This is a genomic window from Ideonella sp. A 288, assembly GCF_002198735.1.
GTDB lineage: Bacteria > Pseudomonadota > Gammaproteobacteria > Burkholderiales > Burkholderiaceae_C > Pseudaquabacterium.
The window spans coordinates 1-43,401 of sequence record NZ_MWLO01000084.1 but is presented as its reverse complement, the minus strand read 5'-3'; the positions used below and the strand labels follow the sequence as shown (position 1 = coordinate 43,401).

Here is a 43,401-nt window from a genome sequence, read left to right as displayed (position 1 = left end):
CCGACAAGCTCGAGGTGCCGTTCAACCCGCTGCTGATCGACACCGGCTCGCAGCGCGTGCTGTTCGACGGCGGCAACGGCGAGTTCGGTGCGCCCACCGCCGGCAAGCTGCTCGAGAACATGGCCAAGGCCGGCGTCGACCCGGCGTCGATCACCGCGGTGGTGTTCTCGCACTTCCATGGCGACCACATCAACGGCCTGCGCAACAAGGCCGGCAACGTGGTGTTCCCGAACGCGAAGATCCTGGTGCCGATCCCCGAGTGGGACTGGTGGATGGACGATGCCCGCATGGCCGCCGCCCCCGAGGCGATGAAGGGCGCCTTCGCCGCCACGCGCCGCGTGTTCGGGCCGCTGGCCTCGAGCGTGTCGAAGTTCCAGCCCGGCGCCGAGATCCTGCCGGGCATCCGCTCGGTGGCCGCCTTCGGCCACACGCCGGGCCACACCGCCTTCACCATCGAAGGCGGCTCGCAGAAGCTGATGTACTGGGCCGACACCACCAACGTGGCCGCGCTGTTCGTGCGCAACCCCGATTGGGCGGTGATGTTCGACATGGACGCCGACGCCGCCCGCCAGACCCGCCGCCGCCTGGCCGACCTGGTGATCCGCGAGAACATGCTGCTGGCCGGCTATCACCTCAGCGGCGCGGCCATCGGCCGCCTGTCGGTGCGCGGCAACGGCTACGACTTCGCGCCGCTGGCGGCCTGACCCCGCCGGGCGTCCCGGGGCCGGCGTGGCCGCCCCGGGGCCCGTGCAGGCCGCGTCAGTCGACGATGGCCTGCGACACCAGGTCCTTCATCGCGCGGCGGTAGTAGGCGCGCACCGGGCTGGGGGCCTGCGTCATGTACACGGCGCAGACCTGCTCCTTCGGCTCGGCCCAGAAGAAGGTGCCGGCGTAGCCCGCCCACATGAACTCGCCGGCCGTGCCGTGCACGCCGGCGATGCCGTCGCCCTGCCGCACCAAAAAGCCCAGGCCGAAGGTGTAGCCCTGCGTGCCCAGCAGCAGCATGCCGGGGTTCACCGTGGTGCTGATGGCGCTGCCAAGGTGGTCGGACGTCATCAGGCCCACGGTGGTGCGCGACAGGATGCGCGCGCCGTCGAGCTGCCCGCCGTTGAGCATGGCCTGGCAGTAGCGCAGGTAGTCGCCCGCGGTGCTGACGCCACCGGCACCGCCCGAGTCGTTGCCCGGCACCTTGCTCACGTCGATGAGCTTGTTGTCGGCGCCGGTGGCGGGGTCCTTCGCGAAGGGTTCGGCCAGGCGCCCGCCCTGGCCCGACGGCACCTGGAAGCCGGTGTCGGCCATCTTCAGCGGCTTGAACAGGCGCTGCTGCATGAAGTCGCCCAGCCGCTGGCCCGACACGGCCTCGACCACGCGGCCCTGCACGTCCACCGACAGGCTGTACTCCCAGGCGGTGCCCGGCTGCTGCGCCAGCGGCGCCTTGCCCAGCGCGTCGGCCATCTGCGGGCCGGGCAGTTCACGGGCGTCGTAGTCGAGCGTGGGCTTGTACACGCCGGCCTTGACGTAGGCCTCGCGCACCAGCGTGTTGCGGGTGAGCTCGCCATAGGCGATGCCCGAGGTGTGGCGCAACAGGTCCTGGATCGTCGGCTCGCGGTTGGCCGGCACCAGCTTGAAGCTCACGCCATTGAACACCGGGTCGAAGCTGGGCACGCTGACCATCGGGCTCTTGAACGAGGGCAGGAACTTCGACACCGGGTCGGTGAGCTGCACCTTGCCGTCTTCCACCAGCATCATCAGAGCGGTGGACACCAGCGGCTTGGTCATGGAGTAGATGCGGAACAGCGAATCGGCCGCCATCGGCGCGCCGGCGGCGTTGTTGAGGCTGCCGAAGGCCTGCGAATAGACCAGCTTGCCCTTGCGCGCGACCATCACCACGGCGCCCGGCAGCTTCTTGTCGGCCACCTCCTTCTGCATCACGGCGGTGAGCCGGCCCAGGCGTTCGGTCGACATGCCCACCGACTCGGGGCTGGCGGTGGGCAGCGGCTGGGCCAGCGTGGCGCCGGCGGCCAGCGCGGCCAGCGCGGCGGTGGCGATCGAGCGCAGATTCCATCGGATCGGTGAGTGCATGGGCTTGTCTCCTCGTGTTGTGGAAATGGGGAGAACGACCGTAGCACGCAGGGTGCAACGCGTCTGCTGGGGTTGCCGCGAGCCGCGCCTGCGCAGACGTGCAGACGCGCTCTGCGCGGGTGTGCAGCCAGACAGCCCGCCGGCCGACCGGGGACGGGTGCGCCGGGCCGGATCGTCGCCGCCCGCGGGGCGCTCAGCCCGTGAGGGGCCGACCGAGTTCCGGCCGCAGGGCCAGCTTCTCGTACAACGTGGCGCGGCCGATGCCCAGCAGGCGCGCGGCGGCCTGCTTGTTGCCGCCGGTGGCCGCCAGCGCGCGGCGGATGGCGCGCGCCTCGAGCTCGGCGACCGCCTGCGGCAGCGGAAGCTGCAACCAGGCCTCGTCGGACCCGGGCCGCGCGACATCGCGCATCGCGTGCGGTGCGGCATCCACCTCAGCGCCCGCCGAGGCCACCGCACCCGGCGCGGCCTGCGCCACCTCGGGCACGCCCAGACCGGCCACGCCCAGCACCAGGTCGTCGGTCATCAGCGCACTTTGCTCCAGCACGTTGCGCAGTTCGCGGATGTTGCCGGGCCAGTGGTGCGCCATCAGACGCTCCATCGCGTCGGCCGACAGGCTCTTGTGCGGCAGGCCGCTGCGGCGGGCGATGTCGTCCAGCAGCGCGTCGGCCAGCGCTTCCAGGTCGGCCAGGCGCTCGCGCAGCGCCGGCAGGCGGATCGGCAGCACGTTCAGGCGGTAGTACAGGTCGGCGCGGAAGCGCCCGTCGGCCACCATCGCGGCAAGGTCGCGGCTGGTGGCGGCGATCACGCGCACGTCGATGCCGATCACCTGGTTGCTGCCCAGCGGCTCGATCTCGCGCTCCTGCAGCGCGCGCAGCAGCTTGGACTGCAGCGCCAGCGGCATGTCGCCGATCTCGTCGAGGAACAGCGTGCCGTGGTCGGCCAGCTTGAACTTGCCGTCGCGGCCCTTGCGGTCGGCGCCGGTGTAGGCGCCCGGCGCGACGCCGAAGAACTCGGCCTCGAGCAGCGTCTCGGGCACCGCCGCGATGTTGACGCCGACGAAGGGCCGCGCGGCGCGCGGCGACGCCGCGTGGATGGCGTGCGCCAGCAGTTCCTTGCCGGTGCCGGTTTCGCCCAGCAGCAGCACGGTGGAATCGGTGCCGGCCACGCGGCGTGCCTGGCGCTTGACCTCGAGGGCCGCAGGGCTGGAACCGATGTAGGCGGCGATGGTGTACTTGGGCCGGCGCTGCTCGGCCAGTTGCCGCTGCGCCGATTCCAGTTCGCCCTGCAGGCGCACGAACTTGGTCATCAGCGGCTGCATGGTGCTTTCGGGGTGGTCCATCAGCACCATGCCCAACGCGCCGATGACGCGCCCGCTGTCGTCGCGCAACGGCACGCGGCTGACCAGGAACGTGCCGGCCTTGTTGGTCAGCAGGTCGACCATGATCGGCCGGCCGGTCTCGATGACCTGCGGGATCAGCGTGTTGGGCACCACCGCCTCCACCCGCTGGCCGACGAAATCGGACTCGCCCGCGATGCCCAGCGCCGGCAGGAAGCTCTTGTAGCCCTCGCTGATCCAGACGATGCGGTGGTCGCGGTCGACCACCATCATGCCCTGCACCGTGCGGGCATAGAGGTCGAACATCGATTGCGCCGCCAGCTTCAGCAGGCTGTCGGCGTCCTGCGGCAGGCGCGGGGTCGAGGGCATGGGGTGCATTCTGACGCCGGGCCGAGGGTAGCTCCAGGCCGTCGCTCGCAGCCGGCGCTCGCAGAGCAACGCCAAAAGAATTCACCGCCAAGGCGGGGCTTGGTCGGGACCGCCAGCACCATCGCGGTGACATCCGCTTCCGGCGTCACGGCGCTAGCCCACCTTTCGGTGGGGCCGCCACCTGTCGCGGCAGGTGAATGGCGGCAGTGATCGGACGATGTCGCCGCAGTGTGAACACGCGGCAGGTCGATCGTGACGGTCGGCAGCGTGGCGGGGCCGGCCAAGCATGGGCAGGAGTCGGTCGGCTCCGCTAGGCCATCAGCCGACGGTGGCCAAGGGCAGCTTTCTGGCACCTCACCCACCGCGGATGTCGCAGGCCTTGAAGATGGAGGCTTCGGCTTTCGCTGTTGTGGCTCGAGGAGGGCGCGGACGATTGCGGGCAGGGGTCTGCGCCGGGCGCTGGCCCGGCCGGACAGGGTGATGCGTGGCTGGGACTGCGGCGCGTCAAGTCGAGGCAGACCCGGGCATCGACAGGCGCTTGACCGCGCCGACGAAGCGCGCCAGCGTGGGCGACAGAACGCCGCGCGCCAGACGCACGTCGAGCAGTTGGAACCGCCCACGGGTCGCATGCGCGCGCTCGAGCGCGGCCGCCAGCTCGCGCCGCGTGCGCACGACGCAGCCATCGCCGCCCATGCCGGCGGCCATTGAAGCAAAGTCCCAGTTGCCCAAGTCGTTGTAGCGGCCTTCGGGCTGGAACGTTCGCAGCATCTCCCAGCTCGCGTTGTTGAACAGCACGACGATCGGGTCGCAACCCAGACGCGCCGCATTGCCGAGCTCCCAGCCGGTCATCTGGAAAGCGCCGTCGCCGACCATCACGATCGGACGCTTGCCGGTCGCGACCTGCAGACCCAGGCCGGCCGGCACGCCATAGCCCATCGTCGCGTAGTAGCCCGGCGCGATCAGCTCGGTAGCGTGCACGTCCATCGCCGTGAACAGGCAGTCGCCGACATCGCAGGCCAGCGGCAATGCACCGTGCTCGGCATGCAGCGCGTTGATCGCGGCGGCGATGTCACTCGGTTGCACGGGCGCATCGTCGAGCGTGGCGCCGCCGCCCGATACCGCGGCGGCCGGGGCCGGTCGGTCGGGCCGCGCGGGCACGCGTTCGAGCAATGCGTCGACCAGGGCCGCCAGCGGCAGCCCGTGGTAGACGTGGTGCCCCATCGCGACATCGCCGTCGTAGGCATGGATCGCGCGGCGCAGGTCGATGCGGCGCGCCGAGACCGCGAAGTTGGTGTCCGAGACGATCACGCCCAGCAGCAGCAGGCCGTCCGAGTTCTCGACCAGCGCGCTCACGTCGGGATCGCCCGCCAGCCCGAGGTAGGCGCCGGCCAGCGCGACGCCATGACCGGTGAGCAGCCCGCGCCCCATGAAGCTGGTGACGACCGAGATGTCGAGGCGACGTGCCAGCTCTGCCACCTGCGCCTCGAGCCCGTAGCGACGGATCTCGACGCCCGCCATCAGCACCGGCCTCTCGGCACTGCGCAAGCGCGTCAGCAGTTCTTCGGCGCATGCCGCGAGGCGCTCGCCGTCGACCGCCGGCGCTTCGCTGCGCGGCACGGCCTCACAGGCCATGGCTGGCCGGTCGCGCGGAATCTCCAGGTACACCGGCCGCGACTGCGCCAGCGCGGCGTCGAGCACGCGCGCGATCTGCGCCGGCGCGCGCGACACGTCCTGCAGGCGCGCGCGGTCGCAGGTCAGCTCCTCGAACAGCCGCCATTGCGAGTCAAGCGTCTTGACCTGGTGGTGCAACAGCAGGCCGCTGGCCGCCTCGTGTGCCGCCGGCGCGCCCGACAGCACGACGAGCGGCACGCGTTCAGCGTAGGCACTGGCCACCGCATTGACCAGGTTCAGGGCGCCCGCCCCATAGGTGACGGCCGCCACCCCGAGGCCGCCGCGCGCACGCGATGCCGCGTCCGCAGCGAAACCGACCGCGGGTTCGTGCGACAGCGTGTGCAGCGGCAGGATCGCGCTGCGCTCGATCTCGAGGAACAGCGGCAGGGCGAAGTCGCCCGGGATGCCGAACACCTCGGTCGCGCCGCGTTCGCGCAACGCGTGCAAAAGGCGTTGGGTCAGGTTCATCGTCATGGTCAGGCCCCGCTGGTCGGCAAGCCGCGAGGCTACGGGCCCATGGGCAACGCCGCATTGAGGCAGTTCAACTCCGGCGCACGAAACACTGCGCTGGTATCGACTGATCGATGACCACGCCACACGATACCGACCGGCCGCGGACACGCGGGGAAGAGATCGCCAACGCCGCGAGCGACGGCCTGGCCTGCGTGCTGGCCATCGCCTCGCTGCCACCTTGGTGCAACAGTCGTACCGCCTGGGCAGCGCGATCGACGTGGTCGCCGCGAGCCTGTTCTGCAGCACCATGATCCTGCTGCACCTGGTGTCGACGCTCTACCACGCCCTGCCCGCCGGCCGCGCCAAGGCCTGGTTCCACCGCCTCGACCACGCCGCGATCTTCGTCTTCGTCGCCGGCAGCCATGCGCCGTTCGCGCTCGGCGTGCTCAACGACGGCTGGGGCTGGACGCTGTTCGGCCTGGTGTGGGCGATCGCGGCGTTCGGCTTCGCGGCCAAGCTCTCCAACCGGCTGCGCCACCCGATCGCATCGACCAGGCTGTATGTCGCGATGGGTTGGCTGGTGCTGATCGCCGTGGTGCCGCTGGTCGAACGCGTCTCGGCGTCGGGCCTGGCGTGGCTGGTGGCCGGCAGTGGCTGCCACTTCGCGGCCGCGTTCTGGCACGCGCGGTAGCGTCTTCGCGCAAGTCTTGAGGCGTGAGTGCTGCCCGCCGATGTGTGCCCGCCGCTGCTGGGCCTCCTGCAGGTGACTGTGGGGGTGTCCGACCGGCAGCTTCGAGGCGGCGAGACAAGGGCAGCGGATGTCGGTTCAGGGTGATGCCGGAGAACATGCGCAAGTCCATGCCGATCACCGTGTCGCAGCCGGCGGCGTGATCTTGAGTTCCTGCCGCGCCTATGGCCCGAACTGCGGCGCAAGCGGCATGTCACCGACCTCGCCGAGGCACCGCGTGAATGGCCTGGGCGCGCGCCCTGCCCCCGCCGCAGCCAGGTTCCGTCAGCGCGTCACGCGCATCAGGCAGGCGCCCATGGCCGTCGGCCAGCAGCCACCGGTGTAGGCCACCAGGTGGCCGTCGCGGGTGGCCTTGAACTGCGCCGAATAGGCCTGCATCGTGGCGGTCGGGTTGCCCCAGACGTCCAGGATGCCCGTGGACACGCCGCCGGCGTCGAACTGCAGCACCGCCCACTCCTCGCCCAGCGTGTCGCCGGCGGTCGAATGGAAGTAGAAGCGCCCGTTGGCCGGGTCGCGGAACACATCCAGCGGCATCTGGTAGGGCTTCTGCTTGGCCACCGAGCGGGGCATGCCGAACACCACGCCGGCCGACAGGTCGAAGCCGCCCGCGCCATTGCCGGGGTACCAGACCGTCTGGTCGCCCCCCGCCAGCACCAGGCCCAGGCGCCGCCCCTGGGGGCCGTCCACCGGGATGGCGAAGACGTTCCACAGGCCACCGCTGCGGCTGGTCTTGTTCCACACGGCGGAGGTGATGACCGTGTCGTCGCGGGTGAAGGTGCCGTCGCCGCGGCCGCGCAGCACGAAGGGCAGTGCGTCGTTCGGGTTGTAAGCGTCGGTGGTGACGAGGTCGATGTGGCCGTCGCCGTCGAGGTCGGCCGCGGTGGCCTGGTGGCCGTAGATGCGCTGCGGCACCGCCACGCGCCGATAGCGGCCATCGGCCTGGCTGAGGAACAACACCTGCTCGGACACCTGGCTGTCATGCATCTGCGCCGGGGTCAGGCCCGGGACCAGCGCGTCGACGCCGGTGCAGGCGATGTAGACATCGGGCCTGGCGTCGCCATTGAAGTCGGCCACCAGCGAGTAAGAGGCCGAGGTGCAGGCCACGCGGTCGGCCGCCGTCGGCAGCAGTTCGCCGCTGCGGTCGACCCATCGGCCGTCGGCGTCCTGGGCCAGGAAATAGGCCACGCCCGGCACGTCGGGCACGTCGGGCAGGCCATAGCGGTTGGTGGCGCGGCCCGAGGCCACGAAGGCCGAGATGCGGCCCTCCTGGAAGAAGTCGGCGAAGGCGATGGAGCGCTCGTTGGAATCCTGCTCGTCGTCGAAGCGCTTCGGGATGCCCAGCGCCCGCACCGTGGGCACTTGCGTGGCATCGAACGCGATCGAGTGCTTGTTTTCGTACGAGGTCGGGAACACCGGCAACGCGGGCTGCACGAAATCGGTCACCCGACCGACCTTCGACAGGCCCGCGCCGAAGGCACCGCCGGTGACGTACACCTCGCCGGCGTGGATGCCGACCATGACGCCGGTGGCCAGGTAGGACCGGTAGACCCACGGCCCCTCGGTCAGGTTGGAGGCATGGCCAGGGAAGTGGGCTGGAAACTGCCGCTCGGCCCAGTTGAACAACTGGTCGGCGGCAGGATCGGCCACGGTCTGCGCGACACCCAGCGCCCGGGCGCGGCCCGAGGCCGGCGTCGCCAGCCGGTCAGAGGCCATGGCCGTGGCGGGGTCGGGCCAGACCGAGGCGACCTGGCCGCCGCCACAGCCGCCGCCCATGCAGGCAAGCAGCACCGCTGCGACGGTGAAGGAACGGCGCGCGGGCCCGACGAGGGTCATGAAAAGGTCCTTTCGATGCACGGCATATCGGCCGCGGGCGGGCCGACTTGAGCGGCATCGGAGGCCCCTCGCCCGGAAACGATTCGTCACCGCCACGGCCACAAGACCGCCGCACCACGAGCGCGTTCTTTGGATGTTGCTGCAGATCAAGACCTCGACAGCGGCGCCCCGGCTTCCCTCTGACGCGCACGCGCCTCGTGCACCGCGCCACGACTCATCGCGGCCACATACCCGAGTCGCCCGCCACACCAATGCCACCGGGCTGGGCGCAATCGAATAGGGTCGCCGCTCGGCGCCGATCCCTGGCGTCGACCACGTTTCAAATGGAGGAGCTTCGATGAAATCAATAAAGCATGTGCTGCGCGTCCTGACGGCGGCCGCGATCGGCTGGTCAGCCACGGTGGCGCAGGCGGGCACGGTGGTCACCGAGATCGACAAGCGCTACGACGCCAACGCCGGCACCGAGGTCATCGGGGGCATGGCCGTCGACCGCGACAGCAACGTCATCGTCACCGGCTGGGCGGGTGTCAGCGCCACCGGCACCGGGCTGCGCAAGTACTTCACCGCCAAGTACGACAGCTACGGCCGGCTGAAATGGCTGCGCCACTTCAGCCCGCCCAACGGCGCGCTCGATACGCCCTCCAGCACGGTCACCGTCGACGCCAACGGCAACGCCTACATCGCCCTGGCCCAGTCGTACCACTTCGGCGCCATCGTCAAGTACGACCCGGCCGGCAACGAGTCCGTGCTGACGCTGGGCGCGTCGGTGTCGCCCTTCTGGGACTGGAGCATCGGCCTGCGCACCGACGCCGCCGGCAACCTCTACCTTCGCGCGGCCAACGCCGTCGAGAAGTACTCGCCTCAGGGTGCCCTGCTGTGGCGCCAGCAGTTCCAGACCTACTTCGGCAACTGGATCCGCGACATCCGCATCGACGCGGCCGGCAACGTCTACGCCGCCGGCTACGGCATCGACGGCTCCAACCGCAACGCCTACCCCGACGTGGTGCTGGCCAAGTTCAATGCCGCCGGCAACCGACTGTGGAGCCGGGTCTACGATTCGGGCTACTACGAACAGGGCCTCGGCCTCGAACTCAAGCCCGACGGCAACCTCGTGGTGCTGGCCACCCGCGGCACGCCCGCGGCGCCCACCGGCACCACGCTGCTCACCTTCGACCCCAACGGCAACCTGCTGAGCAACTTCGGCCACGTCAACGGCGGCACCCAGGACGTGCCGACCGCCATGCGCGTGGGCGAGGACGGCAACATCACGGTGCTCAGCACGGTGGACGGCGACATCCACACCGCCCGCTATGCGCCCAACGGCGTGCGGCTGTGGTCGGCGCGGTACGCCAACACCTGGATCGACCAGCCGCGCGGCCTGGACGTCGACCCGCTGGGCAACACGGTGGTCGTCGGCGGCTCCGAGACCGGGCAGCACTGGTCGAACTCGCAGTTCATCACGCTGCGCTACGACGCCAACGGCGTGCAGCAGTTCGCCCGCCGCGAGATCAACGGCTATGCGTCGCACGTGAAGGTGGGCCCCACTGGCGAGATCTGGGTGGCCGGCCACAGCTACTACCCGTTCGACGCCGTGGTGCTGCGCTACCGCGAGTTCAACGGCGTCTGCCAGTAACCAAACGGCCGACGAGCCGCGCAAGGGGCCCTCGGGCCCCTTTTTTCATGCCGGCCCGGGCCCCATGACACCGCAGATTGACCTTTTTTGGTCACGTTGGTTATCATTGAGACCTCAAGGAGACAAGCATGAAGATCGAACGCATCCATCACGTCGCGTACCGTTGCAAGGACGCCAAGGAAACGGTCGGCTGGTACCGCGAGCACCTGGGCATGGACTTCGTGCTGGCCATCGCTGAGGACCAGGTGCCGTCCACCCACGCGCCCGATCCGTACATGCACCTGTTCATGGACGCCGGCGGCGGCAACATCCTGGCCTTCTTCGAACTGCCCAACTCGCCGGCCATGGGCCGCGACGAGAACACCCCCGACTGGGTGCAGCACATCGCCTTCAAGGTGGGCAGCGTGCAGGAACTCGAGGCCACCAAGGCCCGGCTCGAGGCCGCCGGCATCCCGGTGGTGGGCGTCACCGACCACACCATCTTCAAGTCGATCTACTTCTTCGACCCCAACGGCCACCGGCTCGAACTGGCGGCCGACGTCGGCACGCCCGACATGTACCAGCGGCTGGACGCCGTGAAATGGGAGATGCTCGACGAGTGGTCGCGCACCCGGCGCGCGCCAAAGCATGCACACTGGATGCACGAGAAGGAACTCGGCTGAGGGCCCCATGCAGAAGACCTACACCTACCCCCGCTACGACTACCGGCAGAGCGACGAACAGCGCGCCGGCACGGTGCTCCGGCACCCGGTGGTCATCGTCGGCGCCGGCCCCATCGGCCTGACCGCCGCGCTGGACTGCGCCGCCCGCGGCATCGCCTGCGTGGTGCTGGACGACAACGACACGGTGAGCATCGGCTCGCGCGCGGTGTGCTACGCCAAGCGCCCGCTCGAGATCTGGGACCGCCTGGGCCTGGCCGCGCCGATGGTCGAGCGCGGCGTCAGCTGGCAGGTGGGCCGGGTGTTCTTCAAGGACGACCCGATCTACCGCTTCGACCTGCTGCCCGAGCCGCGCCACCAGATGCCGGCGATGATCAACCTGCAGCAGTACCACCTCGAAGAGATGCTGGTGGCCGCCTGCGAGCGCCACCCGCTGGTCGACCTGCGCTGGAAGCACCGGCTGCTGAGCCTGCAGCAGGACACCAGCCACGCCACGCTAACGGTGGAGACGCCCGATGGCCTGTTCCGCATGGAGGCCACCTGGGTCATCGCCTGCGACGGCGCCAACAGCGACACGCGGCGGATGGTGGGCGCCGATTTCACTGGCCAGTTCTTCCAGGACCGCTTCCTGATCGCCGACGTGGTGATGCACGCCGACTTTCCCACCGAGCGCTGGTTCTGGTTCGACCCGCCATTCCACCGCGGCCAGTCGGTGCTGCTGCACAAGCAGAGCGACAACATCTGGCGCATCGACTTCCAGCTGGGCTGGGGCGCCGACCCGGTGGAAGAACGCAAGCCCGAGAACGTGATCCCGCGCATCCAGGCCATGCTGGGCCCGAAGGTGGAGTTCGACCTCGAATGGGTGTCGGTGTACCAGTTCGCCTGCCGCCGCATCGACCAGTTCCGACATGGCCGCGTGCTGTTCGCCGGCGACGCGGCGCACCAGGTGTCGCCGTTCGGCGCCCGCGGCGCCAACACCGGCGTGCAGGACATCGACAACCTGGCCTGGAAGCTCAAGCTCGTGCTCGACGGCGCCGCACCCGAATCGCTGATCGACACCTACCACGAAGAACGAGCGTACGCCGCCGACGACAACCTGCTCAACAGCACTCGGTCCACCGACTTCATCACGCCCAAGAGCAAGGCCAGCCTGCGCTACCGCGACGCCGTGCTCGAGCTGGCCGAGACCGAGGCGTTCGCACGGCCCCTGGTGAACAGCGGTCGGCTGTCCACGCCCACGCCCTACCTGCACTCGTCGCTGAACACGCCCGACGAATCGCCCTTTGCCGGCCGCATGGTGCCCGGCACCAACTGCGCCGACGCGCCAGTGAAGGTGCAGGGCCGCCCGGGCTGGCTGCTGAAGCAGCTGGGCGACGGCTTCACCGTGCTGCACTTCGGCCCGCCGCCGGGGCCGGCCGCCGTGACCGCCGGGGGCGTGTCGGCCAAGCTGCTGTGCGTGGGCACCGACCTCGACGACGACGGCACCGGCACGCTGGCGCAACGCTACGACGCCCAGCCCGGCACCACCTACCTGATCCGCCCCGACCAGCACGTGGCCGCACGTTGGCGCGCGTTCGAACCCGCCAAGATCGAGGCTGCGCTGCGCCGCTGCCTGGCCGCCTGATGGCCGCGCGCCCGATGGAGACCCCCATGCCCCTGACCCGCACCCCCAACCTGCCCGACCCCGACGGGTTCTACGAAGAGCTGATCGGCAGCCAGCGCGGCCTCAGCGACGAGCAGGCCGAACTGATGAACAGCAAGCTGGTGCTGATCCTGGCCAACCACATCGGCGACCGCGCGGCGCTGACCGAGGCGCTGGCCCTGGCCCGGCCCAAGGGCGCGCCGGCGGCGTCGTAGCGCAGCACGGGTGCCCGGGCTGCCGCGGCGGCCCGGGCAACGTCGACCGCTCAGGCCGCCGGACCGTTCCAGCCCAGGCGCGCCGAGATCTCGGTGGCCGCCTGGCGCACCGCCGTGACCGAGGGCGATTCCCAATCGGACGACAGGCGCTCGTGGTGGTCGAGCACGGTGACCACGAGCACCGCATGGCCGTCGTGGTCGAAGGCCGGTGCGCTGAAGGCGTTGATGCCGGGGATGGGCCGGCCGACGGCGCGGTTGACGCCGTGGCTGCGGTATTCGGCCTCGGCGTCGCGCAGCGCCGCAGCCTTGACCGCGGCTGAGCGCCCGTCGGGCTCGTCGCCCAGCGCGCCGGGCAGCGCCTCGGCCAGTTGCGCCGGGGGCAGCACCGCCGCAAAGGCGCGACCGGTTGCTGTGCCCAGCAGCGACATCACGGTGCCCACGCGCATGGCCACGTGCAGCGGCTGGCGGGCGTCCATCATGCGCACCACGGTGGGGCCGAAGTTGCCCCACACCGCCAGCGCCACCGCGTGGCCGGTGCCGGTGGCCAGCGTGTCGGCCACCGGGTTGGCAGCCTTCAGCACGTCGAGCTGCTTCAGGCAGGCCAGCCCCAGCTGCAGCGCGGCCGGCCCAAGGGCATAGCGCCCATTGACCGCGTCCTGCTCGATCAGGCGCAGGCGGCCGAAGCTCACCAGGTAAGGGTGCGCCCGCGAGGGCGGCAGGTCGGCCGCGGCGGCCAGGTCCTTCAGGGTCATCGGCGCCGGGTGGGCGGCCAGCGCCATCAGCAATCGCCCGCCCACCTCGACCGACTGCACCGAGCGCTGGGCCCTGTCTTCGGGTTCGTGGTCGTCTCTGCGCATCGGCGGGCTCCTGGGAGAAGGTGAACTGGGGAATGGCTCATAGTTTGCCTAATCCAAACGGTTTTGACAAAGGCGAACTACAAGCGGATACTTCGGCTGGGCGGCAGAGAACCCGCCGGACGGCGTCTCCGCCACCCCAGGATTGTTTCCGAGCCCTCGCCTCGCGGGCTCGCGAGTTACCCCACCCTCATCCCCAAGGAGCCCTCGCATGAGCAACCCCAAGGCGTTCGCCTCCCAGGCCGATCTCGAGGTGAAGAAGGTCAGCTTCACCAAGCTGTCCGACAACGCCTATGCCTACACCGCGGAAGGCGACCCCAACACCGGCATCATCATCGGCGACGACGCGGTGATGGTCATCGACACCCAGGCCACCCCGGTGATGGCCCAGGACGTGATCCGCCACATCCGCACCGTCACCGACAAGCCGATCAAGTACGTGGTACTCAGCCACTACCACGCCGTGCGGGTGCTCGGCGCCACGGGCTACGCCCCGCAGCACATCATCGCCAGCCGCGACACCTACGACCTGATCGTTGAGCGCGGCGAGCAGGACAAGGCCAGCGAGATCGGCCGCTTCCCGCGCCTGTTCCAGGCGGTGGAATCGGTGCCACCCGGCATGACCTGGCCAACCATCACCTTCGAGAAGAAGATGTCGATCTGGCTGGGCTCGCTCGAGGTGCAGCTGATCCAGCTGGGCCGCGGCCACACCAAGGGCGACACGGTGGCCTGGCTGCCCGAGCAGCGCATCCTGTTCTCGGGCGACTTGGTCGAGTTCGACGCCACGCCCTACGCCGGCGACGCCTACTTCCAGGACTGGCCGAAGACGCTGGACAACATCGCCGCGCTGAAGCCCGTGGCCCTGGTGCCCGGCCGCGGCGCCGCGCTGACCACGCCCGAGCAGGTGAAGGCCGGCCTGGACGGCACGCGCCACTTCATCACCGACGTGTGGACCCACGTGAAGGCCGGCGTGGCCGCGGGGCAGGACCTGAACGCGGTGTACAAGTCGACGATGGCCGCCCTGACGCCGAAGTACGGCCACTGGGTCATCTTCCACCACTGCATGCCCTTCGACGTGACGCGCTGCTACGACGAGGCCACCCAGCACCCCGACCCCCGCATCTGGACGGCCGAGCGCGACGTGGAGATGTGGAAGACACTCGAAGGCCAGTGAAGGAAGGGCGCACACTGCGCCATCTCACCCTGCGCCGGCCCCGTTGGAGGACACCGCCATGACCGACACGCTGCGCTACCAGAGCGGCTTCGGCAACCAGTTCGCCACCGAGGCCGTGCCCGGCGCGCTGCCGCAGGGCCGCAACAGCCCGCAGCGCGCGGCGCATGGGCTGTATGCCGAGCTGATCTCGGGCAGCGCCTTCACCGCGCCGCGGCACGACAACCGCCGCACCTGGATGTACCGGCGCCAGCCCTCGGTGGTCACCGGCGCCCATGCGCCCTACCCGCAGCCGCTGTGGACCACCGGCGCTGCCGGCGGCGTGGCCGTGCCGCCCGACCCCTTGCGCTGGCACCCGTTCGCCATCCCCGACGCACCGCTCGATTTCGTCGACGGCCTGCGCACCGTGTGCGCCAACGGCGATGCCGACGCGCAGTCGGGCGTCGGCGTGCTGGTCTACACCGCCAATCGCTCGATGGGCCGCCGCGCGCTGGTCAACGCCGACGGTGAGATGCTGCTGGTGCCGCAGCAGGGCCGCCTGCTCGTCACCACCGAACTGGGCGTGCTGGCGGTGGCGCCCGGCCAGGTTGCCGTGATGCCGCGCGGCCTGGCCTTCCGCGTCGAGCTGCCCGACGGCCCCTCGCGCGGCTACGTGGCCGAAAACTACGGTGCGCCGTTCCGCCTGCCCGAGCTGGGCCCGATCGGCAGCAACGGCCTGGCCAACCCGCGCGACTTCCTCGCGCCGGTGGCCGCCTTCGACCCCACGCCGGGCCCGTTCGAGATGATCCGCAAGTTCGGCGGCCGCCTGTGGCGCGCCACGCAGCCCGGCACGCCCTTCAACGTGGTGGCCTGGCACGGCAACCTGGCGCCGGTGATGTACGACACCGCGCACTTCATGGTCATCGGCTCGATCAGCTTCGACCACCCCGACCCGAGCATCTTCACCGTGCTCACCTCGCCCAGCGACACGCCGGGCACGGCCAACTGCGACTTCGTCATCTTCCCGCCGCGCTGGCTGGTGGCCGAGGACACCTTCCGGCCGCCCTGGTACCACCGCAACCTGATGAGCGAGTTCATGGGCCTGGTGCACGGCCAGTACGACGCCAAGCCCGAGGGCTTCAAGCCCGGTGGCGCCAGCCTGCACAACGCGATGGTGCCGCACGGCCCCGATGCCGAGGCCTTCGAGCGCGCGTCAAGTGCGCCGCTGGCACCGCACAAGCTCGACCACACGCTGGCCTTCATGTTCGAGAGCCGCTGGCGCTTCGTGCCCACGGCCTTCGCGATGGCCGAAGGCGCGCTGGATACCCGTTATGCCGATTGCTGGCAAGCCCTGGAGGACCGTTTCACGCCATGACCACGCCCCACACCCGCCTCGACGCCACCCACGACCCTGCGCTGCGCAGCTGGGTGCCCTCGGCCAACGCCGAAGGCACCGACTTCCCGATCCAGAACCTGCCCTTCGGCCGCCTGCGCGCGGCCGACAGCGAGGAACCCTGGCGCATCGGCGTGGCCATCGGCGACCAGGCGCTCGACCTGCAGCGCGCCGCCGCCAGCGGTGGCTGGTCGGCCGACATCGTGGCGCTGCTCAAGCCCCTGGCCGCAGGCGACCTCAACAGCTTCATGGCCCAGCGCCCCGCGGCGCGGCGCCGCCTGCGCGCCGCGCTGTCGGCCGCACTGGCCGAAGGCAGCCCCTCGCAGGCGCGGCTGGCCGGCTGCGTGCGGCCGATGGCGTCGCTGGAGATGGCGGTGCCCTGCCGCATCGACGACTACACCGATTTCTACACCGGCATCCACCACGCCACCACCGTGGGCAAGCTGTTCCGCCCCGACAACCCGCTGCTGCCCAACTACAAGTGGGTGCCCATCGGCTACCACGGCCGCGGCTCGTCGATCGGCGTCAGCGGCGAGAGCTTCCGCCGGCCCAAGGGCCAGACCGCCGGGCCCGACGGCACGCCGCAGTTCGGCCCCTGCCAGCGGCTGGACTACGAGCTGGAGCTGGGCCTGTTCGTCGGCCTGGGCAACGAGCGCGGCCGGCCGGTGCCGATCGACGAGGCCGAGGACCACCTCTTCGGCGTCACGCTGCTCAACGACTGGTCGGCGCGCGACGTGCAGGCCTGGGAATACCAGCCGCTGGGCCCCTTCCTGGCCAAGAGCTTCGCCACCACGGTGTCGCCGTGGATCGTGACGATGGACGCGCTGGCACCCTTCCGCGCGCCCTTCACGCGGCCGGACGGCGACCCGGCGCCGCTGCCCTACCTGGACGGCGAGGCCAACCGCAGGGCCGGCGCCATCGACCTGACGCTCGAGGTGTGGCTGCACACCGCCGCGCAGCGCGAGCGCGGCGAGGGCCCGGTCCGCCTGAGCAGCGGCCGCAGCGTGGAGGCCGCCTACTGGACGGCCGCGCAGCTGGTGGCCCACCACACGGTGAACGGCTGCAACCTGCAGCCGGGCGACCTGCTGGGCTCGGGCACGCTGTCGGGCCCTCTGCCCGAGCAGGCCGGCTCGCTGCTGGAGCTCACCCAGGGCGGCAAGCAGCCGATCACGCTGCCGGGCGGCGACACCCGCACCTTCCTGCGCGACGGCGACACGGTGATCCTGCGCGCCTTCGCCCAGCGCGACGGCGCCCGTCGCATCGGCCTGGGCGAGTGCGCGGCGACGGTGCTGCCGGCGGTCTGAACGTCGCGGTCCGAAGGCAGGCCTGGGGGGACAATCTGCTCCCCTGCCCGCCCTGGTGATTGCCGTGTCCGTCCACTTCGATCTCGTCGACCTGCGCCTGCTGGTGCGCGTGGCCGAGGCCAACAACCTCACCCGCGGGGCCGAGGCCTCGCACCTGTCGCTGCCGGCGGCCAGCACGCGCATCAAGAACCTCGAGGAGAGCGTCGGCGCCAAGCTGCTGTACCGCACCAGCCAGGGCGTCACGCTCACACCACCGGGCCAGGCCTTCGTGCACCACGCGCGGCAGATCCTGGGCCAGATCGAGCACCTCAGCGGCGACCTGCAGGAGTACGCCAAGGGCATCAAGGGCCACCTGCGCGTCTTCGCCAACACCACCGCGCTGGGCGAGTTTTTGCCGCCGGTGCTGCGGGCCTACCTGCTGAGCCACCCGGACGTCAACATCGACCTGCGCGAGCGCCTGAGCCACGACATCGTGCGCGCGGTGACCGAGGGCCAGACCGACATCGGCATCGTCGCCGGCCACGTGCGCACCGAGAACCTCGAGGTGCTGCCCTACCGGCAGGACCGCCTGGTGCTGGTGCTGCCGCAGGGCCATGCGCTGGCCGAGGCCGGGTCGATCGACTTCGAGCAGTCGCTCGAACTCGACCACATCGGCCTGCACGAGACCAGCGCCATCCACGCCTTTCTGCGCCAGGTGTGCGACACGCTGCACAAGCCGCTGCGGCTGCGCATCCAGGTGGGCAACTTCGAGGCCGCCTGCCGCATGATCGAAGCGGCCGTGGGCGTGGGCGTGCTGCCCGAATCCGCCGCGCGCCGCCACGCCCAGACCATGGCCATCCGCATCGTGCCGCTGCGCGACCCCTGGGCCGTGCGCGCGATGTGCATCTGCGTGCGCAAGCTCGATGCGCTGCCGTCGTTCGCGAGGGATCTGGTGGACCTGCTGGTGGCGGATGCAAGGGCCACCGGGCAGGCGTAGGCCCAGCGGTCACAGGCTCGGTGCATCGGCCGACGCGGGATCGACAAGGGCCTGCAAGTCCGCCAGACTTCGCTGCGCGGCGCGGCAAGTTCGGCCCCTCGCCGGACCCACGAGAACGCGCTTCGCGCGGCGCCGCGTTCAGCGCCCGAGCCGACCCTGGATGCCCCGGTGCCCGCCCTCACCTGGAGAACCACGATGCCCAGCAAGAACACCATCTGCCTCTGGTACGACGGCACGGCCCTGGACGCCGCGCAGTTCTATGCCGAGACCTTCGCGGACAGTGCAGTGGGCGCGGTCCATCGCGCGCCGGCCGACTACCCGTCTGGCCGGCAGGGCGATGTGCTGACCGTGGAGTTCACCGTGATGGGCATCCCGTGCCTGGGACTGAACGGTGGCCCGGCCTTCAAGCACAGCGAGGCCTTCTCGTTCCAGGTGTTGACCGACGACCAGGCCGAGACCGATCGGTTGTGGAACGCCCTCATCGACCACGGCGGGCAGGCGAGCGCGTGCGGGTGGTGCAGGGACAAATGGGGCCTGTCGTGGCAGATCACGCCACGCGTCCTGATGGCCGCGATCGCCGATCCCGATCGGGCGGCGGCCAGGCGCGCCTTCGAAGCGATGATGCAGATGACAAAGATCGACATCGCCGCCATCGAAGCGGCCCGGCGGGGCTGAGGGGCCCGTCGAGCGCGCCCGCTCAGCCACCGGCGCCTGCCGTCAAGGCAGCTCGGTCACCACCACCCGGTCTTCCGCGGGGAACGGCGGCGCGAAGCCGAACTGGCTGTCGACGATCAGCAGCCGGCCCTTGGCGATCTTGGCGGTGGTGAAGGTGCGGTTGGCCGGGGTCGGCGTCACCGACACCACCTTGGCGCTGTCCCACTGGCCGTCGAGCTTCAGCTCGGTGATCTGGCGCGAGAAGTTCTGCACCACCCACAGCGTGTGGCCGCGCAGCACGATGCCGTCGGCGTTGACGATCGACGCGCCGCCCAGGTCCACGGCGGTGATGGCCTTGGTGGCCAGGTCGATGCGCCACAGGCGCCCGGTGGTGCCTTGCGAGACCAGCAGGTGGCGGCCGTTGGGCGTGGCCACGATGCCGCCGAGGTTGAAGCCCGGCAGCACCACCGGGATGGTGGCCGACGCATCCAGCCAGAGCGTGGCCGTCCAGGTCTTGCCCGGGCCGCGGGCGACGCGCCAGATGCGGGCCTGGTTGCTGTCGGTGAAGTAGGCCGAGCCGTCCTCGGCCACCGCCACGTCGTTCAGGAAGGTGCCGGGCGCGGTCTCCAGCGCGGCCAGCGTGGCGCCCTCGGACGAGATCACCCACAGCCGGCCGCTGGGACCGCCGGCCACGAACAGGCGGCCGTGGTCGTCGACATCGATGCCGCGGGCGGTGGTGCGGCCGTCGACGCCGCCGGGCAACCAGGCCTCGACGGTCTTCTCGTGGATGCGGCCACGGTAGATGCGGCCACCATCGTTGACGCCGCTGACGTAAAAGGTCTCGCGCTGCTTGTCGTAGCCGATGCCTTCGAGCAGGATGCCCGCGGCGGGCAGGTCGTAGCCGGACGACAGGCTCGGCCCGGATTTGTCGCGGTGCGCCTGCGCCAGGGGCGCGGCGACGACCAGGGTCAGGCTCAGTGCGGTGGCGCACAGACGGGCCAGGATACTCATGTGGACTCCAGTTGCATTCGGCTGCAGTTCAGCCGCCTCGCATTCTGTCGGTGGCGCCACCGCGGGCCATTCGTGCGAGCACTCGCGCGGCTCAGTAGATGTACGCGCCGTGCAGGTGTGTCCGCAACCGGCACGGGACGAGCGGCGGCTGGCGTCGATACCGCGGAATATCACCCTCAGCATTGAGCCACAGCAATCGCAACACCTTGTACAGGCACACCATGATCCCAAGGTGCCGGGTATCCCGGCGATCCGGGCCTCGCGCCGACCGCCCAAGCAGATCGGCGGATGTCACAGCCGGCCGACCCGATGCGATTGCGCACACAGCCCAACCCGATTCATCATCCTACTGACCTCGAAGGAAACCACCATGTCCACACGCGAACTCGCGCTGATCGTTCTGGCCGCCGGCGTCGCCGGCTGCGGCGGAGGTGGCAGCAACGTTGCCGCCGACACACCGGCCACCGGCACCGACTCCATCACCATGACCGCGGCCTCGGGCGGACCCACGGCGAGGGCCCTGGCCGTGAACCTGACGGCCACCGCCCAGGCGGCCAGCCAGGTGGCGACGCGCTACGCCCTCGATTTCGTGTCCACCGCCGCATCCGGCTACGGGCTCAACGACGCGGGCGACGTGGTCGGCAAGTCGTACACCGACAACGGCTGCGGGCCGTTCTGCCTGCCCCCGGAAGACATCGCCGTCTGGCGCAACGGCGTCCGCACCGTGCTGCCACTGCTGGCCGGGTACACCAGCAGCAGCCTGTATCCGCTGCACATCAACAACCAGGGCCTGATCGGCGGCGAAGCCGGGCTGATCGGCAGCTCGACCCGCGTGGTGCTGTGGACGCCCAACGGCAGCGGCTACACGGCGCAGAACCTCGGTGTCTTCCCAGGCACCTCGAGCGCCGACGTCACCGGCCTGGACGACCAGGGACGGATGGTCGGATGGTCCACGCTGGGCGGGGCCTTCCCGACGCTCACCGTGCCCTTCATGTGGTCGCAGGCCACCGGCATGGTCAACCTCGCGCAACTCGGCTATCCCAACGAGCGCCCGGCCGCCATGAGCCCCGGCGGCAAGGTGGTCAGCTGGAACCACTGGTACCAACTGGGCGACCCGGGCAGCGTGGTGGCCCTGCCGGCCCCGCCGGCGGGCTACGTGGGCGCGGGCTCCAACGGCAGCGCCATCAACGACGCGGGCGATCAGGCGCACTTCCTGGTGTCCATCAGCACCGAGAACCTAGTCTACCCGTTCCGGCTGTCCCAGGGCGGCACCTGGCAGCAACTGTCCAGCTTCGGCACCGGCCGCTTGTCGGGCTACGGCATGGGCTCGATCAATGCCGCGCAGGACGTGACCTTCACCGTCGGCAGCAGTGGCATGGTGGCCGCCGGGCCTGCGGGTGTCGGCCAGCCGCTCGTGCAGTTGTTGTCGCCGGCCTACCCCGGTGCCATCGTCGGTGGCAGCGGCGCAATGAACGCCTCGGGCCAGATCCTGGCCCAGGTGATGATCGGCCGCAGCTTCCGGCTGGTGAAGATGACGCCGGTCACCGCCTGCACCGCCAACTGCCTGGTGTCCAGTTCGCTGGCGATGACCGGGCAGTTCGTGAAGGTGGGCGGCACCCGCGACGGCGACTGCTACCAGGGCACGCGGTCGTACAACCAGAGCTCGGCCACGGTGACCATCACCAACGAGGCCGGCGTCCCGATGGCCAATGTGCTGGTCAGCGGCCGCTTCCTCGACGACTACTGGACCAACAGCCCGGTCAGCGGCAGCACCAACGCGTCCGGCGTGGTGAGCTTCTCGCACAAGGGCTTGTGCGGCGTCGGCGCGGTGGCCTTCATGGTGGACCAGGCGGCGCTCGGGTCGATGGCCTTCGACCGCACCCGCGGCACGCTGTCGGGCTACGTGATCCCCGGCACGACGCCTGCACCGACCAACCTGGCACCGGTGGCAGTGGCCACGGCGAGTTGCGTGGCCCGCAGGGTCTGCACCCTCAATGGGTCGGGCTCCTACGACCCCGACGGCACCATCGCGCGCTATCGCTGGACCGACTCGAGCGGCAACACCCTCGCCACGCAGGCGGTGTTCGTCAAGACCTTCTCGAAGACCGGCAAGACCTCGGCCACGCTCTACGTCACCGACAATGGTGGCCGCACCGCGTCGAAGAGGGTGACGTTCACGGTGCTGCGCTGACGCGCGACGCGTTCTGGCCCCACCTGCCGGCGCCAGCGCGGCACGGCCGGGCGCGCCGGCATGGCGGTGCCGGCCGCACGCTCCGGCGCATTGACTGCGCGCAATGCGGCCGGGCCGGCTGCCCCGCAGACTTCCGCATCGATCGCCGGGAGGCCCCCCATGAACTTCGCCAAGACCGCCTGTGCAGGCGCCATGATGCTGGCCACCAGCTGGGCCGCTGCCTCTGGATGGGCCCTCCGGCTCACCGACTTCGCCCTGCCCGGTCAGGCGTCCACCGTCGAGGTCGTGGGATGGTGCAATGAGCTCAACGGCTACGCGGCCGTCGACCTGTGCTATGCGCTGGGGCCGGCATTCACGCTGACCACGCTCGAGAGCACCGACAAGTCCCTGCGCTTCAAGATCACGGATCTTCAGGCGGTGACCACCGTCGACGGCATCGCCAATGAAGGCTTCGACTACGTCATGGCCTTCAAGGAGTTGGGGCTCAACCCGGCCATCGCGGACGACATCCTGCGGGTGCAGTTCAACGTGCTGGACACCCCCGCCGGCGACGACGGCCAGGGCAATGCGCTGTCGATGGCCGAGCTGACGGTGAGCCTGATCTCCGGCGCCCTGGTGCCCGACTACCTGAACAGCCTGCCCGGCACCGCGGTCAACAGGGGCACGACGGTCAACGGCGTCAACGAGGCGGTCAGCCTGCTGGGGGATGTGCTCGGGTTCAGCGGCATCGGGCGACCACTGGACCTCGGACGCGGCCTGTCCCTGGACGGCCTGATCGTCACCCCCACCGCCGTCCCCGAGCCCGGCACGCTGGCATCGGTCGGATGGGCGGGCCTGGCACTGGCCGCGGTCACTGCACTGGCACGACGCCGCGGGCGACGCCAAGCAGGCCAGGGTCGATCACCGAATGGCGGGCCGGCCAGCGCGCCTCAATCCGCGTAGCTGCCCGCCGCGCGAATCAGCGCGCCCCATTTGTCGATCTCGGGCTTGAGCCAGGTGCGCAGGCCCTCGGTGGTCTGCTTGGCCTCGGGCACGATCTCGGCACCGAGTTCGCCCATGCGCGCGACGATGGCCGGATCCTTCATCGCGGCGCGCAACGCGGTGCCGAAGCGCTCGACCACCGCCACCGGCGTGCCCTTGGGCGCGTAGATGCCGTGCCAGACCTTCACCTCGAAGCCCTTCAGGCCCGACTCTTCGAGCGTGGGCGTGTCGGGCAGTGACCTGATGCGCTCGCGCGTGGTCACGCCGTAAAGCTTCACGCTGCCGGCCTTGATGTGCTGCAGCGTCTGCGTGGTCTGGTCGCACAACACGTCGACCTGGCCACCGAGCAGCGCGTTCAGCGCCGGCGCCGTGCCCTGGTAGGGAATGGTGGTGAGCTCCACCCCCATCGCCTGCTGGAACAGCATGCCGCACAACTGCGACACCGCGCCCAGCCCGGCATGCGCCAGCGTGGCCTTGGCGGCGTTGGCCTTGACCCAGGCGAACAGTTCCTGCGGCGTCTGCGCCGGCAGGTCCTTGCGGCCCAGCAGCGTCATCGGCACGTCGATCACCTGGCCCACGTACTCGAAGTCGTTGAGCGGGTTGTAGGGCAGCTTGCGGTACAGGCCCGGCGCGGTGGCCATGCCGTTGTGGTGGATCAGGAAGGTGTAGCCGTCGGGCACGGCCTTGGCCACCGCGCCGGCCGCCAGCGTGCCGCCGGCGCCGAGCTTGTTCTCCACCACCACCGACTGGCCCAGCGACTTGCCCATCACCACCGCCAGCGAGCGCGCCACCACGTCGGTGGGGCCGCCAGCCGCAAAGGGCACCACCAGCGTGATGCTGCGGCTGGGGTAGGCCTGGGCCATGGCCAGCGGCGCGGCCAGCAGCGCGGCGGTGGCCAGCAGAGCGTGGCACAGCGTGCGTCGATCGGTCATGGGCTTGTCTCGCTCGTGGTGTGGGGAAGGGGAGGCTCAGCGGCCCGCGTCGCGCAGGATGGCCTCGGCCCGAAGGATCACCGGCTTGTCGACCATCTTGCCGTCGACGGCCACGGCGGCGCCGGCGGCCTGCGCCGCCGCCTGCAGCACGCGCTCGGCCCAGGCCAGTTCGTGGGCGCCGGGCGCGAAGCCGGCGTGCACCGCGGCCACCTGCTTCGGGTGGATGCACAGCTTGCCGCCGAAACCCAGCCGGCGCGCGCGCTGCACGTCGTGCTGCAGGCGCGCGGCATCGTCGATGGCCACGGTGACACCGTCCAACGGCGCGCCGATGCGCCCCAGCCGCGAGGCCAGCACGAACTCGGCGCGGAAGGGCAGCAGCTCGTCCTCGGTGGCGTCGCGCATCCCCATGTCGACCTGGAAATCGATGCTGCCGAAGGCCAGCCGCTGCACGCCCGGGGCGGCGGCGATGGCGCGCAGGTTGGCGAAGCCGGCGGCCGATTCCACCAGCGGCACCAGCGCCACGCCGGGGCGCTGAGCCGCCACCACCGCCAGCGTGTCGACGGACTCGGCCTTGGGCAGCATCACCGCAGCCACGGCGGGCGACGCCACCAGCGCCAGGTCGTCGGCGAACCATTCGCTGTCGGCGCTGTTCAGCCGCAGCACCACGCGCGCCGACGTGCCGGCCAGCCAGCGCGACAGGGACTCGCGCGCCGCCACCTTGTCGGGCGGCGCGACGGCGTCTTCCAGGTCGATGATCACCGCCTGCGCGCCGGCGGCCAGCGCCTTGTCGAAGCGGTCGGGCCGGTGGCCAGGGACGAACAGCCAGGCGCTCATGGCGCTGTTCCCAACCACCGATCGACGCGAACGTCGCCATCCATCGCCCACACCCGCGCGATCACCTGCCGCATCTCGGCCTCGGTGGCGCCGCCGCGGTAGGCGGCCAGGCTCAGCGCCTTGGCCTCGAGTTCGGGCCGCGACAGCGTGTTGCCGGGGTCGCCCTTGGGCTCGTCGACCCGGCCGGTGAAGACGCGGCCGTCGGCGGTGCGCACCTCCACCTTGCCGATCCAGCGCGCCGGGTAGGCGCCGTCCACTTCGGCGTCCAGCACCATGCGCACCTTGTCGCGGAAGGCCTGCACGCGGGCGGCGCGGAAGTCGGCGTCGAACTCGGCCAGCCCGGCGTGGCCATGCAGCGCCGCGATGGCCAACACCGTGCCCATCGAGAACTTGGCCTGGTGCACCGTCTGCGGGTCGGTGACCGGGCCCAGCACGTCGATGGCCCCCTGGTGCACGAAGGTGGTCACACTGGCCACGTCGCCATCGGTGAGGCGGTGCGTGCGCATCACCTGCAGCAGCGCGTCGGCCGCCGGGTGGGTGTGGCGGCACGAGGCGTGGTACTTGAACGAGGTCTCGGCGGTGGCCCAGCGCGTGCCCAGGCCGTGCACCAGCCGCGCCGGGTCGGCGTCGGTGGACATGCCGGCGGCCATGCCCTGCGGGCCTTCGAGGATGTGCGCAGCACCCGTGAAGCCATCGGCCGCCAGATAGGCCGCCGCCAGCCCCGCCGCGGCGGCATGCGCAGTGTGCAGTTGCTTGGAATCGGCCGCGTCGCGCAAGAACTCCCACAGCCCCGCGGCCTGCGTGCCGGCCGAGCCCAGGGCATGCAACATGGCCTCGGTCGACAGGCCCAGCAGCCGGCCCACCGCCGCCGCGGCGGCCACGGTGCCGGCGGTGCCGGTGGTGTGGAATATCCTGTAATGCGAGCGTCCCAGGAACTCGCCGACGCGGATGCCGACCTCGTAGCCGGCGATCGACGCCACCAGCAACTCGCGCCCGCTCTTGCCCAGCGCCTGCGCCACCGCCAGCGCCGGCGGAAACACCACCGCCGCGGGGTGGAACACCGAGCCGTTGTGCACGTCGTCCTGCTCGGCGAAGTGCGAGGCCGCGGCATTGACCGCGGCAGCCACCAGCGGGCTGGCGCCGCGGCGGTGGATCAGCACCTCGCTGGGCCCATCGGCGGGACCCTGCGATTGCCAGAAGCGCGCCAGGCTTTCCACCGGCCGCGCCCCCTTGCCGGCCAGCGCCGAGGCAAACCAGTCGAGGAACAGGTCTTCGGTGCGGCGCAGCACCGGCGCCGGGATGTCGGCGTGCTGCAGCGTGGCGGCGAAGGTGGCGAGCGCGCGGCTCGGATGGGCATCGGTCATCGGGGTCACCTTCCGGGGGTTCAGATCACGCCTTCCTGGCGCAGCGCCGCGATGGCCTCGGGCGCGTAGCCCAGTTCGGCCAGCAGCGCGTCGGTGTGCTCACCCAGCGCCGGGATCGGATCCATGCGCGGCTCGAACTCGGCCGGCAGCGCCGGGGGCCACAGCGCGGGCAGCGGGCCGGCGGGCGAGCCCACGGTGGTCCAGCGCTCGCGCGCGGCGAGTTGCGCATGGGCCCAGACCTCGGGCATGCCATTGACCTGCGCGTTGGCGATCTGCGCGGCTTCGAGCCGGGCCGCCAGCTGCTCGGCGCTGAATCCCGAGAACGCCTCGACGAGGATCGCGCGCAGCGCCTCGCGCGAGGCCACGCGGCGGGCGTTCGACGAGAAGCGCTCGTCCTTCGCCAGCGCCGGCTGGCCCAGCACCTGCTCGCAGAAGACCTGCCACTCGCGCTCGTTCTGCAGCCCCAGCATCACCGTCTTGCCGTCGCCGGCCGGGAACGGGCCGTAGGGGTAGATGGTGGCGTGGGCAGCCCCCGCGCGCGGCGGCGGGCTGGCGCCCTGGTACGCGTAATACATCGGGTAGCTCATCCACTCGACCATGCTCTCGAGCATGGACACGTCGAGCCGGCAGCCCTGCCCCGTGCGCCCGCGCTGCAGCAGCGCGGCCAGGATGCCGCTGTAGGCGTGCATGCCGGCGGCGATGTCGGCGATCGAGCAGCCGGCCTTCGACGGCTCGTCCGGCGTGCCGGTGACCGACAGGAAACCGGCCTCGCTCTGGATCAGCAGGTCGTACGCTTTCTTGTCGCGGTAGGGTCCGGGCCGCTCGGGGTCGTCGCCGTAGCCGGAGATGTCGCAGACGATCAGCCGCGGGTGCGCGGGCGCCAGCGCCTCGTGCGACAGGCCCATGCGCGCGGCGGCGCCGGGCGCCAGGTTCTGCACCAGCACGTCGGCCTGGGCCAGCAGTTTGCCCAGGACGGTGGCGGCCTCCGGGTGCTTCAGGTCGAGCGTGAGGCTTTCCTTCGAGCGGTTGGTCCAGACGAAGTGCGAGGCCAGCCCGGCCACGCGGGTGTCGTAGGCGCGCGCGAAGTCGCCCACGCCCGGCCGCTCGACCTTGATGACCCGCGCGCCCAGGTCGGCCAGCTGGCGGGTGCAGAACGGCGCCGCGATGGCGTGTTCGAGCGTGACGACGGTGATGCCTTCGAGCGGTCGCATGTCAAAAGCTCCGCGGCAGCCCGAGCACGTGCTCGGCCACGTAGCTGAGGATCAGGTTGGTCGAGATCGGCGCCACCTGGTACAGCCGTGTCTCGCGGAACTTGCGCTCCACGTCATATTCGCAGGCGAAGCCGAAGCCGCCGTGGAACTGGATGGCCGCATTGGCCGCCTCCCAGCTGGCCTTGGCCGCCAGGTACTTGGCCATGTTGGCCTGCGCGCCGCAGGGCTCGTGCGCGTCGAACAGGCGGCAGGCCTCCCAACGCATCAGGTCAGCGGCCTCGACCTCGATGTGCGCCTCGGCGATCGGGAACTGCACGCCCTGGTTCTGGCCGATCGGCCGGCCGAAGACGACGCGCTCCTTGACGTAGGCGCTGACGCGGTCGATGAACCAGCGGCCGTCGCCGATGCATTCGGCGGCGATCAGCGTGCGCTCGGCATTCAGCCCGTCGAGGATGTACTTGAAGCCCTGCCCTTCCTGGCCGATCAGGTTCTCGGCCGGGATCTCGAGGTTCTCGAAGAACAGCTCGTTGGTCTCGTGGTTGACCATGTTGGGGATGGGCCGCACGTCCAGGCCCTTGCCGATCGAGTCGCGCAGGTCGACCAGGAAGATCGACATGCCCTCGCTCTTCTTCGTCACCTCGGCCAGCGGCGTGGTGCGGGCCAGCAGGATCATCAGGTCGGAGTGCTGGATGCGCGAGATCCACACCTTCTGGCCGTTGACCACGTAGCGGCCGTCCTTCTTCACCGCGGTGGTCTTGATCTTCGTGGTGTCGGTGCCGGTGGTGGGCTCGGTGACGCCCATGCTCTGCAGCCGCAGTTCGCCGCGGGCGATGGGCGGCAGCCAGCGCTGCTTCTGCTCGGCCGAGCCGTGGCGCAGCAGCGTGCCCATGTTGTACATCTGGCCGTGGCAGGCACCGGCGTTGCCGCCCGAGCGGTTGATCTCTTCCATGATCACGCTGGCCTCGGCCAGGCCCAGGCCCGAGCCGCCGTAGTCCTGCGGGATCAGTGCGGCCAACCAGCCGGCCTTGGTGAGCGCGTCGACGAAGGCCTCGGGGTAGCCGCGCGCGGCGTCCACCGTGCGGTGGTACTCGGGCGGGAAGTCGGCGCACAGCGCGCGCACGCCGTCGCGGATGTCGGTGTACCGCTGGGCAGAGTGATCGCTCATGGGTTCAATCGACGCGAGCTTCGGCGCGCATGGCCAGGAAGCCCTCGTGGTCGCGCGCCCACAGGCGCAGGTCGTGGGCACCCTCGGCTCGGCCGCACACGGTGAAGCGGTGGATGTCGAAGATCGGCCGCACCGCCGTGAAGGCGAAGCGCCGCAGCGTGGCCTGGGGCCGCTCGCGGCGCAGCAGGTCAGCCAGCAGCGTGGCGATCAGCGGGCCGTGCACGATCAGGCCGGGGTAGCCCTCGACCTCGGTCACATAGCTGCGGTCGTAATGGATGCGGTGGCCGTTGAAGGTGAGCGCCGAGTAGCGGAACAGCAGCACCGGATCGGGCACGATCTCGCGGGAGAAGCTGGCGTCGTCGGGTGCGGGCTGCGGGGTAGGGGCCACGGCGCCAGGCTGGGGAGCGTCGCGGTAGACGATGTCGTGCTCCTCACTCAGCGCCAGGCCCTGGGCGTTGGACACCTCGTGCCGCACCGTGACGAACACCAGCGTGCCGCTTCGGCCGGCCTTGGCGTCGATGCTCTTGATGCGCGACAGCCGCGTGATCTCGTCGCCCACGCGCAGCGGGTGGTGGAACTCGAGCCGGCCGCCGGCCCACATGCGGCGCGGCAGCGGCACCGGCGGCAGGAAGCCGCCGCGCCGGGCGTGGCCATCGGGCCCGATCTCGCTCTGCCGCGCCAGCGGCAGGAAGTACAGCCAATGCGCCAGCGGCGGCGCGTCCTGGCCGGGCAGCGGCTCGGACTCGTCACGGTCCAGCGTGGCGGCCAGCGCGGCCAGGGGGGCGGCGCCGACCAGGTCGTGGCGCTGCTCGGTGCGGCCCAGCCAGCTGCGCCAGTGGGCCAGTTGCTCGTCGAGGGAGGGGGTGCTCATCGTGACGCCGAGCATGCCAGCGCTGGCGCGCCGCGGCCATTCGCCATTCGGGAAGCACGGGTTCCAGCGGGCCGAACATGGCCCGGCGGGCACGGGTGCCAGGCAGAACCCGGTCAGCCCGGGTAACCTCCGGCCCATCCCCACAAGGCACCAGGAGGCCACCCCATGAACCAGGATCTTTTCGACCGCGGTCTCGCCACCCGCCGCGAGGTGCTCGGCGCCGAGTACGTGGACGCCGCGATCCAGAACGCCGACGACTTCAACCGCCCGATGCAGGAGGTGGTCACGCAGTACGCCTGGGGCGACATCTGGAACCGCCCCGGCCTCGACCGCAAGACCCGCAGCCTGCTCAACCTGGCCATGCTCACCGCGCTGAACCGCCCGCACGAGCTGAAGCTGCACGTGCGCGGCGCGCTGCGCAACGGCGTCACCAAGGACGAGATCCAGGAGGTCTTCCTGCAGACCGCCATCTACTGCGGCATGCCGGCGGCGATCGACAGCTTCCGCGGCGCGAAAGAGGTGTTCAAGGAGATGGGCGTCTGAGCGGCCCACCCACGAGACCCGCCCCATGTACGTCGGCCATTTCGCCATCGGGCTGGCGCTGCAGGCGCGGCGCCCGGATGTGCCCGCCCTGCCCATCATGCTGGGCGTCGGCGTGCTCGACATCCTGAACGGCCTCTTCATCCTGGCCGGCATCGACCGGGTGACGCCCAACCTGCACAGCGGCCCCTACCTCTTCTTCGACCTCACCTTCATCGACTGGGACCATTCGCTGGCGATGGCGGTGCTCGTCACGCTGTGCTGGGGCGCGCTGTTCATGAAGGACCGGCGCGTGATGGCCGTGGCCCTGCTGGCCGCGGCCTCGCACTGGGTGGCCGACTGGCCGGTGCACAACGATGACCTGGCGCTGTACCCGCATGCGCACGATCACCTGGGGCTCGGGCTGTGGGGGCTGCTGGGCACCACGTCGTGGGCGCTGGAAGGCGTGTTCGCCGCGGGGCTGGTGCTGTACGCCTGGCGCGCCAACGCCCGCCGCGGCGTGAGCAGCCTGTGGCCGGTGCTGGTGCTCGCGGGCCTGTTCGTCCAGATGTCGCCGTGGTTCTCGCCGATGCTCGTGGTGGCGCGCCTGGCCGAGCCGGCGGCGCACCTGGCCCACGGCGCGCTGGTGGCCATCGGCTTCCTGGTGCCGGGGCTGCTGTTCACCTGGCTGATCCGCCGGGCGGAGGCGCGGGCCAGCCTGCCGGTGGCTCAGCGGGGCAGTGCGGCCCAGGCCAGGTGAGGCGGATGGCCGTGCACGCGCACCAGGCGTATCCACAGCAGCGTCATGTGCTCGAGGTGCAAGGCCTGCTCCAGCCCGCCCACGTTCAGTGGCTGCCAGCCGAGCTGGTCGATCAGCGTGCCCACCTGCCGCATGGCGGCGGCGTCGTCGCCGCAGAAGAACATCGCCGGGCGCACGTTGGCCGCGGGGAAGCGGTTGTCCTCGAAGTTCTCGAATCCATAGATGCTGAAGGCCTTGACCACGCGGGCCTGCGGCGCCAGCTGCTGCAGCGCCTGCGCGCCCGACTGCTGGCTGCCCAGCCCGTGCGACAGACCAGGACCCACGGGATTGGTGCAGTCCACCAGCACCTTGCCGGTCAGGGCCTGGGCCAAGGGCGGGATCACGCTGGCGTTGGCGGCGTAGGGGGTGGCGAGGAACACCAGCTCGGCCTCGCGCACCGCGGCTTCCAGAGGCGCCGCCTGCAGCGCCGGGTTGCGTGCCAGCAACTGGCGCACCGAGTCGGCCGCCGGGTCTCGCGCGGCGAGGGTGACCGAATGGCCGAGGCGCTGCAGGTGGTCGGCGAGCGGTGCGCCGACGTTGCCGTGGCCGATGAAGGCGATCTTCATGCGGTGCTCCTCAACGGCCCAGGGCCTCGATGACGAGGGCGGCTGTCTCCTGCCCCGAGAAGTTCTGCTGGCCGGTGACGAGGTTGCCGTCGCGCACCGCAAAGCCCCGCCACAGGCCGCCCTGCACGTAGTTGGCGCCGAGGGCCTTCAACCGGTCTTCGATGCGCCAGGGCATCACATGCTGGTCACGCGGCAGCATGCCGTAGGACCACACCGCGTTGTCGGCGAAGTCTTCCTCGACATTGGCGAAGCCGGTGACGGTGCGGCCCTTGGCGATGTACTCGCCGCGGCTGTCCTTGGCGTACGCCAGGATCGCACTGCCGTGGCACAGCGCGGCGGCCACCTTGCCGGCCTCGAAGAAGGCGGCAAACGTCGCATGCAGGTCGGTGGCCTGCTCGAATGTGAACATCGGCGCCTGGCCGCCGGCCACCACGATGGCGTCGAAGGCGGCCACTTCGATCTCGGCCACGCGCCGGGTGTCGGCCACCCGGGCCATCAGCTCGGGCGTGTGGATGAAGCCCTGGCTGATCAGGTCGGTCTTGCTGTAGCCGCTGGCGTCGTTGGGGTCGCTCATGCCGTCGGCCTCGCATCGGCCGCCGTTCGGGCTGAACAGCTCGACCTCATAACCGGCCTCGGTGAAGGTGAGGTACGGGTGGGTGAGCTCGCTCCACCAGAAGCCCACCGGCCAGCCGGTGGTCGTGGACACCGCGGGGTTGGCGATGACGATGGCGATGCGCTTCTTCGCCTTGGCATTCACGACGTTGGGGTCTCGCAGGCTCATGTCGGTGCTCCGGTGGACTGGGGTGGCCGCACTGTGGCATTTGCTTCAGAATCGATAAACAGCCCGCCTTGTCACTGTGTGTTGCCCATGACGTCAACAATGGATCTGCCCTCGCTGCACGCCTATGTGAAGGTCGTGCAGACCGGCAGTTTCACCCGCGCCGCCGAATCGCTGCACACGCACAAGGCGCACCTGTCGCGCGTGGTGAGCCAGCTCGAGCGCGAACTGGGCGTGCGCCTGCTGGAGCGCACGACCCGCTCGCTGTCGCTCACCGAGGCCGGGCGCGAGTTCTTCGAGCGCGCGCAGGGCATCCTGGCGGCGGTGGACGATGCGCGGCTGGTGATGCAGCAGGCCCAGGGCGAACCGCGCGGCACGCTGCGCCTGACCTGCGGCGTCGAGTTCGGCATGCTCGCCGTCGGCCGCTGGATCAACCGGTACCTGCAGGCCTACCCGAAGGTCAAGGTCGACGCCGAGATCACCGGCCGCATCGTCGACCTCGTGCACGAGGGCTTCGACCTGGCGATCCGCGTCGGCCCGCTGCCGGATTCGACGCTGGCCGCCCGGCGGCTCGGCTCGCTGGCCTATGCGCTCTATGCAGCGCCCGGCTACCTGACCAGCCGGCCGGCGCCGCGCAGCCCGCAAGACCTGTCGGACCATGAACTGCTGGTCTTCGCTGGCAGCAGCCGGCGCAGTGCCTGGCAGCTCGGCAAGGGCGCGGAGAGCCACCGCGTCTCGTTGAACCCGCGGCTGCATGCAAGCAACACCTTCACCATCCGCGATGCCGCCGAGCAGGGCCTGGGCATCGCCTGCCTGCCCTGCCTGGTCGGCGCGCCGCTGGTGGCCGACGGCCGCCTGCGCGTCGTGCTGAAAGACTGGCGCCCGCCCGAGGTGCCGGTGCACGCCGTGTTCGCCAGCGCCCGGTTCATGGCACCCAAGGTGCGCGCCTTCGTCGACCTGGCCGTGGAGATGTTCCAGCCCGCCGCGTCGGTGCGCACGCGGCGCGACGGGGCGGCGGGCTGACCGGGCCACGGCGCATGCCGGCCTGGCCGCCGCATCGGGGCCATCGCCGCCTCCGCCTGGGCCGGCGGTTCAGCGCCTGCGCTTCTGTCGGTCCGCGAGGATGTCGAGCAGGCCGACGGCGGCGGCATGCACCTTGGCGACTTCGGCGCGTTGCGGCAGCCCGGCCATCGAGGCCTCGTCGCACAGGCGCGCGATGGACTCGAAGCGCAGTTCGATGCTCTCGCATTCGCACGGCGACGGCCAGCGCACCATCGCGCGCTCGAGCAGGCGGCGAGCCTCGACCAGTTCCTCGTCGATCACCGGCTCACCCAGCGCCGCACGCAGCAGGCTGCGCGCCACATGCAGCTCGAAGGTGTTGGTGTAGTGCCAGAACATGGTCACCAGCCCGAGCGACCTGACTTCGGCAATCAGGCTGTCGGTCTGGTGGTTCCAGGCTGGCGCGGGGTCGGTTGGGTCACCCAGGCCGCCCAGCGTGGTACCCACCGCGGCCGCATCGGCACCCTGCAGCACCGCCAGTGCGCCGCAGAGCAGGGCATTGGCCAGTGCATAGGCCCGTCGGTCGACGTGGTCCATGGGCTCCTGCCTCTTTGAGCGGTAGCCTTTCACGAAGCGCTCGGCCGCGCCCAGCAATTGCGCTTTGCGCTGACCGGGGTCGCTGCACTCCACCGCCTGCCGCATCAGGCTGCTGCCGTACAGGCACTCGCGCTCGGACGCCGCGCTGGCACCCTTGTCGCTGTAGGCCAGCGTCTGCTCCGCCTGCAGCTGCTCGTCGTCGATGGCGGCCAGACGCTCGACGATGCGTTGGGCCAGCTGGTGGCTGCGGGCATCGGGTCTTCGCGACAGCGAATTGACCATCAGCTCCACGTGGCGCAGCTGCAGCTTCGAGTAGGCGTTGCGCGCCGCGAGCTGGAACCATTGCACGGCGCGGTCGTGATCGCCCAGTTCGCGGTAGGCCTCGCCCAAGGCCGTGCGAACGGCCGAGCGGCGCAGCCAATCCTTGCGCAGCCCGTCCTCCGCCAGGGTGGCGAGCAATTCCTCCAGTTGCATCAGCAGCGCGTCGCGAGGCTTGTCGCCGGCCACGGCCACCACCTGCAGGATGCGCTCGGCCAGCTCGGCCGGGCTCATGCACTGGGCAGCGGCAGCCAGCCGCGAGCTGCCGTGGCGCTGGGCGTAGGCCTGGTGGCTGCGCGCATCGGGCAGGCGCCACAGCGGGTCGCCGTAGCACTGGTAGGCGCCCCAGGTGTTGGTGCCGGTCTGGCCGGCCCGCGGCAGGATGGCCTTGCGCGCGTCGCGCACCGCCAGGCCGAACGATTCGCCCTCGAGCAGCGAGCGGTACAGGTGCTCGGCAAAGCGCAGGCCGTCGCGGTCGTCGACCTGCCAGCCCGCGGCCACCACCGCCTTGGAGCCCATCTTGATGAACTGCATCGCCAGGCTGGCGGCCAGCAGCGGGTAGTTGCGCTGGCCCAGCACCTTGGCCTCGGTGCCGTCGCGGCCCGAGTAGCAGCAGTTGATGAAGACGAACTCGGGCACCGGGTCCATCTGCTCCACGTCGCCGGCCGACAGCACCTGCTGGTGGCTCAGCAGCATGCCGGTCTTGCGCAGCGGCTGCACGTGCGGCGCCTCGCCCAGGTCGGACACCCAGTGGTCGACCACGCCGTGGCCACACAGGTGCAGCAGCCGATACGGCCGATCCAGCAGGGCGGTGCGCACCCGCTCGAACGACACCGTCTTGCCGATCAGCGGCGTCACCGACCAGGGCCGACCGTCCCCGGCCAGTTGACGCAGCACCGCGGCGGCTTCGTCCTCGGCGCCCTTCAGCGCCGCAAACTCGAGGGGCGCACCCTGGCTGTCGCGCCAGTACTCGGTGGACGGCGCACCCACGACCATCGCATTCCAGCCGTCGTCGGTGTGCGGCAGCGAGCGGAACTCGTAGGTCAGGCGCTGGCGCACCATGCCGGCCTGCGCGGCCAGTGGCAGCACACCGTCGCCGGCCAGCCCGTCGTCGGGCGGGGTGAGCAGCTCCCAAGGGTAGGCGGCGGTGCGGTCGTCGAGCACCAGCACCGTGTGCTCGAAGTTGATGAGCCGGCCCTTCAGGTTCTGCGGCAGAAGCAGCTGGTAAAGCACGCGTCCGAGCGAGCGCTGCTCGTCGTTGCTGCTGCGGCCCACCGCGCCCTCGTCGCTGACGCGCGCGATGTAGCTGCCCAGGCTGGCCACGTCGCTGTACACCTGGGTCGATTCGACCCGGGCGCGCTCGCCGATCAGCTCGAACTTCAGGCCGCCCAGCTTGTCGTGGCGCACGCACAGGCGCTGCCACACCGAATCGTTGGCACCGGGCTGGTAGCCACGGATGCCGCCGTCGCGGGTTTCCAGTTCGGGCTTTGGCCAGGCCAGGCGTTCGGTCCATTCAGCGCGGCGCATCAGGCGGCGCAGCTCGTAGGCGGCGTCGAGCGCGCGGTGTTCCTCGATCTCGATGATCTCGACCTCGGCGATCTGCACGCGCCGCCCCAGCACCGACTCCTGCGCCAGGATCTGCCCGGCGCGCCACACGCCCTGCAGCACGCCCGACAGGCTGTCACGCGCGGTGACGGCCTGCACGTGCGTGCCGATCAGCAGCGACGACAGGCGGATCTGCACCGGACCGTCGGCCGGCACCCAGGGGTCGCGGTGCACATGCTCGAAGGCGTGGCGCAGCACGCCGCGGGTCACCGTGTCGGCCAGCGAGCCGGGCGTGAGTTCACCCACCGTGCCCAGGCCCACCACCACCGCGCCAGGGTAGGCCGGTGGCTGGTCGTCGCGGGTGACCGGGCGCAGGTAGATGGCGGTGCGCTCGGCGCCGACGAAGAGCTTCAGGTCGACCATGCGGCGCAATTGGCCGCCGAGCTTCTCGTCGACACGCTGCACCGCGCCGAGCACGCCGTCGCCCTGGTAATGGCCCACCAGCAGCGGGTAGCGCGCGTAGTCGAGGCTGCCGAACACCACCCGCACCTCGATCGGCCGCGCCTGCGCCGGGCCGGATGTGGGGCCGGCGTCCAGGCCCAGCACGTAGGCGGCCACATCGGCCGGCCAGCTGGGCAGGCTGGGCGGGCGCAGCACCGATGCACCGGCGGCATCGCCCGCCGCGTCGCCGCGTGCCGCGGCGGCCCGGGTGGGCCACTGCGGCAGGGCCTTTGTGCGGCCGGTGTCCAGCAACTCGAAGTAGGCGTCGAAGGCGTCGGTGTCGTCGGCCAGCTTGCCGTGGCCAGCCTCGCTGTACCAGGTGCGTTCGGGGCCCAGCAGGGCGCCACGCCACGGAACGGTGCCGTCGCCCTCGTCGGTGGGCTTGAAGCGCAGGCCGTCGGCGGCCACCGACAGGCCCTCGCCCACCCCAGGCCAGCCCGAGCGCGGTGTCAGCAGGCCGGCCGGCGTGCGGCCGCTGCCGGCCACGTAGCAGACGTGGGGATCCTGCGTCAGTGCCTCGAAGTGGCCGTCGAGCCGCTGCCGGAACTCGGCGGCCCGGGCCAGCACGGCCGCCGGCGGCGGGTGCACGCGGCCATCGTCGCGCTGCATCGCCGCCCAGGTCTCGGGCCGGAACAGGCTGCCGTAGGTGGGGTCGGGCTCGGCGGGCAGCATCTGCATCAGCCCTTCGAAGCCGCCACCCCACCGGGCCAGTTCCGCCGGCCCCACGCTGCGCGCCAGCGACGCCAGCAGCAGGCTGGTGGCGTGCTGCTGCGCCACCAGCTGCACCGGCGCATACGAGCCGGCATTGGGCGTGCCCAGCATCAGCAGGCGGCTGTTCAGGGCCTTCAGCCGCTGCCACAGTTCGGTGCCCGCGACGTCGCCGAACAGCGCCTCGCGGGCCACCAGACCGCCCATCGAGTGGGCCAGCAGGTGCACCGGCACGCCGTGGCGCTCGGCCAGCGGCGCGATCGTCTCGGCCAGCAACTGGCGAAGCTGCCGGCCGGTGTCGGCGATCGACCGGCGCCAGTCGAAGGCGAAGGGCACCAGGTGGTAGCGGTCCTGAGCCGCGCACAGCAGCTGCTCGTAGGCCACCACCATCAGGCCGGTGGCGCGCAGACGGTCATCGTCGTCGAGGGCGAGCTTGGCCAGGGCGCCGCTGGGCAGGGCCCGCATCGACAGCCACACCGGGTCGCCTTCGGCCTGCTCGGCAAAGTCGGCCAGCTCGCTGCCCATGATGCCGGGCAGCACCACGAGCACGGCGCGGCGACGCGTGTCCAGCAGGGCCGGAAGTTCGTCGACGAACGACTGTCGCGACCGGGTGGCCAGCGGCTCGCTGTCGAGCAACTGCAGCCAGCCGCGCGTGCGCTGCTCGTCCTCGTGCAGCGGCACGAAGCTGTCGTCCCGGCCGGCCAGTGCGGCCAGCAGCGGCTGGCGCGTCAGCGCGCCGGGCAGGAAGTAGGACAGGTGGCTGACCGACGGGTCTTCGGCGCGGTGGCTCTTGGCGTCGTCGCGCGGCAGGCCGCCGAACATCGAGTGGGTGTGGACCACGAAGTCGTGGTCGTGCAGGCCATAGAACACGTCGCCGACGAAGCTGAGGATGCCGCCCCAGCCGCGGTCGCGTGTGTCGCCGGCGACCACCCGCAGGCGCCCCGGCAAAGTGGCCGGTTGGGCGGTCGCGGTGTTGAGCGCCAGGGTGAGCGCCGAGCCGGGGATCATGGCCTCCAGCCCCGGCAATGCCCTGGCCTCGGCGCGTGCCGCCACCAACGCCCGCACCAGGCCGTTGAGCCGCTCGTAGGCCGGCACGCCGTTGGCGCCGAAGGCCAGGCCGGCGCTGCGCAGCAACAGCGACAGGAAGAAGTCGGTGCGGCGGTCGGCCAGCAGCGTGCCGCGCGAAGGGCTGGCCACGCGCACGAACACACCGGCCGGCCAGGCGGGGCACCGGCCCAGCTGGTCGAACAGGGCTTTCACGGCCTCGGCATCGGGGTGCCCGCCGGCATAGGCCGATGCGAACACCGGGCGATGGTGCGCCAGGCGCTGGTTGCGCGCCAATGCGCGGTCGGCTGCCGGCGCATCGGGCCGCGCCGGCTCGCCCAGGGCCAGACAGACGAGATCGCCGACCATGCCGCCGCGCGAATGCGACAGCAGGCTCAGTGGCACCCCGGCTGGCAGCACGCGCGCGAGCACCGCCAGCAGGTCGCGCGCGTTGTGCACCGGGCTGTGGGTGAGCGTGCGGTGCTCCCAGGCCAGCAGGTCGTAGCGCTGGTCCAACGCCCTGAAGTCGGCACCCGGGCCTGGGCGATCGGGGCTTTCGCGCTGCCACAGCGCCGAGAAGCTGCCGTGGGTGCTGGAGGCCGTGCCATGCAGCAGCAGCAGCACACCCTGCTTGCCGTCGCCCAGCGCCCGCTCGGGTGGACTCGGCTGGCTGGTGGCCGTGCGCGACACGGCCCGCCACTCGTGGCCATCCCAGCGCATCAGCCCGCCGCTGTCGGCGTCGCCCACCGCGTCATCGAGCACCCCGTTCTCGAATGCCCGGCAGAGCTTCGCCGCGAGCAGGGTGGTTCCCGGCGTGGCCTCGCTGCCGAACCAGAGGTCCAGCCCATCGGCGAACAGCGCGCCGAAGCGCCAGACCTGGTCGAGCGACGTGGGCTGCGTCAGCCGGGCCAGCGCATAGCGGTCGACCTGCACCCTCGCGCTGCCGCCGCGGGTGGGGCCCAGGGACCAGTCGAAAGGCAGTTCGACCCGGCCGGCCGCAGCGGGCCGGCCTGCGCGGGACGCGGCCATCGGCACCTGCGCGAGAAACTCCTGCGGCCGCACATGCAGCACCGACCCATCGGCGAACTGCACCGTCAGCAGATCGGCCTGCTGGAAGTGCGTCGCATCGAAACTGGCGGCTCCGCTGCCACCTCGCGCGGCGCGAGGGGCCTGGTCCAACTCGACGAGGTGCTCGCGGCACCAGTCGTCGAAGCGGGCCGTGCGGCCGCCCTGGGAATCGCTCATGTCGCCCTCCACCGGAATCGTTTCGGGCAATCATGGTGCATGCCGCGCCGGGCGTCCAGCGCCCGGGCACGGCGGACGCGCGCTATCGGCCGGGCATGTCGATCACGTCGTCGGCCCGAGCGGGCTGGCCGCCGGCACGCCGGTCGGCATGCTCGCGAACCTCGGCCGGCAGGCGGCCCAGCAGCCAGCGGATGGCCAGCGGCACCAGCACCAGGTCGTCGACGATGCCGATGACCGGCAGCACGTCGGGGATCAGGTCCACCGGCGAGACCAGGTACAGCAGCACGCCGGCGGTGCCCAGCTTGAGCCAGCCCGGCGCGCGCGGGTGCTGCAAGGCGAACCACAGGCGGCGGGCGTCACCGCGCGCCAGCGACCACAGCACGGACAGGCGCTTCCACATGGCAGGCTCCTTCAGGGGGGTTGACGCAAGGCTGCGCCAGTGGCCCACAACGTGGGGATGCCCCTGGGCGATGACAAGGGGCGTGCGCCGCCGATACTTCGGGTCACATGACCCTGCCGACCTCCTCCGCCGCCTTCGACCCCCAACCCCATGTCGCCACGCTGGCCAACGGCGTGCGCGTGCTCAGTGTGGTGCTGCCGCACCTGGCCAGCGCCGGCGTCAGCGTCTTCGTGCGCAGCGGCAGCGCGCACGAGCCGCGGCGCTTCAACGGCATCGGCCACGTCGTCGAGCACATGGTGTTCAAGGGCACCGAGGGGCGCGACCGGCGCCGCATCAACCTCGAGGCCGAGCGCCTGGGCGCCGAGGTCAATGCCCACACCGACAAGGACCACACCGCCTTCCACCTGCGCGGGCTGGCCGAGGACGCCGTGGGCTTCGTGCACATGCTGGCCGACCTGGTGCAGCACGCCACCTTCCCCGAGCACGAGCTGGCCAGCGAGCGGCAGGTGCTGCTGTCGGAGCTGGACGAGGACGAGGACGACCCGATGTCCACCGCCTTCAAGCTGTTCGACAAGGCCTGCTACGGCCTGCACCCGGTGTCGCAGGCGGTGATCGGCACGCGGCGCAACATCGAGCGCTTCAGCCGCGACGACCTCGCCGGCTGGGTGCGCCAGCAGTACACCGGCGCCAACGTCATCGTCGCCGCGGCTGGGCCGATCGATACCGACGCCATCGTCGCCGCGGCCGAGGCCGCCTTCGGCGCCATGCCGCGGGGCGACGAGAACCGGGTCGAGGCCGCGCCCTGGATCGGCGGACTGGCCTCGCGCCACCTCGACGGCACCACGCAGGCGCATGCCGTGCTGGGCGGGCCGATCCCGGCCTTGCACGAGGAAGACGCGGCCAGCGTGGTGGCCGCCGCGGTGCTGGGCGAGGGCATGAGCTCGCCGCTGATGGAGCGCCTGCGCGAGGAACGCGGCCTGGTGTACTACGCCGCCTGCTCGGCGGACGTGTACGCGCTGTGCGGCCAGTTCGTCATCGAGGCCTCGATGGCGCCCGACCGGTTGGACGAGTGCCTGTCCGAATCGATGCGGCTGCTGGCCTTGCAGGCCGAGCGGGTGGACGCGGTGGACCTCGAGCGCGCCCAGCGGCAGATCCTGGTGCGGCGGCTGCGCGACCAGGAGCACCCGGTGCGCCTGCTCGAAGACGCCGCGCTCGACCTCTTCGCGCTGGGCCGCGTGCGCTCGCGCGCCGAGCGCATGCAGCGCATCCAGGCGGTGGGCGCCGGCGATGTGCGCGACGCCTTCCAGCGGCTGCTGGGCGCCGGGCTGTCGGTGGCCGTGACCGGGCAGGTGGGGCGCGGCGTGCGCGACCGGCTGCGCGACATCGTGGCCACGGCGCGGCGCTGAGGCCGAGCGCCGACGCGCTGCAGGGGACGCTGGGCCTCCGCCGGCTGGGCCGAACCCCGGGCCGCCACGGTGGTGGCGGCTGAAAGGTTCCGCTATGCTGTCGTTAATGTTCATTGACGATCGGCCCCCGCCCCATGCGCCTGCTGCTGGCTGAAGACGACGCCATCCTGGCCGACGCGCTGGTGGCCCAGCTGGGCCGCGCCGGGTTCCAGGTGGAGCACGCGCCCAACGGCGCTGTGGCCGAGTACCTGCTGCAGCGCGAGGACTTCGACATCGCCATCCTCGACATCGGCCTGCCGATGGTCGACGGCCTGACGGTGCTCAAGCGCACCCGCGCCCGCAAGCCCGACCTGCCGGTGATGCTGCTCACCGCGCTCGATGGCCTGGACGATCGCGTCGCCGGGCTCAATGCCGGTGCCGACGACTACCTGACCAAGCCCTTCGACTTCCCCGAGCTGGAGGCGCGTCTGCGCGTGCTGCTGCGGCGGGTGCGGCCATCCGGCGCCGCGGCCACGGCGCCGGCGGCCGGCCGCCTGGTCTTCGACCGCGAGACGCGGCGGGCCAGCGTCGACGGGCAGCTGATCGAGCTCTCGCCGCGCGAGTGGACGCTGCTCGAGCTGCTGCTGAGCCACCGCGAGCGCGTCGTGCAGAAGGACGAGATCACCCGCTCGTGGGCCGACGACCGCGGCGAGGCGCCCACCGCGCCGGGGATGATCGAGGTCTACATCCACCGGCTGCGCCGCAAGCTCGAGGGCTCGGGCCTGTCCATCCGCACCGTGCGCGGCCTGGGCTACCTGCTCGAAAGCGATGTGCCCGGCCCCTGACCATGGCCGGCCCGGGACCGGGGCACCGGCAGCGGCCCCGACCGGCGGCACGGCGCGCCACCCCAGGGTGAGCCGATGACCGCCCCCCGGCCGACGCTGCTGCGCCGTGTCGGCGCGTCGATGGCCCGGGGCTCGCTGCACCGCAAGCTGCTGCTGTGGCTGCTGCTGCCCCAGCTGGTGCTGTGGATCGCCGCCGCCTTCGTCACCTACAACGTGGCCCGGCGCTACGCCGAACAGGGCATCGACGCCAGCCTGGCCCAGGCCACGCGCTCGCTGGCGCGGCAGGTCAAGCCGATCGGCAACGGCCTGTTCATCGACTTCCCGCGGGCCGCGCAGGACATCATCGAGGCCGACCCCGACGACCGCGTGTACTACATGGTGAGCACGCCGCCGGGCCAGTTCATCCTGGGCAACAAGCGGCTGCCGCTGCCCGCGGGCGTCGAGACACCGCGGCTGCGCGAGCCCTACTTCTACGACGCCCGCGTCGACGACATGCGCGTGCGGCTGGCCGCGCTGTACCTGCCGATCGGCGAGGCCGGCTCGCCGCCGCAGGTGATGCTGGTGCAGATCGCGCGCAGCCAGGCCAGCCGCGACGGGCTGGCGCGCGCCATCCTGCAGGACACGGTGCTGCCGCTGTCGGCGCTGATCGTGCTGATGTCGATGATCGTCTGGGCCGGCATCCGCGCCGGCCTGGCGCCGCTGGCCCGGCTGCGCGCGCTGGTGGAAGACCGCGCGCCCAACGACCTGGCGCCACTGCAGCTGGAGGCCGCGCCGCAGGAGCTGCGCTCGCTGGCCCGCGCGCTGAACGACCTGCTCGCGGCGGTGCAGGAGAGCGTGGCCGCGCAGCGCCGCTTCATCGGCAACGCGGCGCACCAGCTGCGCACGCCGCTGGCCGGGCTGAAGAGCCAGACCGAGATCGCCCTGCAGACCAACGCCGACCCCGCGCTGGCGCCTCGGCTGAAGCTGGTGCACGAGGGCGCGGTGCGCAGCGCGCACCTCGTCAACCAGCTGATGGCGCTGGCCCGCGCCGAGCCCGAGGCCGCGTCGGCGCTGCCGCGCGAACCGGTGGACCTGCGCACGCTGGCCGCCGAGGTGGCCGCCGAGCAGGTGCCGCGGGCGCTGCAGCGGGGCGTGGACCTGGGCGTGGAAGACGCGCCCGACGACGCGCCGCCGGTGCGCGTGAAGGGCGTGCCGGGCCTGCTGCGCGAGGCGGTGGCCAACCTGGTGGACAACGCCATCCGCTATGCCGGCGCCGGCGCCGAGGTGACGCTGACCGTGCGCGCCCATGGCAACGAGGCCGTGCTCGAAGTGGCCGACACCGGCCCCGGCGTGCCGCCCGACCAGCACGAGGCGCTGTTCGGCCGCTTTTACCGCGCGTCGAACGAAGGCCCCGGCGTGGGCCTGGGCCTGGCCATCGTGCGCGAGATCGTGCAGCGCCATGGCGGCCAGGTCAGCGCCTCGGCCGCCCGGCCCCATGGCCTGCGCGTGCGCATCGCCCTGCCCCTGCTGACCTGACCGCAGCGGCCTCGCGCCGCCGCCGTCCGCGCGGGCCCCGGCGCCCGCACCCGCAGCCACTCGGGCGACCACCCCCGCCGGTCACCCGACGCGGCGCCCCCGCGG

Annotated in this window: 35 protein-coding genes; 19 read left to right on the top strand and 16 right to left on the bottom strand. The window is 71.3% G+C overall.

Going from position 1 to position 43,401, the window contains the following annotated elements; genetic code table 11:
• Nucleotides 1-704: MBL fold metallo-hydrolase (locus tag EOINJALH_RS07255; RefSeq protein WP_088279678.1), on the top strand; the 704-nt coding region annotated here is incomplete at its 5' end.
• Nucleotides 705-759: 55 nt separating this feature from the next.
• Here EOINJALH_RS07255 and EOINJALH_RS07250 read toward each other — a convergent pair.
• The 3 genes from EOINJALH_RS07250 to ipdC form a co-directional block, all read right to left on the bottom strand.
• A complete protein-coding gene (locus EOINJALH_RS07250) occupies nt 760-2,082 on the bottom strand; it encodes a serine hydrolase (protein ID WP_088279677.1) in 1,323 nt (440 codons plus the stop codon).
• A 193-nt stretch (nt 2,083-2,275) separates the two neighbouring features.
• Entirely contained in the window at nt 2,276-3,787 is a 1,512-nt protein-coding gene (locus tag EOINJALH_RS07245; protein ID WP_088279676.1) for a sigma-54-dependent Fis family transcriptional regulator, read from the bottom strand.
• Between the two features lie 504 nt (nt 3,788-4,291).
• Nucleotides 4,292-6,079 carry an indolepyruvate/phenylpyruvate decarboxylase gene (gene ipdC, locus EOINJALH_RS07240; protein WP_234413702.1) on the bottom strand — a complete coding sequence of 596 codons (1,788 nt, stop codon included), beginning with the start codon at nt 6,077-6,079 and terminating at the stop codon, nt 4,292-4,294.
• 73 nt (nt 6,080-6,152) lie between these two features.
• On the opposite strand from ipdC, the gene EOINJALH_RS07235 reads away from it, so the two are divergent.
• Entirely contained in the window at nt 6,153-6,602 is a 450-nt protein-coding gene (locus EOINJALH_RS07235; protein ID WP_234413701.1) for a hemolysin III family protein, read from the top strand.
• A 321-nt stretch (nt 6,603-6,923) separates the two neighbouring features.
• Here the strand turns inward: EOINJALH_RS07235 and EOINJALH_RS07230 are convergent, their stop codons facing one another.
• A complete protein-coding gene (locus EOINJALH_RS07230; RefSeq protein WP_088279675.1) occupies nt 6,924-8,492 on the bottom strand; it encodes a VCBS repeat-containing protein in 1,569 nt (522 codons plus the stop codon).
• A 337-nt stretch (nt 8,493-8,829) separates the two neighbouring features.
• On the opposite strand from EOINJALH_RS07230, the gene EOINJALH_RS07225 reads away from it, so the two are divergent.
• The 4 genes from EOINJALH_RS07225 to EOINJALH_RS07210 all read left to right on the top strand — a co-directional run bounded on the left by EOINJALH_RS07225 (nt 8,830) and on the right by EOINJALH_RS07210 (nt 12,641).
• Nucleotides 8,830-10,125: a hypothetical protein gene (locus tag EOINJALH_RS07225; RefSeq protein WP_144289902.1), complete on the top strand. Its 1,296-nt coding sequence runs from the start codon at nt 8,830-8,832 to the stop codon at nt 10,123-10,125.
• Between the two features lie 128 nt (nt 10,126-10,253).
• Nucleotides 10,254-10,787: a VOC family protein gene (locus EOINJALH_RS07220; protein WP_088279673.1), complete on the top strand. Its 534-nt coding sequence runs from the start codon at nt 10,254-10,256 to the stop codon at nt 10,785-10,787.
• 7 nt (nt 10,788-10,794) lie between these two features.
• Nucleotides 10,795-12,408 (top strand): FAD-dependent oxidoreductase, encoded by a 1,614-nt coding sequence (locus tag EOINJALH_RS07215; RefSeq protein ID WP_088279672.1) that lies wholly within the window; start codon nt 10,795-10,797, stop codon nt 12,406-12,408.
• A gap of 26 nt (nt 12,409-12,434) precedes the next feature.
• A complete protein-coding gene (locus EOINJALH_RS07210; RefSeq protein WP_088279680.1) occupies nt 12,435-12,641 on the top strand; it encodes a DUF2783 domain-containing protein in 207 nt (68 codons plus the stop codon).
• Between the two features lie 50 nt (nt 12,642-12,691).
• Here the strand turns inward: EOINJALH_RS07210 and EOINJALH_RS07205 are convergent, their stop codons facing one another.
• On the bottom strand, nt 12,692-13,498 hold the full coding sequence (locus tag EOINJALH_RS07205) for an IclR family transcriptional regulator (RefSeq protein WP_088279671.1): 807 nt from the start codon (nt 13,496-13,498) through the stop codon (nt 12,692-12,694).
• A 208-nt stretch (nt 13,499-13,706) separates the two neighbouring features.
• Between EOINJALH_RS07205 and EOINJALH_RS07200 the strand changes: the two genes are divergently transcribed.
• From EOINJALH_RS07200 to EOINJALH_RS07180, 5 genes are all read left to right on the top strand, one after another.
• Nucleotides 13,707-14,669: an MBL fold metallo-hydrolase gene (locus tag EOINJALH_RS07200; protein ID WP_088279670.1), complete on the top strand. Its 963-nt coding sequence runs from the start codon at nt 13,707-13,709 to the stop codon at nt 14,667-14,669.
• Between the two features lie 58 nt (nt 14,670-14,727).
• Nucleotides 14,728-16,020 carry a homogentisate 1,2-dioxygenase gene (gene hmgA, locus EOINJALH_RS07195; protein WP_088279669.1) on the top strand — a complete coding sequence of 431 codons (1,293 nt, stop codon included), beginning with the start codon at nt 14,728-14,730 and terminating at the stop codon, nt 16,018-16,020.
• A complete protein-coding gene (gene fahA / locus EOINJALH_RS07190) occupies nt 16,017-17,342 on the top strand; it encodes a fumarylacetoacetase (RefSeq protein WP_088279668.1) in 1,326 nt (441 codons plus the stop codon). The genes hmgA and fahA overlap by 4 nt, the downstream gene beginning before the upstream one ends.
• Nucleotides 17,343-17,406: 64 nt before the next feature.
• Nucleotides 17,407-18,318 (top strand): LysR substrate-binding domain-containing protein, encoded by a 912-nt coding sequence (locus EOINJALH_RS07185; protein WP_088279667.1) that lies wholly within the window; start codon nt 17,407-17,409, stop codon nt 18,316-18,318.
• A gap of 195 nt (nt 18,319-18,513) precedes the next feature.
• Nucleotides 18,514-18,993 carry a VOC family protein gene (locus tag EOINJALH_RS07180; RefSeq protein ID WP_088279666.1) on the top strand — a complete coding sequence of 160 codons (480 nt, stop codon included), beginning with the start codon at nt 18,514-18,516 and terminating at the stop codon, nt 18,991-18,993.
• 42 nt (nt 18,994-19,035) lie between these two features.
• Here EOINJALH_RS07180 and EOINJALH_RS07175 read toward each other — a convergent pair whose 3' ends face one another.
• Entirely contained in the window at nt 19,036-19,983 is a 948-nt protein-coding gene (locus EOINJALH_RS07175) for an SMP-30/gluconolactonase/LRE family protein (protein ID WP_088279665.1), read from the bottom strand.
• A gap of 370 nt (nt 19,984-20,353) precedes the next feature.
• Here EOINJALH_RS07175 and EOINJALH_RS07170 point away from each other — a divergent pair, with 370 nt between their 5' ends.
• A complete protein-coding gene (locus EOINJALH_RS07170) occupies nt 20,354-22,174 on the top strand; it encodes a PKD domain-containing protein (RefSeq protein WP_088279664.1) in 1,821 nt (606 codons plus the stop codon).
• Nucleotides 22,175-22,333: 159 nt separating this feature from the next.
• Complete coding sequence (locus EOINJALH_RS07165; protein WP_088279663.1) at nt 22,334-23,116, top strand: hypothetical protein; 783 nt, start codon at nt 22,334-22,336, stop codon at nt 23,114-23,116.
• On the opposite strand, the gene EOINJALH_RS07160 is transcribed toward EOINJALH_RS07165, so the two are convergent.
• From EOINJALH_RS07160 to EOINJALH_RS07135, 6 genes are read right to left on the bottom strand one after another with little or no spacing between them, the layout of a single operon-like run.
• Complete coding sequence (locus EOINJALH_RS07160) at nt 23,104-24,087, bottom strand: tripartite tricarboxylate transporter substrate-binding protein (RefSeq protein WP_088279662.1); 984 nt, start codon at nt 24,085-24,087, stop codon at nt 23,104-23,106. The two genes, EOINJALH_RS07165 and EOINJALH_RS07160, sit on opposite strands and share 13 nt — an antisense overlap.
• Nucleotides 24,088-24,123: 36 nt before the next feature.
• Nucleotides 24,124-24,921, bottom strand: a complete 798-nt coding sequence (locus tag EOINJALH_RS07155; RefSeq protein WP_088279661.1) for a CoA ester lyase — start codon at nt 24,919-24,921, stop codon at nt 24,124-24,126.
• A complete protein-coding gene (locus EOINJALH_RS07150; RefSeq protein WP_088279660.1) occupies nt 24,918-26,285 on the bottom strand; it encodes an MmgE/PrpD family protein in 1,368 nt (455 codons plus the stop codon). Before EOINJALH_RS07150 ends, EOINJALH_RS07155 begins: the two co-directional genes overlap by 4 nt.
• Nucleotides 26,286-26,305: 20 nt before the next feature.
• Nucleotides 26,306-27,496: a CaiB/BaiF CoA-transferase family protein gene (locus EOINJALH_RS07145; RefSeq protein ID WP_088279659.1), complete on the bottom strand. Its 1,191-nt coding sequence runs from the start codon at nt 27,494-27,496 to the stop codon at nt 26,306-26,308.
• 1 nt (nt 27,497) lies between these two features.
• Nucleotides 27,498-28,661, bottom strand: a complete 1,164-nt coding sequence (locus tag EOINJALH_RS07140) for an acyl-CoA dehydrogenase family protein (protein WP_088279658.1) — start codon at nt 28,659-28,661, stop codon at nt 27,498-27,500.
• A 4-nt stretch (nt 28,662-28,665) separates the two neighbouring features.
• A complete protein-coding gene (locus tag EOINJALH_RS07135) occupies nt 28,666-29,532 on the bottom strand; it encodes a MaoC family dehydratase N-terminal domain-containing protein (RefSeq protein WP_088279679.1) in 867 nt (288 codons plus the stop codon).
• Between the two features lie 165 nt (nt 29,533-29,697).
• Here EOINJALH_RS07135 and pcaC point away from each other — a divergent pair, with 165 nt between their 5' ends.
• Entirely contained in the window at nt 29,698-30,075 is a 378-nt protein-coding gene (gene pcaC, locus EOINJALH_RS07130; protein WP_088279657.1) for a 4-carboxymuconolactone decarboxylase, read from the top strand.
• A 25-nt stretch (nt 30,076-30,100) separates the two neighbouring features.
• Nucleotides 30,101-30,811 (top strand): hypothetical protein, encoded by a 711-nt coding sequence (locus EOINJALH_RS07125; RefSeq protein WP_088279656.1) that lies wholly within the window; start codon nt 30,101-30,103, stop codon nt 30,809-30,811.
• On the opposite strand, the gene EOINJALH_RS07120 is transcribed toward EOINJALH_RS07125, so the two are convergent.
• Nucleotides 30,781-31,416: an NADPH-dependent F420 reductase gene (locus tag EOINJALH_RS07120; RefSeq protein ID WP_088279655.1), complete on the bottom strand. Its 636-nt coding sequence runs from the start codon at nt 31,414-31,416 to the stop codon at nt 30,781-30,783. The genes EOINJALH_RS07125 and EOINJALH_RS07120 overlap by 31 nt on opposite strands.
• 10 nt (nt 31,417-31,426) lie before the next feature.
• Complete coding sequence (locus tag EOINJALH_RS07115) at nt 31,427-32,197, bottom strand: type 1 glutamine amidotransferase domain-containing protein (RefSeq protein ID WP_088279654.1); 771 nt, start codon at nt 32,195-32,197, stop codon at nt 31,427-31,429.
• A 99-nt stretch (nt 32,198-32,296) separates the two neighbouring features.
• Here EOINJALH_RS07115 and EOINJALH_RS07110 point away from each other — a divergent pair, with 99 nt between their 5' ends.
• Nucleotides 32,297-33,217 (top strand): LysR family transcriptional regulator, encoded by a 921-nt coding sequence (locus EOINJALH_RS07110; RefSeq protein WP_088279653.1) that lies wholly within the window; start codon nt 32,297-32,299, stop codon nt 33,215-33,217.
• Between the two features lie 69 nt (nt 33,218-33,286).
• Here EOINJALH_RS07110 and EOINJALH_RS07105 read toward each other — a convergent pair whose 3' ends face one another.
• Together EOINJALH_RS07105 and EOINJALH_RS07100 are read right to left on the bottom strand one after the other, a co-directional pair.
• Complete coding sequence (locus tag EOINJALH_RS07105) at nt 33,287-39,151, bottom strand: CHAT domain-containing protein (RefSeq protein WP_144289900.1); 5,865 nt, start codon at nt 39,149-39,151, stop codon at nt 33,287-33,289.
• 82 nt (nt 39,152-39,233) lie between these two features.
• A complete protein-coding gene (locus EOINJALH_RS07100; RefSeq protein WP_088279651.1) occupies nt 39,234-39,551 on the bottom strand; it encodes a YkvA family protein in 318 nt (105 codons plus the stop codon).
• Nucleotides 39,552-39,658: 107 nt separating this feature from the next.
• On the opposite strand from EOINJALH_RS07100, the gene EOINJALH_RS07095 reads away from it, so the two are divergent.
• From EOINJALH_RS07095 to EOINJALH_RS07085, 3 genes are all read left to right on the top strand, one after another.
• A complete protein-coding gene (locus tag EOINJALH_RS07095; RefSeq protein ID WP_088279650.1) occupies nt 39,659-40,957 on the top strand; it encodes a pitrilysin family protein in 1,299 nt (432 codons plus the stop codon).
• A gap of 134 nt (nt 40,958-41,091) precedes the next feature.
• The gene (locus tag EOINJALH_RS07090; RefSeq protein ID WP_088279649.1) at nt 41,092-41,781 is read left to right on the top strand and encodes a response regulator transcription factor; all 690 of its coding nucleotides are present in this window, start codon (nt 41,092-41,094) and stop codon (nt 41,779-41,781) included.
• Between the two features lie 75 nt (nt 41,782-41,856).
• A complete protein-coding gene (locus EOINJALH_RS07085) occupies nt 41,857-43,296 on the top strand; it encodes a sensor histidine kinase (RefSeq protein ID WP_088279648.1) in 1,440 nt (479 codons plus the stop codon).
• Nucleotides 43,297-43,401: the final 105 nt, after the last annotated feature.

Coding starts and splice junctions, on each gene's coding strand:
- EOINJALH_RS07105 (WP_144289900.1), bottom strand. CDS start 39,151: ATGAGCGATTCCCAGGGCGGCCGCACGGCCCGCTTCGACGACTGGTGC.
- EOINJALH_RS07220 (WP_088279673.1), top strand. CDS start 10,254: ATGAAGATCGAACGCATCCATCACGTCGCGTACCGTTGCAAGGACGCC.
- EOINJALH_RS07175 (WP_088279665.1), bottom strand. CDS start 19,983: ATGAGTATCCTGGCCCGTCTGTGCGCCACCGCACTGAGCCTGACCCTG.
- EOINJALH_RS07230 (WP_088279675.1), bottom strand. CDS start 8,492: ATGACCCTCGTCGGGCCCGCGCGCCGTTCCTTCACCGTCGCAGCGGTG.
- EOINJALH_RS07095 (WP_088279650.1), top strand. CDS start 39,659: ATGACCCTGCCGACCTCCTCCGCCGCCTTCGACCCCCAACCCCATGTC.
- EOINJALH_RS07100 (WP_088279651.1), bottom strand. CDS start 39,551: ATGTGGAAGCGCCTGTCCGTGCTGTGGTCGCTGGCGCGCGGTGACGCC.
- EOINJALH_RS07110 (WP_088279653.1), top strand. CDS start 32,297: ATGGATCTGCCCTCGCTGCACGCCTATGTGAAGGTCGTGCAGACCGGC.
- EOINJALH_RS07145 (WP_088279659.1), bottom strand. CDS start 27,496: ATGCGACCGCTCGAAGGCATCACCGTCGTCACGCTCGAACACGCCATC.
- EOINJALH_RS07225 (WP_144289902.1), top strand. CDS start 8,830: ATGAAATCAATAAAGCATGTGCTGCGCGTCCTGACGGCGGCCGCGATC.
- EOINJALH_RS07205 (WP_088279671.1), bottom strand. CDS start 13,498: ATGCGCAGAGACGACCACGAACCCGAAGACAGGGCCCAGCGCTCGGTG.
- EOINJALH_RS07210 (WP_088279680.1), top strand. CDS start 12,435: ATGCCCCTGACCCGCACCCCCAACCTGCCCGACCCCGACGGGTTCTAC.
- EOINJALH_RS07090 (WP_088279649.1), top strand. CDS start 41,092: ATGCGCCTGCTGCTGGCTGAAGACGACGCCATCCTGGCCGACGCGCTG.
- EOINJALH_RS07150 (WP_088279660.1), bottom strand. CDS start 26,285: ATGACCGATGCCCATCCGAGCCGCGCGCTCGCCACCTTCGCCGCCACG.
- fahA (WP_088279668.1), top strand. CDS start 16,017: ATGACCACGCCCCACACCCGCCTCGACGCCACCCACGACCCTGCGCTG.
- EOINJALH_RS07140 (WP_088279658.1), bottom strand. CDS start 28,661: ATGAGCGATCACTCTGCCCAGCGGTACACCGACATCCGCGACGGCGTG.
- EOINJALH_RS07135 (WP_088279679.1), bottom strand. CDS start 29,532: ATGAGCACCCCCTCCCTCGACGAGCAACTGGCCCACTGGCGCAGCTGG.
- EOINJALH_RS07160 (WP_088279662.1), bottom strand. CDS start 24,087: ATGACCGATCGACGCACGCTGTGCCACGCTCTGCTGGCCACCGCCGCG.
- EOINJALH_RS07215 (WP_088279672.1), top strand. CDS start 10,795: ATGCAGAAGACCTACACCTACCCCCGCTACGACTACCGGCAGAGCGAC.
- EOINJALH_RS07180 (WP_088279666.1), top strand. CDS start 18,514: ATGCCCAGCAAGAACACCATCTGCCTCTGGTACGACGGCACGGCCCTG.
- EOINJALH_RS07115 (WP_088279654.1), bottom strand. CDS start 32,197: ATGAGCCTGCGAGACCCCAACGTCGTGAATGCCAAGGCGAAGAAGCGC.
- hmgA (WP_088279669.1), top strand. CDS start 14,728: ATGACCGACACGCTGCGCTACCAGAGCGGCTTCGGCAACCAGTTCGCC.
- EOINJALH_RS07170 (WP_088279664.1), top strand. CDS start 20,354: ATGTCCACACGCGAACTCGCGCTGATCGTTCTGGCCGCCGGCGTCGCC.
- EOINJALH_RS07245 (WP_088279676.1), bottom strand. CDS start 3,787: ATGCCCTCGACCCCGCGCCTGCCGCAGGACGCCGACAGCCTGCTGAAG.
- EOINJALH_RS07250 (WP_088279677.1), bottom strand. CDS start 2,082: ATGCACTCACCGATCCGATGGAATCTGCGCTCGATCGCCACCGCCGCG.
- pcaC (WP_088279657.1), top strand. CDS start 29,698: ATGAACCAGGATCTTTTCGACCGCGGTCTCGCCACCCGCCGCGAGGTG.
- EOINJALH_RS07200 (WP_088279670.1), top strand. CDS start 13,707: ATGAGCAACCCCAAGGCGTTCGCCTCCCAGGCCGATCTCGAGGTGAAG.
- EOINJALH_RS07125 (WP_088279656.1), top strand. CDS start 30,101: ATGTACGTCGGCCATTTCGCCATCGGGCTGGCGCTGCAGGCGCGGCGC.
- EOINJALH_RS07120 (WP_088279655.1), bottom strand. CDS start 31,416: ATGAAGATCGCCTTCATCGGCCACGGCAACGTCGGCGCACCGCTCGCC.
- EOINJALH_RS07085 (WP_088279648.1), top strand. CDS start 41,857: ATGACCGCCCCCCGGCCGACGCTGCTGCGCCGTGTCGGCGCGTCGATG.
- EOINJALH_RS07155 (WP_088279661.1), bottom strand. CDS start 24,921: ATGAGCGCCTGGCTGTTCGTCCCTGGCCACCGGCCCGACCGCTTCGAC.
- EOINJALH_RS07165 (WP_088279663.1), top strand. CDS start 22,334: ATGAACTTCGCCAAGACCGCCTGTGCAGGCGCCATGATGCTGGCCACC.